Below are 47,780 nucleotides of genomic sequence, written 5' to 3' on the forward strand. Positions count from 1 at the left end.
CACCTGTTTTTGCATTGAGACTCGCTGCACGAATCGCGTCTAAGTCTTCAATAGTACGGTAAACAAAACAGTTTTCACGGTCATTACCCAGAATTGGCGGAACAAATGCATATGAACCAGTCGCCAGCACCAACTTGTCATAGCTAATCACATCACCATGATTGGTTGTTACGGTTTGGGCAGTTGTATCAATCGCCACTGCTTTAGTATTTAAACGTAGGTCGATGCCATACGCATCGGCAAAATCAAAACGTGCTAAAGATAAATCTTTTGCCGATTTCCCTGAGAAGTATTCAGTCAAATGTACGCGGTCATATGCGATACGAGGTTCTTCTGCAAGAATCGTGATTTCCAGTTCATCATCTGCTTTTTCTAAAATGGCTTCGATGAATTTGTGGCCCACCATACCATGACCAATCATTAGCAATTTCATAGTGTTTCTCCTCAAATCACGTTGCTTTTAAGCTGCGTTCTTACGTTCTCAAATAGACATTGTTGTTTTGCCTTGTGCTCTACCGAGAAACGTATCAACATCACAAAGCGTATAGCTGCTTGGAATCCATTTTTTCCACTCGTTGACGACACCCAATGCATAGCAAAGTCATAAAAACAAATAAAAAAAGCGAGCCCCCTCATAGAGAAGGCTCGCATCGCTGGAACTGAAAAATGAGTTAATTCAGATGTAACTTTTTTATGCAATAAAAATAAAGACATAACCTTCACTCCGACTGAACGTAAATTCTTTATGTGTGCAGTTGCACTCACAAATTCGATCAGAACGGACATCGTTGGCCGTCTTTAAAACTTATGGTCGTCTTCGACCTGCAATTAACTAAGCATTTTGCATGCCAATTCTTTTTAAGATTAATATTAATAATTTTTTATTATTATTTTCAAATATTTAAACTAAAACATCTTTTCACCCATAAAGAATATTTAATTTTTTCTGCACTATTGGTGCTCCTCTATATGGTTTAAACAAAAATAAGTTTTGCCACAAAATGAATCGTATTTTTGCACCAATATCGATCACAACAATGCTTTAACATAGTAAAGGACTACTCATGCCTGATTTTTTGTTTAAATTTGGATGGCACTAATCTTGCTTAAAATTTAATAACAAAAAACGCGTCGAATTGGCGCATTTTCTTAGCCTGATTTGCTGAACTTATGCCAAAACTCAAAATAGCTCTTATCGATGATGATCATGCGCGGGCCGACTATATAAAAAACAGTCTGCTTGAAAATGACTTTGAAGTGGTGGCCTGCCTTACTTTGGACCACTTAAATATTTTTCGTCTTGAAGATTTACAAGCCGATGTCATCTTACTCGATATGGATCATCCTCATCGTGACATTATTGAAAGTTGTGTGAGTAGCTATGACCTACCAACTGTTCTATTCACTAAAAATTCAGATAAAGACACCATCAAACAAGCGATAGATGCAGGTGTAACGGCTTATATTGTAGACGGCATAGACCCTGCCCGCTTACATACCATTTTAGAGATTTCAATTGAGCAATATAAAAAACATAAAAAGCTCGAAGGTGACTTAAAAGAAGCTCAAACCAAACTGGCAGATCGTAAAGATGTTGAAAAGGCCAAAGTGCTACTCATGCAACTGCATGGCTTACCTGAAGATACGGCTTTTCAATTACTCAGAAAAAATGCCATGAGCCACCGTATAACGATTGGAGAAATGGCACGGCGTTTACTTGACGCTCAAAAACTATTAAATGATCAACTAAAGGATGAATAAATGAGCAAATTAGAAAAGACTCAATTGCAACTCGGCTATATTCCTTTACTTGATTGCATCGCTTTACTTTGGGCAAAGCAGCAAGGTTTCTTCGAAGAAGTCGATTTAGATGTTACCTTAGTCAAAGAAGCATCATGGGCAAGTCTACGCGACCGTTTAGCTTTTGGTTTATTAGATGCTGCACATTGTTTATCTGCCATGCTACCCGCTGCAGCTGTGGGTGCAGACCAAATTGGTATTGCACTGCAAACCCCTCTTATTTTAAGTAAAAACCGTGCGTTTATTAGCTTAAGCCAAAAATTAACCCATCAACTGGCTATTCAAGAGAATGATAATGCACAAACTACCGCCCAAAAAGTGACGAGCTACATTAAAGAAGATAATGCTCTATCCTTAGCCCATGTATTTAAACATTCAATCCATCATTATTGTTTAAGAGAATGGCTCGCTTTAGCAGATCCTAAAATAGCTCAAACGCTCAAACTCAAGGCACTTCCGCCACCGTATATGGTCGAAGCTTTAGATAACCATGTGATTGATGGTTTTTGTGTGGGAGAGCCGTGGAATACACAAGGAGAACTTTTAGGCTTAAGTAAAATTGTCTGCTCAAGTCAGGACATTATTCCCCATGTAGCTGATAAAGTTCTCGCAGTAACTCAAGAATGGGCCGAACAACACCCTCAAACCTTAGTTGCACTTACGGCGGCAATTATGAAAGCCCAAAAAGAATTGAGTAATTTAAAAGATTTTACACCTGTCTTAAAGTTATTGGTCGAGTTCGGGATTGTCCGATTTCATTGTTCGGAAGAAGTACATGTCGATAAATACTATATGATTCAAAATATTGTTAAGTATTTGGTTAAAGAAAATGCTGCCCCGCAACCTGAAGACTTTTATTGGTTATTTGAACAAATGCAAAAATGGGAAAAGCTTCAATTAGCCCCTGCTCAAATCATAGAACTGAGTGCGCAATGCATTCATCTCGATTGCTACAATCAAGCCAAACTCTAAAAAAACTTAAGCACATTATAAAAAAAAGCTGTCTTTATTAACAAAGACAGCTTGAAAGACCCATAAGACAAATGCGTTATACGCATTACTATATTTAAAGGACTCAACTCATCCATTAAATATAGTTCTTATGCTTCCGATCATAACCAACTAAAACTTATCATTTTCAGACATTTCCATATCAATAACTGACAATTCAGCAGTCTTGCAGCCTTTTTATAATTTCGACGAACAACCTGAACTCCCCTAGATATTAGTCTGTAATTTTGTTAACTTGATTATGTTACAAATTCAAAATATGTATTTGGGATTAATAAATTGGGGGCCAAAGAAATGATGAGAGAAATCTCACACCGCGAAGTTTATGCACTGGTTGATATTAACAATTGTTATGTCAGTTGTGAGCGACTTTTCAACCCTAAACTCAATGATAAACCTGTAGTTGTTTTATCTAACAACGATGGCTGTGTTGTTTCACGTAGCGAAGAAGCAAAACTCTTAGGTATCAAGATGGGAGTACCTTGGTTTCAAATTGAAAAAGATGCTTTAAAAGCTGGTGTTCAAGTTTATTCAAGCAACTACACTTTATATGCCGAGATGTCTCGTCGCTTTTTTGCTGTCCTCGGTGACTTTTTCTCTCCAGATGACTTAGAAGCTTACTCTATAGATGAATGCTTTATTCATCTCACCCCTTACCTTCAGTCTATTGATATATCAGATTACTGCAGTGAGGTGAGAAACACCCTTCTAAAATGGTTAGGCTTACCTTGTTGTATTGGTATTGGATATTCAAAGACACAAGCAAAACTTGCCAATCACTATGCTAAGAAAATTAAAAGTTTTAGGGGAATTTGTAATTTTATCACCTTAGATCCATTAATTATGGAAGATCTCATGCAGCACACATCAGTCAAAGAAGTGTGGGGAATTGGCTATCAATTGGTCAAACAACTACAAAGTTATGAAGTGTACTCCTGCCTAGACTTAACTTTTGCCAATGAACACCATATGGCAAAAGCATTTTCTGTGGTCATGGCACGTACCATTCGTGAGCTAAAAGGCCAATCCTGTATTCAACTTGACGACCCCGCCATTCCGACTAAACGGATTTTAGCATCACGAAGTTTTGCTCAAGCTTTATCCAGTATTGAGATTATTAAACAAGCACTTATTTTTCATCTTAATCGAGCACATCGCCGTTTAATGAAACAGGAACAACTTTGTTCCTGCATTCAGGTCATGCTTTATGAAAAAATCGATAAGCCACCTTATAAAAAAGCCATTTCTCAGGCTATCGGTCTTCACTATGCAACAGATGATTTATGTATACTAACAAAAGCCGCAATGCAGCAAATCGATGTTTTATATAAAGAAAATAAAAGCTACATAAAAATTGGCGTGTTATTTTGTGGTCTACATGCACGTCAGCAACATATTGATGATTTATGGCAGCCTTTAGAACTTATTCATCAAAGACAACAATTGATGGAAACTTTAGGTACAGTCCGTAAGCGTTTTGGTAGTCATTACTTACAAGTCGGCTATCACTCACGTAACCCATCTTGGCAAATGAAACAATGCCATCGCTCAAAAAATTACCTAACTCGCTGGAATGAAATGTTAACGATTGAAGATGCTCACGACCTCGTTACACAAAATACATGAACTGTTTTTGTCAATTCGGTTTAAAATAAGCTCCGTTAAATTACTTGAAATTTTGTCATTTTTTAACATTGCTAATTCGTCGCAAAATTTACAATATATAAGCCGAATTTGGTGTACCCTTTCTGCGACAATTAAAAGAAATTATAAAAAACTTGTAGAAACATATGCCATAATAAGCAAACTTTGCAGACATCTTGCAAAGATTATTTGCAACTTTAGAGCTGGAGCAATCTGAATGAGTTCGACCATTTTGGTAATTCATGGACCGAATTTGAATTTGCTGGGAAAACGCGAACCAGAAGTATATGGTCATCTTACCCTAGACAATATCAACCAACAACTTATTGCTCAAGCTGAACAAGCCTCAATTACACTAGATACTTTTCAAAGCAACTGGGAAGGTGCCATTGTTGACCGTATTCATCAGGCACAAACAGAAGGCGTAAAACTTATTATTATTAATCCTGCTGCTCTTACCCATACTTCAGTTGCTTTACGTGATGCCCTACTTGGCGTTGCCATTCCGTTTATTGAAGTACATTTATCAAATGTTCACGCACGTGAAGCGTTTAGACACCACTCTTATTTATCAGACAAAGCAATTGGCGTGATTTGTGGTCTAGGCGCAAAAGGTTACAGCTTTGCTCTCGATTACGCTATTGAAAGAATTCAACCATCTAACCCAAACTAGTTCAGGAATAGTCGCCCATGGATATCCGCAAAATTAAGAAACTCATCGATTTAATGATTGAGTCTGACTTGCAAGCGATTGAAGTTAAAGAAGGTGATCAATCGATCGCTTTAACTCGTCGCAATCCTGTCGTTGCTGCGGCTGGGGTAGCACTTCCGGCAGCTCCTGTTGCTGAAGCACCTGTTGCAAAAACACCACGTGGAGCAGTTGAAACTTCTCCTATGGTTGGTGTGTTTTATGCTGCTCCAAGCCCAGGCGAAGCACCATTTGTTAAAGTAGGTCAAACAGTATCTGCTGGTGAGACTTTGGGTATTATCGAAGCAATGAAAATCATGAACCCGATTGAAGCAACTCAAAGCGGCGTGATTGAAGAAATTTTAGTGAAAAATGGTGAAGTGATCCAATTCGGTCAACCTTTATTCCGTTATCGCGCGTAATACCTCGGGGACAACTATGTTGCAAAAAGTTTTAATTGCAAACCGTGGTGAAATCGCTTTACGAATTACCCGGGCTTGCAAAACATTAGGAATCAAAACTGTCGGTATCTATTCAGATGCTGATAAAGATTTGATGCATTTACGTTTCGTTGATGAAGCAGTATGTATTGGTCCGGGTGCAAGTAGTGACAGCTATTTAAATATCCCGGCAATTATTACTGCTGCAGAAATTACTGGTGCTGATGCAATTCACCCAGGCTATGGCTTTCTTTCAGAAAATGCCGAGTTTGCTGAAATTGTAGAAAGCTCAGGTTTCACATTCATTGGCCCTCGCCCAGAACATATTCGTTTAATGGGTAATAAGGTTTCTGCAATTGTTGCAATGAAAAAAGCTGGTGTACCGACAGTACCTGGTTGTGACCACGCAGTAACTATCCACAATGCTTTAGCTGAAGCGAAAGAAATCGGTTTCCCGCTTATTGTTAAAGCGGCAGCTGGTGGTGGTGGTCGTGGTATGCGTATTGTTGAACGCGTAGATACATTACTTGAGTCAGTTCAAGCAGCTCAACGTGATGCAGAAATGTGGTTCGGCGATGATACCGTGTACATGGAACGCTTCTTACAAAAACCTCGCCATGTCGAAGTTCAAGTTTTAGGTGATGGTAACGGCCATGCGATTCATTTATATGATCGCGACTGCTCATTACAACGTCGTCACCAAAAGGTGTTAGAAGAAGCTCCTGCTCCAAATCTCCCAGAACAAGCACGCGCTGATATTTTACAAGCTTGTGTTAATGCATGTCAGTTAATGCAATATCGTGGTGCTGGTACATTTGAATTCTTGTTCGAAGACGGTGAGTTCTTCTTTATTGAAATGAACACTCGTGTTCAGGTTGAGCACCCTGTAACTGAAATGGTGACTGGTGTTGACATTATTGAACAGCAATTACGTATTGCAGCTGGTTTAGGTTTAGAGCTTCAACAAGAAGATATTGAAGTTCGTGGTCATGCCATTGAATGTCGTATCAATGCCGAAGATCCAACCACTTTCTTACCTTCACCAGGCAAAATTGAAAGTTTTTATGCGCCAGGCGGTGCAGGTATTCGTTTAGATTCTCATATCTATCCTGGATATAGCATTCCCCCTTATTACGATTCAATGATTGCAAAATTGATCTCTCATGGTAAAAATCGTGAAACTTCGCTTGCCCGTATGCGTCAAGCGTTAGACGAAATGATTCTTACAGGAATTAAAACCAATATTCCTTTACATAAAGATCTTATCTTGCAAGATAAAAACTTCTGCGAACAAGCAATGGACATCCATTACCTTGAAAAACACTTGTTGAAAAAAGTGGAAGAAGAAAAGAAAGCTGAAACTGCATAATATGCATAATAAAAAAAGCCTCTTACATAAGAGGCTTTTTTTATTAATTCAAATTTATGGCAACATGCGACGTAGTGTTGCAAAACATTGCTCGCCTTTAGCAGTTGAGCAGAAATTGATGGTATGATCATTTTTCCATTGCACAAAATACTGAGAAACATCACCAGTCTGATCTTGCTGCTGACCAGAACAATCAACTTTATTATTATCAAACTTAATCTGCATCACTAGAGCTGATAACTGCTCTTTAGGGTCATCAGATGGTTGATATTCATAAATACCATATGACCATTCTTCACCGCTTTTAATCACCACATCATTACTACTACGGAAATTATAGTACTCTACACATTTTTTATTATTTGGAATCTCCATTCCCCACAATCCCATAATTTCAGGACGCGTAACAATACGTATAGCGATAGGATTACTAGCAGTGCGTACGGGCTGTTCAGTTGGCTGTTGAGTCACTGTCTCAGCCATAGCAAAACCAGAACAAGCCAATAATAATCCCATAATATAAATATTTTTCATAGATTTATTAATCATTAAACGCATGGGTTTAAGTTAGCACATTTTTTTAGAAAAACATTGTTTCATAACCATATAAAAACAATATTTTTCAACCGTAACGAACCGATACTTCTCATCAAACAATTTTTATCTTTAACTACTCATCCCTAACAATTTTTAGCAACATTTGACTTAAGAAGCTAGCTTTTCAATCTGTTTTGGTAGCCAAAATACAAAGCACAAACCTAGAAGCACTACTAATGCAGCAATCATAAAAATATGCTCACCAGTAAGAATTTTCCAATAATGACCAGCCAGAATACTTCCAAAGGCAACCCCAAGTCCCCACATGGTGCTATAAAAAGCCTGACCTCGACCTTGCTGCCCTATTGAAAAGTTCTGAAAAATGAGACGCATTGCAATAAGATGAAACAAGCCAAAACTAAAAGCATGTAAGCACTGTGCAAATAACTGACCTATAAAATAATGAGAGAAGAGAGCCACCAACAACCAGCGTATGCTTGTTAAAACTAAGCACATGGCAACAAGACTACGCCACGAAAAATATTTAAAAAACGTAGCGGCATATGCAAACATCACAATTTCAGCAATCACTCCCATTGCCCATAAAAAGCCAATTTCAGTGGTACTGTAATTTAAAGATTTTAGAAAATTGCTATAAAAACTATAAAAAGGGGCATGTGAAAAAAGAAGAATAAATTCAATAGTAAAAAAAGCAGCAACTTCTGGACGCTTTAACACAGGCAATAAAGGTTCTAAATGCTTTTGTGAAGTAGGAGCCCCTTCTGGTTCACGAATCGTAAAAGCCCAAATAAATGCAAGGGATGCTATTATGAGTAATAAAATAGGCAACATAGAGATTGGAATAATTTCTAAAATTGCACCTATGGTAAACACACCTACAATAAAACCGACCGATCCCCATTTTCGAATTTTTCCATAAAGTTTTGCCCTTTGGTCGCCCAACCAAAATAAGGTTACCCCTTCAAACTGAGCCAAAATTGCATTTTGGAAAAAGCTAAAAATAAGCATAAGTAAAGCGACAGATTGAAATGTATTGGGAACTATAAAGATAGCCAACCATATACAAGCTTCCATCCAAGTTGCGAGCCTCACCAAAAGCATTCTTTTACCAGATTTATCTGCGATCCAACCCCAAACTAAAGGCGCAAAGAATCGCGTTACAATAGCAATAGATGATAAGATACCTATCTGCTGATAATTAAACCCTTGATCTTGAAGATATAAATTCCAGTACGGCATGAATGTGCCAACGATGGAATAGTAAAAAAAGTAGAATCCTGACAGTCTAGCTGTAATTGTTAATGGTTGCATTCGGTTGCTTTATCTTGCATTTTCAAATAGTTAATCATAATTAAAGTTGCATCCGCTTGTACCACAATGCTGTATTTTGCAATTCAACAGTCTACAAATCAGTCTACAAATTTAATTTTCAATTAATTTAAAAAAATTTGTAGACTGCATGCTTTTTAAGCAAAACATATCCAACTTTCAAACCTGAGTAATTCTATCATTTTGAATAGTTTATAAATGAATTATTATCGATTCTTAGTTGATAGTTGTTTTTTATTAAGAATGAGTGAAGAACTTATGAAAGATTGGGTTTACTTCTACATTGAGCATACTATTAAATATGGTAAGCCGTATCGACAAAGAAGGAATTAAATATAAGAAGTGCGGCGTAGTGCTGACATGTTTAGAGCCAAAGTCTGGCCATACTTATGACCTATTAACTGACTTTAAACAAATAGAGAAAAAGGAATGTTTAATGCAGGCTATGGATGGTATCCATAGTAAATTTGGAAAGAAAAAACTCGGTATAAGTACGTGTTATGTGCCAGGTCGCAACTGGTCTATGTCACGGGATAAATTAAGCAGAAATCCTTTTTTGTGGGACGAACTGTTGACTATTAATAACTAGGGTGTGTTGACACTTTTCGCTTAAAAAAAATAGCGAAGTAGTAAAATCAAATCACCAAACCCAATTTTACTATTCGCTATGCCTCGTACCATGCTGACAGATCAACACTGGCAAAAGTTGAAAGTTATTCTGCGTAATTTATCCATTCACCACAACTCAAATTTACGCAATTTTATTGAAGCTATTCTCTATAGAATTAGAACAGGCTGTTCGTGGCGAGATATTCCTTCTTGTTTTGGTCATTCAAACTCTATTTTCAAACGTTTTAATCGTTGGTCAAGCAGCGGTAAGTTACTTAGATTATTCAAATTAATAGCCTCATGCCCCGATATGGAGTGGATTTTTATTGATGGCTCTCATGTATGTGCTCATCAACATTCTGCCGGCATAGCGAATCAATCTATTTCTAAAAGTGTAGGAGGAAACTCCTCAAAAATACATTTGATTGTTGATGCACATGGCAATCCTATTGATTTCATGATTACCGATGGAACCACACATGATGTTAAAGTTGCGCCTGATTTAATATCAACATTAGATTTAAAAGAGACAAAAGTGGTATGCGCAGATAAAGGCTATGATTCAGAACCACTGCGTGAACAGATCAGGAAAACAGGGACTAAAGCGAATATACCAAAGAAAACGAATAGCCAATCGAACAATGACCATATGGACTGGTATTTATATAAAATCAGGCATTTAGTTGAAAATATGTTTTGTAGATTAAAGCAATTTAGAGGAATAGCTACTCGATATGAAAAGCTCAAAAGAAATTATCAAAGTTCTGTTGCCTTAGCCTGTATATTTTTATGGCTACCTTTATAGGGTTAATTATGAACAGTAAGTGTCAACAGACCCTAGTTTTTGATGAAGAAAATTGAAAAATAAAAACAGGTGATTTGATCTGTCTTGATTAAAGAATAAAAAGCGCCTAGAAGGCACTTTTTATTCTTTAAGTAAATTTACGGCGTTAGAATGACTTTACGACAGTCTTCTTCCTTTTTATCAAAAATACGGTAACCTTCCGCAGCATCTTCCAGTTTCATGCGATGGGTAATAATCACATCCGGAGACAGATCTCCATTTTCGATATGTTCGAGTAACTGCGGCAAGTATTTATGCACATGGGTTTGTCCCATTTTAAAAGTTAAACCTTTGTCAAAGGCATCACCAAACAGGAAGCCATGAATTGGACCTGCATAAACCCCAGGTACACTCACCACACCGCCGCGTCGGACTGCTGCAATACATTGTCTTAGTGCTGAACCACTCGAACCTTCTAATTTCAGGTTGGTCATTACTGTTTCCAGAACACTCCCTTTGGCTTCGAAACCAACGGCATCAATAACTGCATCAACACCACGATAACCTGCTGTATTTTGAATAATAAATTCAGCTGCATCGACTTCATCAAAGTTGACCGGAATGACCCCATAGGTTTGATGAGCAAATCGCAAGCGATAAGGGTGATGGTCGACCATGAAGATCTGTTCGGCACCGAGCATCCGTGCACAAGCTGCAGATAACAGACCGACTGGACCAGCACCATAAATTGCCACTGTAGAACCACGGGTGACTTGAGCATTGGTTACTGCCTGCCAGGCTGTTGGCAGAATATCGGTCAGGAATAATACTTTTTCATCAGGCAAGGAGCCGGGAACCTTAAACGGTCCAACATTGCCTTTGGGAATCCGCACATATTCAGCCTGACCACCCGGAACACCACCATACAGGTGGCTAAAGCCAAACAAGGCCGCTCCTGGTGGAATCTGTTTTTTATTGAGAATTGCACCACGACCCGTATTGGTATTTTCACAGGCAGCCATCAGTTCATGTTCACAGAAAAAACAGTGACCGCATGCAATGACAAAGGGAATGATCACCCGGTCACCTTTTTTGACTTCTGTCACTGCAGGGCCGACTTCTTCTACAACTCCCATAAATTCATGGCCGAAAATATCACCGTCTTCAGTGGCGGGGATTTTACCCCGGGATAGATGTAGGTCTGAGCCACAGATGGCAGTGGCTGTCACCCTTAAAATAACGTCATCTGGTTCCTGAATCACTGGATCTGGAACAGATTCAACTCGTACATCCCGAGCACCATGATAGGTAAGAGCACGCATGCGGATTTCCTCTCTAGTTCAACATAAATAGTCTCAAATAAGGCTGCTGATTATTAAAAAGCCTTTTTATTAGAGCCTTATAACCTGACCTAGAGCTGTAAATTAATGTATGAAATAAGGAAGCCGAGTGTTTAAAAAATAAACTTATATAGTACTTGCGTAATTCACTACAAAATATGTCAAAAATCGAGTAAATGATTAGGGTCTGTTGAGAGGTTCCTTATTTTGTACCTTATATTTACGTAACGGATGAAGATTTAGAATAGTTTTATCTTCCTACCAAAATACCAATCACTGGAATACATTAATAAACTAATTAAAAAGAAGATTTTTTAAATTTAACTTATGATGAACTCGTCGAGATTATTAGTAAGGCTCGGATGACGGGTCTACAGATGATTTCTATTTTAGGAACAGTTGGTGATTAATGAAACATAGGAAAGTAACTTTATCAGCAGTTTTATTATGGGGCGTAGTTGCTTATGCACTTGCACTTCTTACATATTGTACAATGAAGAGTGTATTAAGTGCTTCAGCAGATAATATTTCTGCTTTTGGCTCTATTCTTGGCGCATGTGCTGCTTTTTTTGCAGTATTTGTAGCTGCATATTTATTTAATGACTGGAAGGAACAACATAATAAACAGGTCCAAAACGATTTTGCTTTAAAGACATATAATCAATTTAAAAAATTTGAATTAGCTTTATTTAAAGCTAATGATACTTTTTCAAACTTATCAAATATTATTGATTGGAATAATGAAATTGATTTGCCACTCGATGACTCAAAGGTAAAAGAAAGCCAAAATGAAATGAATTTGATGTTTTCACAAGTACATGAAGCTGAATATGAATTTAAGAACTTCATGAGTCAATTGGTTGACTATTGCGTAGTTACCAATCAAGGAGATAATTTTTTAATAATTCAAAAAGACTTATATAGACAATTTTTTAAATTTTATAACAATGAAGATGAACTTTCATACTCTTCATATAATCAATTCTGGAAAAATTATAGTTACTTATTTGATGAGTACTTATCATTAAGAACAAATACTTATGAAAAAGTTATAAAAGATATTTTAGATAAATTGCAAGAACACTTAAATTGACAATGCCATCTTTAATTTTTAATAAAAAATGCGAATAATTTTGCTCAAAATCAGCAAAAAGTTGAATAAAATGAGCAAATATTTTCTCAATCAAGCCCTCCTTAGAGGGCTTTCACACAAATGCCTACATTTACATTGTTATTGATCGTATGAGCTGTGCATCCTGAAAATAGAATGCACAGCAGTGTGATTGTGAAAGCTATCTTTGAACGTCTGTATTGAAAGAAAGTCATATAACAATCCGATTTGCGATCCAGCCATAAAAGAATTGCTCTTGGCTTTTATTACGCTCACAAATCTCAATATAGCGCTGACCCTGCATAATGTTCAGAACTCGAACTAAAACTTTTTCTCCTTCTTTCCCGCGTTTGACCAAATAAGTTTTGAGTGCATTAAAGGTTGCTGGACCATAAATTCCATCTACAGATAAATCTGGCCACCCTGCTTTACCATTATTATTTAGGAGATTCAAAGCACGTTGTAAAAGAGGTTTTGCAAATTCGGTACCGCAATTCACACCAGTGTCTAGAAGCTCTTCAGCTACAGCAGAAGAAATAATATTCACCTGATCAAAACGTGGGGCTGTCCAATAGTTTTTGCGATAAATTGCTTTGGCCACTTCAAGAGGCAAATCTTTCATATTGCCCTTATAGCCGTTTTCACGTGCTACAGCTTCAGTAATACCGTATTTGGTTGCACCGCCCCGATCTGCTGGGTTATTTACGTACTCGCCCTCACGCTTAATTAATTCATCAAGATATTTTTCAATGTTCATTTCGGTTTCCTTCAGATATAAAAAAACCGCCCGAAGGCGGCATTAACTGTTTGAAATATCGTTTTTGGCTTTCTTAACTTCTTTAAGTACCTCAATAATGGTCTTACCTTCCTGTTTGTTAATGAAGTTAAAGATCCAGCGGACTAAAGCCCAACCGGGTAAACCACAAACAAAGAAGAATCCACCAAGTGCAATCATCCCCCATATATCAGTAACCCATTCATGAAGCCCCCACTTCACGATAATGAATGAACCGCCAGCAAGGCTTGATACAACCGTACAGATCAAACCTACAGCCCACTCTTGTGGTGAACGTGGCATACGTGTCATTAATACAACTGCTGCAACCAAGCCGACCGCTAAAGCCACCACAATTGCAACACCATAAAATTTTAATAGTGCTGTAAAACCGCTTGTAGAAACTGGTTCCATGCCTTTTACTCCAGAATTAGGCAATAAAAAAGCACCCATTTGGGTGCCGTGTTTTAGTTAAAATCAAACTTCTAAAGTCGCCTGTGTCACTCTCGCCGAGTAGTTCCATGATGTAGGTTTCCAGACATCACGCGCCGCAACCCGAATGTAATAGGTTGTGGTCGAATCCAGATTTCCAATTGTGCAGGCATTCTCGGTACCGGTCCAACTCGCTGCCAGCGTTTCCGGATCAAAGCTGGCATTTTTACTGATCCACACTTGGTAATCTTTCAAGTCTGGTACTTCACTTGGTATCCATGTCACCGTGATTGAGTTGGATGTAGTTGATGTATAGACGTTAGTCAAGATCGGTGGCACTGGGTTGCTGATATTCAGATCTGTAAAAGTACTTGTACTGTTGGCTGTTTTACTGGCAACACGAACGGTATAGTTTCTCTGTATTCCATCTACCTTAGCCTCGTCCATGGAATAACTATAATCAGTACTGGTTGTTTCAACAGTTCTGAGTAATTGACTACCAGATAAGATTTGCACCACATAACTTTCCGCACCATATGCAGGTTGCCACTGCACTTTAAATGACATTCCAACAAATGGCGACTGCAGTGATAAACCCTTCACACCAGATGGACGCCCACCATTTAAAGTATGGCTATAAGCTGTGACTTCATCTAAAGTTTGTTCTTTCTGCTGCAGACCATTGAAGCTGGTGAATTTGAGATAGATGGTTTTATCAATCAGATTCGAATTGAATTCATGCTGAAAGATCGCTTTATCTATTCGAACAAAGGATTCACCGGCATTATGCGCTAAAGCATCATCAAACCGTCCACGTAACACACCTCCAAGCGTATACAAGCCAGATCCATTTAAAGTTGCATCGACATAGCTGACATATTCATCACCGACTCTGCAGAGAGTAGTATTCACCTGAGCATCTTCAGACGTTCCACTAAAAATCTGACTGGATGTATTTAGCTGGACTTGCATTGCAGTTGCACTGGAATTAATTGCAGCAACTAACTGGCCATAGCGTGCAGATCCGTAAATTGTTCCAATCATTTCATACGTTGTATTGTCCAGACTCGCCCAGACATTACAGCCGCCCCAGTTACTTCCGCCTGATGCTGCTACCCATACCTGATTTTTACCATCCGTCAGATCGAGCGGCGGTTCAAAGATTACCGGCGCATTAACATTACCTGGTTCCTCGTTACCCCCCTGATATCCGTTTGATGCCTGTAAGTCGTATTCAACGGCTGAGCGTGAACCTAAGGCCAGTTCTTCTGCAGTCACTGTGAGTAATCCGTCCTGATCCTCCTCGATACGCGTGATACGCACGGGAAAGCGATCTAAACCCAAAGACTCATCTGTCAGCGTCACGATATCCATCGGCTCGAGTCGGCAGTACTTCCAGCCAAGATCAAACTCATACTCATTGCGCACGTAAAGTTTGCGCTGCAGCAATAATTGCACAGCATGTCGGGCAATCTTCGGCTCACAGAAAAAGTCGTACTTCACTGGATCCTGAGTGCGTAGTCCAAACATTTCAATGTTTGCTTGGTCTTTCGCTTCGACCGTCTCGGTATTGTATTGATTGAAGCGATTCACGTACTCAATCTGACAGTGATTAAATGCATCCGTATCACGGCTACGCTTCACGCGAACGGGCTGATCATCACCAATGAAGTCATCATCTGTTAAATGATAGGCTGGTGTGAGATCCGGTGTAAACGTGACTCCATTTCCCGATACCGCAGTGTCACCATAAGATCTAATTTTTAAGCCATCCGGGCTGGGTACGATTGCACAATTTACCGACTCAACAATTTCATTAATGATCTCATGCGCTGCACGCTGTTCGGTCAGTGCAGGACTGATAAATAAGCCGGTGGCTGTACAGTAACGGCGAAACTCTGAGAGATCCGCCACATTCAAATTAGGTGCAGCACCATAGCGTGGATGACTAATTAGATCCTCAACAACGTCGGCCGGATTAGCATCATGAATCGTATCTGAAAACGTAATGTCGCTAATCACTTCAAAGTTATGATTCGATAATGATGCACTACCACCTAAGTCATAATTTGCACACGCGATATAGCCGAGAAATGGATAGTGTACTGCCTGATCAGGATGCATTGACGCCAGATAACCCCACACTGGGTTATGATCACCGTCGAAGAGTTCAAATCCGAGTTGATCAATTGGCTTGAGCTGCACACCGCCTTCAGTTTTTGGAACAATCTGCTCCTTATCTCGCCAGATATTGCCAATATCGCGTATTTTGGTTTCGCATAAACCCAGCATTAACGATGCGCTGTATGTATACGTTGTATTGCTTGTTTTCGTTTTACCGCCCTTACCTCCCGACTTGGTTGTCGTAGTATGCGCAGTCGATGAGAAATCGCCATACCAGAACATATTCGCAGCCAACCGGTTTTTGCCGTAGACCAGTGGCTGGCATAGTCCATATGCAGATTGCTGAACACGCATAGAGTTGATGCGGTTGTCTGATGTACTGATTGTTGTACTACCAAAGATTCCACCCATTATTTTTTCAGCCTCTTCATACGAAAAAACCCGGCGATTCGCCGGGCTAAACTTCCTTTGGTACCATCTTGAAGAATGACTCCCAGATGGATATATGAATGAATGATTGTTGGCCATTCAACGACAATTGCGCCATGGCTGACACATTTGCCAATTTTATAAAGCACAATATCCCCCGGCTCTGGTGGCCCGTCCACTTCAAAGCAGACACTCCTGATATGCTCAAGATAGCGCTCACCCATCTGATGCATATGCCAGTCTGGCGGATACGGACGCGGATCTAAATGGTCCATGAGTCCAACTTTTTCATAGACCTCACAGATCAGCGTACCGCAATCCACACCCACGCCTTTGACACGGCCTTGGTGGTGATATGGGGTGCCGAGCCAAGTCAGTGCTTCTTGAACAGCGAGCTGGTTTTTCTGCATAGACTCCCCTAAATTTTGGTAATAAAAAAACCGCTAAATGCGGCCTTTTATATCATCTTGGTTTCAGACAACGCTTCAGGCTTCGGGCGCTCAGCTTCGTACTGCTCTTCTGAAATGAACTCGACGTTGTGAATTGTCGAAAGTGTATTTGTGTCAGATAGCTCACCCATTGTGATGACAGCACCAGTGTCTTTATCTATAACTTTGTAGAACTGCCCATCTGTAATTGTATAATCAGTCATTATACTTGTCCTCCATCTGTAATTGTCCAACCTGCACTTACTAAATTTGCTCTAGCACTCGAAGATACAGAAGAATATTTTGATAAACCCATGCCCAATAATCTAGGTTTAATTCTTGATGCCCACTGGTTTCTTCTTGTCGTATTTACATCTAGCCATAAAGCGTTCAAGAAATCATCATAATAGGATGTTCTATATGCCTTACCCTCCATGAAAGAATCCAAAGATACCTCTACGTTGAACTTAGGACACCATGCTGCTAGTGGCTGATCAAACGCCGTTGCATATGCAAACATTCTCCACATGTCCAAACACGCAGACACGTTCCATGATTCCACAGGCTGATTAAATGACAAAGCTTCTTCAAAGAACTGCGCAAGATCCGTACACACAGATACATCCAAAGCTGCCACTGGCTTATTGAACGACTTGGCTTGGTGCATGAACATCCTTAATGCTGTGCATTTAGAGAAGTTGAGGTTCTCGATGGTCTGATTGAAGGATTCAGCCCCCATGAACATTTGACTAGCCGTCACAACAGATCTTGTATCCCAGTTACTTAGTGGCTGATTAAACGACTTAGCGTACTTGAATAAGCCATCCATGTATTCGACCTTTTGAACATTCCAGTCGTTCAGGTCCTGATTAAACGCATGGGCGTTTTCGAACATATACGATATATTTGTGGCAGAAGACGTGTCCCAGTTGCCAATAGGCTGATTAAAAGACTTGGCCCAGCCGAACATAGATGAAAAATCAGATACCTTAGAGGTATTCCATTTATCCAAAGGCTGGTTGAAATCAACACAATTCGCGAACATCCCTGCAAATGCAACGGCTGATTCCGTTACCCATGAATTTAGGGGCTGATTGAATGGAGTCCCTTGAAACATAGAAGAAAACTCAGTTATTTTCCTAACATCCCACAAGCTCAAATCCTGATTGAAATTAGGGGAATTATGAAACATACTTACGGCATATACTACGTCAGACATGTCCCAGCCTGATAAATCATATGCCACAAATTGGTTCCAAAACATCTTAGCCATACTGTTAATAGTATACGGTCTTCTAGAGTAATCGATCTTCATCTGATCTGGTTTGTTTCCGCCACAGAGAGATGTATCGGTAAGATAATTGTTGAACATCAACTGACAACTTTTCAGACCATCATCGATTTTTATTTTAAAATAACATACTATTTGTCTAGGTAAAGTTAACTCAGTAGTATCAATCGCGATAGGGTTCTCTGGAACTACCAGTCTATCTGGAACATTTGCGGCCCATGCGACGAATTTGCCTCCGTTTATGGTGATAGGGTTTTCAGCATGTGAAAGGCCCCATGTCCAGAGTTCAACCTCGTCGGCTCCGTTAGTTCTGCGATAAATCGCAATATTGCACTTGCCTAATTTAGGGAATACTTTAGATCTAGTATTGATAGATCCGTCTGTTTTAAGTAAAAGAGTATTTGACATATCTCACCTGATTAATTGATTAACCATACCGTATCTAGGTAGTTGATTCTGGCATCGATATACCTATATGCCTGCTCTAGATCTGGATAATTACTATTGCCGAAGATCGGTGTTACCCCCCATTTGGCTTTATCTTTCGAATAGATGTCTCTGGGGATATTTCGGGCTACTTCCACATAATGCTTAACTACCGCATATGTAGATATGTCTCCGCTTTTTCTTAACTTTGTGTAAAGCTCACGGATTTGAGGCAGATATACTTGTCTAAATCTAGGCCAGATATCACCACTGACAATGAAACCTGTTTGAGTGGCTCCCGCGTTTTCGCCAGTAAACCAGTTTAAAGTCCAGTCCAAATCGTAAGGCAGAATAGACCAATGGATATTGTCCCATGTCATGATATTGTAGTTATTGCCATTGATATCCCAATGCCCAACTAATTCAGCAAAGATGTAAAATATCAACCAGTGAGGTAAAACCAAAACAGAAGCGTGGTTTTGATAATTACTATCTAAGTCCTTAGTAAAGTTGAAAAGTCTTTCGATCGAGGTTTGTACCGCAGCAAATTTACTGGGTACAGGCCCTTGGTCTTCATATCCTGACATTTTAGGAGACTTTATTTCCCAGTCATGTGGATCAAAACTTTGACTCAAGTGTGCATCATATGTTGCACTATCTAAAAAGATATGGTTCAAATCAGCATTGTTAAGTGCGTAATTTTGTCTAGTTTTCTTTAATCTTAAGGTATATAGACCATAAAACTGATTATTTAAATAGACAACACAAGGTATTCCGTGAGGATAGTACTTTGCATCAGCTGTGTATTCTGCATCTGCTTTCCTATCAGTATTTGCTTGATAAATAATATTATTTACTTTGCAGTAAGGATAATCCAGTTTTCTTACAAGGCTATTCCAAAATCTGTAGCCACCTTGGTCGCGGAAATGGGTAGGGTCCCTGTAGAATCCCTTTAAGTGAAAAGAGTCAGTGGCGATCATGCTACCTACTTTGACCTTGAGCGATTCCATATCTGAATTAAAAAGATCCAATGTGTAGTTTTTCTTATAGTCGTATGCTGACCCTTGACCTTGGACCGTTACTTCCATGTTTGATTTGAAAAATGTCTGAGAGTTAGATGGGTCACTAAACGAACACACACCCGATACAGTTGTCTCGCCTAAATCGGTAGGCGGCTGGCCCACCATAGTGAAATCGATCCTGTAAAAACTCAATTCAGGGATGGCGATTTCGGTTTGCTCGATCACTTCGTCTGATGATTCCGAGCTGCTACCGAAAGGAGTAACTACTTCATCTGCTATGATTTTTGTGAAATACCACTCACCTTTAGAATTCAAAGAGGCAAGCATGTTTCCTGTATTATCGGAAACTGCAAGAACCGTGTCTCCACCAACCTCACTTGTAGATTCGATATTCAAATCAATATTTGAAAGATCAAATGAACCTCTTACCGTTCCATCTCTTCCAATTGAGAATAAAACATTATCCAAAGCATCTGAAATGATGAATAAGTCATCTGGGGTTGAGGAAATTGTATAAGGATTATTCGAGGTTTCTACTTTTGTTAAATTTGCGCCATCCCAAACATAAAGCCCTGCATCGTCTCCCCGAGCAATACGTACGGTAGAATTAGCAGGTACATTTATTTTATCTGCATCAAATAAGGCCATTGTTGCATAGCTATAGTTGCCACCTTGCGCCTCGACTAAATCAAGTGACATTTGACGAATATGATTGAGCAAAACGGTTAATGCATTTTTAAACTGTGATTCGGTGATAGTGTTCCCGATAAAATCGTAATCGCTCGGTACAGTCATTGGGTTACCCTCAAGAACAAAAAACCCCGCGAATGCGAGGCTTAGAAAGTTAAATTTGATTAAACGGATGTTTCAGGGATTGGTATAAAAGGCGCGCCGCGGAAACGGGAAAAGTTATTGAAGCGGTTCTGGCAAGTTTCCAGACGCTTGTCGCAACCCGGATAAACCTTGATTCTCTGCCCCACCTCAGGATTTTCAAGTAATGGCAATGTAAGAAGCAGCACATCGAGCTCATGCAGACGAATCGTTCGTTTAAGACCTTTATTACCACCCTCTAAAAATTCGATCACTCCTTGGGTAAACCATCCTTGCGGCTGGTTAATGTCACACAAGATTCGTGATGCAGTACTGTCTGTTGCGACGGTAGTCTCAAATGCATAATTTGCACGGTCTAAACCACAGGCGTGATCAAACAGTGTATTGCTGCAGCTCGGCTGGTATAAATTACGCGGCATCTGCACGTTCAATTCATCCAGATCTGATGCAACACTGGCGTGAATCGTATTGCGATCGAACTCAGGTTCAATAATCCGGCCTTCAAACAACTTGATTGTTCCCGCACTGGTATCCGTAGGTGTGGATGCATCCATAAAAATACGTTCAAGCTTGAAACGTGCACCGTCCATTTGACCATTGTGAAAGGCTTGGACAATAGGAATTCCACCAATAGTATTTTCATCCAATGCATTGATCGTAATAGACAGGTTATCAACCTCAATACCAATCGAAAGACTAATCCCTTCTCTCTGGATGATTTCGCCACTTGAAAAATAAGTATAGCCTTCCACAATCAAATCGAAGTCATAACTAGTCGCTCTTATAACATCACCTTGAATGGTAGTAATTGTATAAAGATCTGCCGTAATGAATTGATTTGCATCTAATAACGCAATAAGTTTATCTGAAGCTGCTCTCATACCTTATTTCCTAATGACCCAATCATTTCGACTTTTCCAGCTTTCCAAAGCTTAGACATAAAATTGGTATATTGCTGTTCATCATCAGCAAAACGACATCGATAGTAAAAGGTACCAGTTACAGTAATAGATTCTCCTTCTAATAGTGGAATCGATAGCTGCAACATACCATTATTTGTAATAACAAATTGAAGTAACCACATTTGACTTTCAGGATCTGACCACATCGGTTTTGATGCATTCTCACTCCACATCAACGGATCTTCACTCTGTTCCGCTTGGGTATGTTGTAAAGGGATCTGAGTGGTATTGATCTGCTTATAAAGCTGGAATGACGTTTGAACCCCATCGCCTACAAACGTGCACTGAAATTCATTGTCCTCAGGCATCTTGAAAAGAAATGAATCAAATGAGCCACGGCGCTCTAGAAAGAAACCTTCAAGTTGCTGTAATTCATTACGCCCCTTGCTCTCCCGAAGGAATGCAAAGGACATGCTGATCTGATATTTAGGTACTGCCTGATAACTAGCCCTTAGTTCTCGACCATTTACTGATTGCATGATCTTGGTATTGAACATGGGGGTTTTAGTTAGATCCCACTCTAGACCCGGCAGTTCAGGAAACAATACGTCTGACATGAATCCTCCTTATTTACCGTTTTTACCAAATCCACGGGCATAACTTTGCAAACCACTAGCAACTGCACGACCATTGCTCTTCAAGAGCCGTTGAATACTCTTGGCATCAATTGCACTAATATTAATGGTTGCTCCCGCACCTCCACCTTCAGCAACTGCAGCAGCTCCAAAGCTTGCTCCATTACGCAAAGCTTTACCCATTTCACGAATGGTATTCGCATGTTGGGAAGGTAAAACCATTTCATCTTCATGTAGCTGGGTAACCGGATTCACACCTGATGGAATGTCGTAACCGCCTCGAGCAGATTTAATCTTGCCCGCAAGACCAGCCACTAAACCAAACGCAGCTGCACCGGCACCAACGGCAAGAATTGGACCGACATATGGAATTGCAACCATGGCTTTAAAAGCTCCGGCCATTGCCTCCCATGCAGACATCATGATGCCTTTGATAGCTTCAGCTGCTTTTAAACCTAAACGTGCTAAACCACCTGCTGCTGTAACGCTGGTACGTGTTGCTTCACCTGCAATGGTTGCCCCTGTTTGAGCAGCTTGGCCAGAAGCTTCTGCTGCTGTTTCAGCACCGACAAAGCCAAGTTTACGAGCCAATTTAATAGCTTGAATTCTTAGCCATCCTTGCAACTCTTTAGTAGCTGTTTGCAAGGCAAATGCTCCCATATCAGCAAGCACTGCTTTAGTGGCATTACTCCAAGTCAAGGTGCCATTCATAAGGGACTGAATGCCTTGATCCCAAAGGTTGGCAAGACGAGAAGTAAAGCCACCAAACTTAGCCTCAAAGTCTTTCATTTCCGCATCACTGATTAAGCCCATAGACTTAGTGTCAGCAACTTTCTGGTCTGTCTCTAAATCAGAAATGTTGTTGGTGATTTGGTTTTGGTTACCTTGTTTGCCTGTAATGTTGGTCTGCTCATTTTCCAAAGCTAAACGCTCTAAAAGACCTTGCCGCTTAATTTCGCGTAACTGATCTTCTAGCTGTTTTTCCAACTGAACTTTACGGACATTTGAAATTTTCTTGGCATCAAACTCAGCCTGAATTCGTGCCGCTTCAATTTCATATAGGCGTTGTGCTTGCTGTTGATAATTGTCGATCTGTTCTTCACGAGCTTTTTTATATTCCTCAAACTCTTTTAAACGAATAGCAATGATCTTGTCTGAAGCATCCTTTTCGGCTTTGACTTTTGCAGCGGCTTTTTCATCAGCAGTCATCTTGGATTTTTCAATCTCTTCCAATGCCTTTTGCAGATCTAAAGCAACTTTCTTTTCTTCGGATGCATATTTATACCGAATATCGGCAAGTGCTTTAGCTGCTTGTTCAGCTTGTCGTACAGCATCGGACTTACCCTGCTTTGCCTTCTCTGATTTACCACCATCAGGATTGAGTGCCTTATTTTGTCCGATACCAGAAGTAACCCCTTTACTGCCACCTCTAGCACCTAATTGTGCATTCTGTATGTCAATCTTTGCCTGAGTTAAACGATCAAAAGAAGGTGTTCCACTAAAGATATTAGAAGCTGAATTAATTGCGGCTTTGGTGGTACCAGCAATATCAACCACAGTATCTTTGGTTTCAGTCCAGATTGCCTTAACGCCACCAGCCAGAGCCTTACCTTTAGCCAAGATCCCATCCGCATTTACAAAGTTTACGGCAGTACTTCCAATAGTCCTTAGGTTACTCATAACACCAGACATTAATCGCACAAGATTTTGTAATCCAGCTCCAAGCCCAACAATAACGACTGCCACGCCCTTGGCAACCGAGCCTAATGTCTGAATAACTCCGGTAAATGCTCCACCTTTTGTGGTGCCATTCATAAAATGACTAATAACACCGCTTAAAGCTGGCATCACTGCTTGAGCCAATTGATTTTTTAAGCCGGTGTACTGCATTTGAAGTACTTCAGTTTGAGCCTTTAATTCAATAGATTTTTGAATTGCCTCTTCACCAGTAATAATCCCTGCTTCTTCCATAGCAGACTGATATTCTTTCCAAAGCTTACCACCATCTTGCAATATTGGAATTAAACCAGTGAGATCAGAGCCCATACTTTCAAGGTAGAACGACATTTGTTGCTGGTTGACTCCAGCTTCTTCCAGCTTATCTACATAGGTTTGTAAGGCTTCTACTCCATCCATCTTGGACATTTCTTCGGCGAGCTTTTTTGCCCCCTCAGCACCAGACTCCGTTTTAACGGCGATTTGCTCAAAAAAATCTTTAGCACCACCAGAACCTACTGATGCAAACTCACCGATCTTTTCGTTGAAGTCTTTCATCATGTCTGAGAGTTTTTCTTGAGAAAAACCCAAAGTTTGAGCTGCACCTGACAAACCCTGAAATGACTGTATCGAGGTATTTGCTAAGGCTGAGAATTTCGCAAGTTCAACATTGTTATTAGCCACTTCAATTGCCAATGTTGCTAAGCCTGCAGTAGCTGCTATGGTCCCACCCACTGCTAAACCAGCAACTGCGCCTGCAGCAACCAATGCACCACCACGCAGAGCTCCTAACTTGGAAGTAATACCATCAAATGCTGACCCTATTTTTGATCCACCAAGTGCATCACTAATTTGGTTCTTAAAACCTTCTGAAATGGATTTAGAAACGTCATCAAACTGTCGCTTGACACTCGAGAGATCAAACTTAAATCTCACCCCTTTAGTGGTATTCTCAATTTGCTTAGCGGAATCAGAAACAATCTTTTCAGCATCATCCATACCTTTTTTAAGTTCGGAAGTCTTCGCACCAACGTGCACTTCCACTCGATTGTTGCTCATAATTCCTCTCTTATAGGCATAAAAAAACCGCCATTAAGGCGGTTCATTAAAAACTATGGATAATCAGAATTTTTATCTTAAATTTTTCGTACCCAAGAATAAGACTGCATTATCTCGGTTACTTGTTTCAGTCACTGCATATAAAGTTTTGTCAGCTGAATCATAATAAGCCACACCATTAACTGACTGTCCTGCCAGATAGCAAGGTGAATAACCGAAAACTAAATCAACGTTGTAGTAAGGTGCATTTTCTTCAGCTGCTATTTTCCCTGAGAACGTGCAGCCACTTTGTCCCTTACCTGAAATCACACCCGTATTTGAGATAGTTAAATTCGCATCTTCAATACCTTGCACAATCACCGATTCTCCATAATAGGTGCCTGCAATTGTCGCTAGATTGGATGCTGTGTTGTTTAAATCCGTTTCATATACGGTATCGAATGTAACCTGATTTGAAGGCGAGTATGTGATTGTGCCTTTCAGGCTCTTCTTGGAATCAACTGTTCCACTAATTGATGTATTGTAAACGGTAGCACCACCAAAATAAAAGTCTTTCCCGCTATTGGCTTTTATCGTATTGCCAGAAACAGTGAAGTTTCCAGTCATGAATCCAGCAATACCAGAAGAATAAGGTGCTGAATATAAGAACCAGAATTTATTATTTTTATCCACTAATCCGACTACGTTCTGTTCTTGATTGGTCTTTCCAGTGTAAATACCTTTGACTTCAGCTTTTGATACTGGTGGGTTGTTACCCTCATTATTGGAAGATGAAGAATCACCTCCGCCACCTCCACCGCAAGCAGCCAAAGTCAAAGCTAAAAGACTCACCCCTAATACTGTTTTCATGGTTATATCCAAGTTGTTATAAAGTTCACACAAACTTTAACCAACTCAAGTATATAAATCAATCAGGGCAGCCTCAACCACCCTGTGGAAAATTCGACAAAACTTCCAGCATATCGTCCTCGTCATCATCTGAAACGGTAATAGCTGGCGGAGTTTCATCAATACCCATAAATGCTTCCAAAATACGACAAAGCCGTTGTATCCCTATATGCGCGGGAGGATTACTTTGCTGATACGCACTTAATGCTCTTAATCTAGGTAGATCCATTTCATTACGTACATAGTCGTAATCTTTACCCATTGTCAGGACTAAATGCGTGTACAGCTCCTCCCAGTTTATTCCCCCGAGCTTTCACCTACGGGTTTACCTGTATATTCCAAGCCGGACGTTTTAGTTACTAGGGCTAATACTTCTTCCATGTTACCCATATCTAAGAGCTCATCCGAAACATATTCACGGGTAATATCCGGGTAATTCCGTTTTAAACAAATATGAGCCATATCCACGATTACAGACACAGGCACATCATTTGAGCTTAATTGCTCTTGGAAACGCTCAAGTGTACCCAATGGTGCCGGAGCAAAAATCCAAGTCTGACCAGCTATTTCTTTACTATTACCACGCGGGTTATCAACTTGCTTAAATTGCATCTGGCATTACTCCGATAAATCAATTTTGAAAACACGGTTAAGATCGTCAGCCATAGGCTGGAATTCAAACTCAGGAATATCGTAATCGTCCTGTTTTGAACTGAATCCAAGTTTGTTACTGGTACAACGGAAGAAATTCATGTGCATGAACTTGCCTTTGTAGTCACGTTGCAAGTCAACGGCAAACTCTGGCGTATAGCCCATGTCTAGGTTTGATACAGTGATTGACTTAGCACCCGCTACCATTGCTGAATAACGGAAGTTAATAAATACCGTTTTACCAGCATCGGCAGCAGCAAATGTATAAGCACCGGTTGCCGCATCTACACTGTATTGTCCGGTTGCTGGCGCCGATGCTACACGTTTAAGTGGGATTGCTTTAGCATCTGTTACGCCTAGATCCTTTACATATGTACCGCTGTTAGGAACAACCGGTGTAACAGTACCACCAGCCGGAATCACTTCACCATTAATGGTTTGGGAAACTGTTTCAATTCCACCTTCAGCAACAACTCCACCGAAGAAAATGGAATTTAATAAGGTACCGTTAATACGTCCGAAAGAAGCTTTACATTTAATGGTACCTTTACCACGCGCAGCATCTACAGCAAATTGACCACGACCGAAAAGCTCTTTTAAGTCATAGCTAATATCCACACCAACGGATTGCATCACCCCCACTTCAACTGGTGTGGGATTACTAATCGGTTGCCCGTATACATCTTGAATCGGTGTAGCAAAGATCTTGCCGGCACCAAATAAATATTGAGCCATTTATTTTGACCTCTCTAAAATGACAAAACCGCCATCGAGGCGGTCATAAAATGAATATTTTGTTAATTGGTTGTGAGGATCCGGATAGGGATAATGGCAATCGCCTGATCATCCAGCATGTTTTCTACTGCTTCATATACTTCTACGGTGCCCTCGATCCAGCAGTGCTCTACCAAACCACCTAAGGTTTGATACTCACTAAAATCAGGATGGTCTGGCTTAATAGCTTCACGTACACGATCGATGAAAATATTCATCTGTGATGATGGCGGCTTTGTAGTGTCCGATTCATGAATATAGAGATAAACTTCAGCAGCTAGTTCAACTTTTGAATCTAAACCATGTACCGGGACTTCTTGCTGATTGCCTTGTGTAATAAACATGGCTGGGCGCTGTTCTGGTGTTACATGGTTAAAGTGACGTAAACGGCGACTTACCGTAATCAATCCTTCTACCCTTGTGCTTAACCTTTCAAACAACGCCTGATAGATTGCTTCGCTATCCACCTGCTATACCTCGCTCAATTGCTGCATCAATATTTTTCGGCACAATCTTGGCCACGATATCCAGTGAATCACGCATGAACCGCAATTCTCTAAACCGAACATTCCTAGAATGGGCCTTAATATTGACCTGAACAGGTGAAATAGGTCGGCCAAACGCCTGTTTAATTGTCCTTAGGTGTGCTTTAACACCCAAAGCACCATTTAGACCAAACTCATGTGCAGGTGCATAAGGCACCAAAGCACCGCCAGCTCCCACGGTTCCCTCAATGGAATCCTTATCCTCATCCACCTTTGATGAAACGGATCCACGCAAGCGGCCTGACTGAACTTTAAGTCGTTGGCCACTTAACATGTCTTCCTGAACAATCCGCTGTAAGCGCAAAGTAAGAGCGTTAATCGTGCGTCTTATTTCAAACCTAACGCGATTATTCATCTCATCAAAATTGACCTGAGCATCAACACGATAATCGCTCATAGCTTAATTACTCTTTAGCAGAGGCTGTCGATTTCTTTGGCTCAACAACTTCAACGTAACGCTCAAAACCTAAGGGTTTTAAAATATGGATAATGTCATCCTCAGATTCTAAAACGCCGTTATTGATATCTAGGTTTTGCCCAGCAATAACAATTTTGCTTGGCTTGTAACCTTCTGGTGCCTGATATTTAAAAGGCATGGGATTCTCCTATACGACAAAAGCACCAACACCTAAACGGTTAGGGTTTGTGCCTTCATCATCAATTGGAATTGAATTTTTTAACGCAAGGTAACGCTGGCCATACATGCTGAGATCATAGAAAGCTTCTTTCGATGATCGTGAATAACTCACACTTTGGCCCGCAATTGTCATGCTTGAGGCGGTACCAAAAGCAGCACCATTGCCACTTACAGTACCAACTTTAAGAATATGTGCTGCATATAGACCTACAGCACGTTCCTTTAATGCCCCGAACTCAATTTGAGAAACAATCAGATCCGCTTCTTCTAAAGCATCCTGAATTTTTGCATCTGGCAAAGACATTAAACTCGAATCAGTCGAGAACTTTTCACGAAACGTTTGTACGTCCATAGACTCACCTTATTCTTTAGCCTGAGCTAACTTAGCTTGTAACTGCTCAAGTGTTTCATCATCACTAAACGTTACTTCAAGCGCTGTTAATTCAGCCTTCACGGCGGCCAAAGCATCTTCATCAGTTGGCTTTTGCTGCTCACCTGCTGCATCGTTTTGTTTACCACCTTTACCACCACGGCCACCAGTTTTACCTGTTGCTTTTGGCTCATCATCTGGGATTTCCTGAACTTCAAGTTCACCGATATTAATAAGATGTTTAGCAAACTTATTTTTACTGAGCTTCTTGTGTGCTTCTTCATCCACAAGAGTTGGGGTGCCTGTAGGCAAAACAGCAATACCAGAAAAAACAAAAGCGGCCTGTAAGCCGCTATAGATATAAGAATATTTCATACTGTTTTAATCCTTACACGTGATCCAAGTAACGGAGAGAATCAACACGCTTCAACCATACGCCCTGATATTTGTAGTGACCAGGCACTTTAATATCTACACCAACTGGTTGAGCTGCCAAGAAAGTGACGTCATCACATTTCATTTGGATGCATGACGGATCACGGCGGTAAATGATAGAACGGTCAGCACCTGCTGTACCTTTGCCGTTTGAACGACCTAAACCACGAATGGTTAACGGCTTACCTTGTGATGCGAAGATGTTATTTTCTTCAATGAATTTTAAGAAAGTCTTACCGCCAGAATCAGCAACTACACGAGTAGAAAGGTGTAAGTATTGATTTGATGCCATCAAATAAGTATCTGGCTGTACGGACACATCCCCATCAACAAGATCTTCAGCATCTGCCAAGCTTGCGTTAAAGTCACTTAAAACTTCTTCAATGGTTGCAGTAGCCCAGTTATGTTGAGCTGTAACAATGGTTACACCAGTCTGATTTAAGAAACCCTTAACCCCTGTAAGTGCATTGCCATACCATGCAATGTTGCTTAAGTGTTTTTCTGCAGCAAGACGAGCTGCCTCTACTTTATCTGCTTCAAGTGCTAAATTTAATTTTTGAGCTGCTTCTAACTCCAGCACTGAATACATATAACCAATTGTGCCGACCTTCACTGGCAATTGAACAGTATCATATTCAACTTCGGCCAAAGGAATATCATTACCAGTTCCTGAATGATCTTTACCCAAACCCACACCCTTCTTACGGCTTAGGATTTCTCCTCCACCATATACAGCACTGACAGGTTTAACAGGAATGTATTTAGCGTAATCCATCACTTGCTGAAGCTGAGGATCCATTTCGTTAAATTCTTCCAATTTAACGAATAATTGGGCTAAAGCATCAAGGTTAAATGCATCACCAATATTTGCTTGAACCATTTGAGCTACTGGTGTTAAACGTAGCTTCATTGCTGCCAATTTACTCATAATTATTATGCCCCACGTAATCGAACAGCTGCTAAACCCTGTTCATTTGAAATTGTTTCCCAAGATGCGTTTGGCAACTCTGTACCGTCTGTTGCTGTTGGGGATAAAGAACCTAACGGCGCTGCTGTGGTGCCGTTAGCTGTTTTGACATAAACCTTTGCGTTGATATCGGTGACTGGTGCGGTGACCTTCACGTAAATCGAGCCTATCGTCATAACTGGCGCAACATCTGTTTCTTTGTAGGCTTCTTTGCCATCTGCCGTTTTGCCTGACTTGCCTACGCCGTGACGTACGATAATTCCAAACTTGGTATTAGTTGCACCAGTTACCGCTGAAACTGTTTTTCCATCCGTACTACGTACAACCACGTCACCATCGTTCACCAAACCGGTACCAGCCACAGGCAGGGATAAAATATCCTCTGGCCCAATGAGGTGAAACTTCATACCGGGTGCAGCATCGTATTGCTTAACCATGATTTACATCCCCTTAGATTGTTTTGTATGCGTTTTCTTTACTGTAGGTCTTTTCATCCCCACCGCCTGCTGGGTTGCCATCACCAGCTTTAACACTTTGCTGCTGGTGAAGCGCATCACCTACAGGGTTAGAAGGTTGAGTACCCTTCACAGCACAGAGGGCACGGAAAGTTGTATCGATCTGCTCAGGCTTTGCATCGCCTACCGACACGTTACCCATCAAAGCTGTTACTAATGCATCACCCGCTTTAGCAGCAATTACATCACGCTTGATTTGCTCGCATGTGCAGCCTTCTGTTTTAACTGTTGGTACCAATGCTTTAGCATCCGCAATCACAGCAGCACGTTCAGCCGCAGCTTGCTCAAGCTTTTCAGGCGTCATTTGGTTCTTTTCCAGATCACCTACTTTTTGCTCCAGAGCTGTTTTTTCGGCATGTAACTGATCTACAACCGCTTGAATGGCACCTAGTTCATCACCGATAGAAAATTGCTTATCACCAACTTTAAGTTTTGCAGCCTTCATGTTTTCCAGCTGCTCTTGTTGCTGCTTTAATGCATCGGCCAAAGGCGTGTTATCGCCGATGTTAAAACGGATACCGTTTACAATTACTTCCATTGTTTTATTCCCCTTTGGTGGAGTTTGCTGTTTGTCACCGATGCGGCAATCACCACCACAACGGCCATATTTAACGAGCGCTACGTGATTGCCAATAAAATTGATAAATTTGGCTTGATACGGCGTGCCATCTGGCGCAGTACCCTGCTCAACGATTAATAAGGCTCCATAGCCAAGCGACATTTCTAGCCGTTCGTTGCTTTGGATCAAATCAATGCTGATCTTGTCTTTAATGAGCAAATCACCCATCAGATAATCGCCTTCCTGTCGAACGTTATCACAATAGCCAATGTGATAATCCTTCCAGTTAGATGCGTTAATTTCATTTTTAGGCGGGTGATAATCTGTAGCGTCTACACCATTGAAGCTTTGAATAGCCTCAGGCTTGAAAAGCTCTTCTGCAGGTGTGTAGACATTAATGACTTGATCAGCGGTATAACCTTCCAGTGATGGAAACTCATACGCATAGTACTGTCGTACTTGAGGCGCTTTAGCTAAACGAACATTGACGCATTTCAGATACCCCTCTTTGGTAAATGAGCGTGTCGATTCACTTGGCGCAAAGTCACCAATTTTGAGTTGGTAAATGTGCTTAGTCATTTGGTACCTTCTGAGGTATTAAAAACTCGACTGTAATTTTCGTGTACCGCTGCCCCTTATCTTGATAAGACTCAACGATAGTTTTTTGCTGGCGACTAAATGGAATACCGGTCTCAACATCTACCAACTGAAGTAAATTAGTCCCCTTTACAAAATCAACTTTGACGTCACGGCGTTTCTTTTCTGACATAAGTTTTACTCGTAAAAAAACTACCCGAAGGTGGCTTGATTGATTGCAGTGTTTACATGCGAATATCTAAGGCTAAATCTGAGCCGCAAATCTCAAAGTGTTCTACGCGTCCTAAAATGAGCCCATCACCATAAAGATTAGTTCTAACAGTTGTGATTTTTGGGGGTTGAAAATCTATCTTTTTGATACTTTCCATCACCTCTTGAAGCTTTTCAGCCGCCTTACCCGCCGCCTTAGCCAAGTTAGGGAGCCCATCACAGCAGGGCATTAACCACGGCGGGGTAAAATCAACGCCAATTACTAGCCCACCTTTAACTAATCCCTGTGCTTTTAAACGGCGATAAAACCGTTTCTTACTAAACTTTTTACGCTTCATGGCCATAAGTCCTTATTAATGGTATTAGGCTTTTAAAGCCATAATGATCGAATCTAATTTCCAAAGCAGAATGGGGATTGAAATTAAAAGAACTGACAAGAAAACCTTTTTCAAAGTTAGCTCTCGGATCTGGTTCATATGCTCATGGGTTACGTTGCTTACTTCATCCCATTTTATTGGAGGGGCAGAAACAGTTGGTGGCGGAGGCGTAGGTTTTGGCCTAGGGTTGTGGCAAGGTTGATAGCCATTTCCATTTATTCCATTGTAATGAGTACATGCTGGGCATTTCCCACAAGGTTTAAAGTCAGTCAATTAAGATATCCTCATAATTAGGTAATGCCGTGCAACGACAACGGATAGGCTGACCGGGATGTCCCCCATCTGGCGGTGAATCCCATCTGAATGTCTTGCCCTGCTTATGTTGGTGATCTGGTCTTACACGCTCATCTTTCGCCGTTTGCCATGTGTATGTCTCAACACCCATCGAAAGCTGTCTGGCTTGGTTAATTTGGCCGTTAATCTTGCCCATCTGATCACTAGCAATAAGACGCGCACGGTAATCAGTAGATAAACCTAATTGCTTAATAGCTTTGGCCAACTCTTCATTTGTTTGTCCAGTCTGCAAAGCATTGGTAATTAATACCTCAAGCTTATCGGCGTATTGCTGCGGAATAGACTTAATCAAACTGACATTTGCCGTGATGTTTAGATCTACCTCGTCTTGAATATCAGCAGCTCGATAGAAAGGCGTTAAATCCACACCAATAATTGTTTTGGTGTGCTCTGCAATTTGCTTGTCCACTTCCTTTTGGGTGTCAGTCACAACCTTTGTGGCTAGAGGCCTAGAAATCTCAACAACATACTTTGTGAGCTTTTCTCTAAACGCCGTCATCATGTCCGAGAACCAAGCATCACCGATATTCTGGCCGACTGTAGGAATAACCAATTCTTTTGTTTGTTCCTGACAGTATTTTGAAATAGCCAGTAGTTGTCGTGTGTAATATAGCTCTACACGGCGATTTACGTGCACGGCCCTCGGCTTAGAAGCTTTACGACCTTTTTTACGTTTCTTCGCCTGCTGGAGGTGGGGTTTCAGGATCTGAATTATCGTTGTCATTACGCTTCACCATTATTTCAAGCTCTTTGATATGTTCTTCATCAATCACTGAATAAACACCATCAATGAGTAGCTGCCGTGCTATTTGTGGCTCTGTAATGATGCCCATTTCTAAATACTTGGAATCCCGTTCTGCGTTAGCTTTCTCAACCTCAGAACGCACCTTAGCGTCTAATTGCCATAACGGGTTAAACACAACATCTAAGCTTGGAATCTGACGTCCAAATGTAGTTTGAACAATTACCCTTAAAAGCTTCATCATGAATGGCTTTAAGGACCATGTTTGCTTAGTTGCAATACTGTCATAATAGTTGCGTGTGTCATGCTCGCCAGTTGCGTTCATGCCTGCAGGTGATTGCCCAAATAAAATCGTATATGGCATATCAGCTGCACCAGAAGTTTGAATCGAATACTCACGCATTAGATCAGGCAGACCACCAAAGCTATAAGATTTAGAGTCATACTCTTCCTCTTTATCTAAAACGATCATGCCGTTTAAGCCTTTAAGCAATCCGACACTAAGAAAACGTTCAGCTACGGATTTCATGTCCTCTTTAATCTTATCGACTAAGTTGGGAGTTCTAATCACGTCAATTTTTGATTCATGCACAAGACTTGCTGAGGCTTTCTTAACGGCGGCATGATCAAGCAGATCTTCATAAACTTCCTGCAAAACACTTACAGGTTCTTCATTAACTACATCTGCATGGCAAAATTTGATTAAGCGAGTGTGGTGGATCCGTTGGTTAGATTTACCATCAAGCTTTAGCTTGTAAAATTCAGGCTGCTTTAAAACTCCACCTGCCTCCTTTGGTGATAAATATTTACTGGTATCAGCTTCAATGTGCTTTTTCTTAAGCACCGTGAAAAACTCCAAACGACCAACGCCTAACTTGTTTAAATCAAACGGTTGATCTAAGTTGCCGCCGTCTACTGTACCTAGAAGCACATAGCAAACGCCATATAAGCGAGAAAGTACCAAACTAGATAAGAGCACTCCATCTAAGTTAAAAGCTTTACACGCCTCTTTAAGCTTTAGTAAATCGTTATCCTGAATCCCTTCAAAAAACCATCCAGCTCGGAGCATGTCACTTGCTGGGCGGTTGACGATGCGCTTAGCTAACCAGTGTTGATACACGGCTTCTAATTGCTCATCAGGAATTACTTTCTTTACGAAAGAACCGTGTGAAGCTTTGTCACGTTCGGTACCAATATTTGAGACAAGGTTTGTATACGCCCCTGCATCGCCAATTGCATCGGGCGTTTTAGTTTCAGCCATAATTTCCTCTAATCAAATACAGTTGGCTTTTTGGCTAATGAATCATTAATTGCATCAATGGTCGGGTCCCACTGGTCGTCATGGTCATGTGACCAATCAGCAGTAAGGCCTTCAATCTCTTCAACGTAGTTCAATAACCATGGTGCGTTTGCAGGTAACCAAACGCGCTGATCTTCAACATAAAGAATGACATCCATAGTCCTTGATAGCTTGTCAGTACTTCGCTGAATCGCACGTATTGGTAAAGTGGTCTGCTTAGATATGGACTGAATTAAACCGGTACCACTCGCCTTATCCTCTACAGCCATATAACGAAGCTTGCCGATCTTTGTGTTACTGTCCTTATGTTTATTGATAAAAGCTTTTGCTTCTTTCAATAGCTCGGGTGCTTCCCATTTGCCACGCTTCACGTCAATGATATAAAGGTTATTGTCATAGCCAAGTCCTGCACATAAGAACACTGAAAAGTCATTATGCTCTTTAGTCTTCTGAGCCGTGTCGGCCCATATTGCACGCCATTTAAGAACAGGTAGCTCTAGATAACGTGGGAACCATTCAGCCTTAACCAGATCACCACCCAGCTTTTTAGGGTTTTGCATGTATTGGCTTGCAAATGTGTAGCGTGACACTGTGGCGCCGTCTTTATCTTCCCCGCCTTTCTCCAGCTGCAGCAATGAAAGTAAAGATTCTTTTAATGGCCAATAGCTTTGACGGCCTTTCTCATCACGTTCAACATCACGTGGAATTTTGCGCTGTATGTGCTCTGGTAGCTTACTGATGTACTCATCATCAATAAGTGCGGGAATACTGATTTGTTCCCACTCACCAGGTACATTACCTGTCATCACAAAGTTAGTCGGATCTTCAACGTGCAAACGCTGCATGATCAGAATAATTGGCGTATCAGATTTAGCTTTACGCGAGTTGACCGTATTTAGGATCTTACGGTTAGCTTTACGTCTAGCGGTCTGGCTAAATGCATCCTCAGGCTTTAATGGGTCATCAAGAATAATCGCACCGGTAAAGCCCTCATTGGCTAATGTACCAGCACGGCGACCGGTGACCTGCCCGCCCATTGAAGCAGAATAAACATGACCAGCATCATAGCCATCAACGGTGGTTTTCCAGCTCGACTTAGCATCCGTACTGGTAGAAATCTTTACAGGCCATAAGTTCTGAAAGTCTTCCGACTTAACAATATTTCTAGCTGTAGCTGATACATCCTCTACAAGTGATTGCGAGAAAGACAAATACAGAAACCGCGAACGAGGATTACGTGCTATACCACGAGCAATAAGGTTTGTAAGTAATTCAGTTTTACCGCTTCCGGGTGGAACGTTAATAACTAGGTTTTTAACCTTGCCAGCTATTACCTCGTCAATCTTGTCGGCAATATATTCATGATGCCAATTGACCGAAAACTTAAAGCCCATGCGAGGCAAGAAAAAACGCCGTGTAAAGAATAAGTGTTCTTTCTCACAGAGTTCACGCTCCAGCTGCATTTCAAGCAGCTTAGTATTTACCTTGGAGTTCATCTAACACCTGCTTTATCTGTTCAGGCGTTGCAACAATTTGAGTGACATGCTCGCTTTGAAGTGGTCCACCGCCAGCGCCAGTTAGCTCTGTTTTATTTGTGAACTGCCCACCCATATCTTTTGCGGCCTGCTCAAGAATTTTTAGGGAAAATAACGGATTCTTTGCATGTACTGCATATTGTTTTTCTAGCCGTTGTAACCTAACAGTTAGATTAGCAATTGGAATATTTAAAGGCTTTTCTAAAAACTCTTTACGAGTATGTTCAAATTCTTCCTTCAATTCCTGACTCAGATCTTTACCAGCTCGTTTTGTAGGGTCATACCTTTCACACTGTTGGCGTGATATCTTGACCTTAAATTCTTCGTTGACGAGATCTACTGTCTCTTGAGGAGTATTAAACATTGCAAGTGACCGTACTATATAGAGTTTTATCTCTTTTTTAAGTGCTGCCATAAACCTCTTCCTGTCAACGTACGTCAACGTAAACAGGCAAAAAAATTAAGCCAGTTTTAGTAGACAAGTCCCACATGCATGTGCAATTTTTGCTTTTGAAATAGTAGGACCTGCATTAGCTAAATCCACCATATGTTGTACGGCGTCATTTGCACCGTATCTACCAACTACACCATGAAACTCTTCAACGTCATGGCCACGTAAATAATGCTTTGGCATTCCTGTAATAGGACTAAAGATCATGTCGCCCTCATCTGTACGCTTTACACCAATGTGATAAAGCTCATGTTCAATAAGTGCACAAAAATCAATATCACTGCATTCAGATGCATAACGTGCATCAATAGTGATAACGTACTCAGGGATGTAGCCAAACCAATTAATCATTTGTCTTTCTTGTCGCATCTTCTGCCAGCCTCCAGCACGAAACATTACTCGCTCTGTCTGCCCCAATACGACTTGACCAGCCTTTATAAATGCAGCTGATGCCCATAACACTTTAAAAAAACGACTACCAAAATAAGTTAAATGGTCGTGATCAGGATTATGCAATGGTGAGTTTGAATCAATGAATGTGTCCCAAATCCAATTCTCCAGTTCTTTTGAAGGCTCAAAGTCTACGCTGTCATAATTAGGATCTAACTTAAGTAAGCGTTCTGGTGGCTCTGGTCTTTTCATAGAAAACCTTCTGGCTTATTGTTGAGCTGGGCAATTAATTTATTTTGCTTTGCTATGGCCAAAAAAAATCGCTCATCTAGGTGAGCGATCTGTTCTGTATTTAAACCTTTTGTATTGCAACTTCCCAAATGGTTTAGCTCTATTTGGAGCTGTCTAATCTCATGCGTAATTTTTTGAAATTCAGTCATACTTACTCCAAAAAGAAAAACCCTACCTTAAGGTAGGGTTATTAATACTGTAGGTTTTAAATCTGCTGAACTCTAATCTCTCTATGTCCAAACATATTTACACCATCCTTAACAGATTTAACTAAATATTCTCGATTTGAACCATTTTGTAATTTCTTGATTAATCGATCTCCAATACTTACGCCATCTGTAGAGTCACTTGTGAAGATTGTTTCTTCATTATCAATTCTACAAGACTTCAAAGCGCTTCGAGTGCCATCATTGGAAATCACAACAAGCTCTTCTGAACCATTAAACAACATATGCTTCACCTCTCAATGAATGATTCAATGAGTAAAGCATAAATTTTAATCAAAGTAAAGTGTAAGTATTTGATTCTCAATAGTAAATTATTCACTATCGAGAACTAAATCATCAGATTAATAAAACAAAAAGCCCCGCCAATAACTAGTATGTAGCGGGGCCATTTGCGCCGTAATACGTCCGGCAAGTAAACTCGCAAAGCGTCCTAAGCGAGTGGGGTTTTAAAATCAAAAAACCCGCTTCTAAAAAAAGAAACGGGGCATAAAAACAAAAACTTTCAGCGCAGTATTTGTGACATATCATACAAATTAGAAGATGTATTTACAACATACTTTAAACTTAATTTTTTGATGCTCTCAAAATATCCAAAACTTGCTCAAACATTTCATGCAAGTTTGATCCTATTGGAAGCCAAAAACGATAATTAATGTTGTCGCGGTTAAAAACCTGCTTGTAGTACTCAGTTGTGAATGTTGGGTCGATATCAGAAGCTTTTAATAAACGACCTTCTTTTTCAATCTTCTGGCCGTCTAACTCACCACCAACACAAATGAACATTGTACTTTTCCAAAAATTATTCAGTTCAGCTTAACACATAAAATAAAAAGCCCCGCCAATAATCGATATTTAGCGGGGCCCTTTTGTGCCGTAATACGCTCGGCAAAATCCAACAATAAAAAAAAGTCCATTTCTGGACCTTAAAAAAACCTCTTAACGAATTTTTTGTCGGCTATTAGTCAAATTTCACAATGACCAAACACACTACTAATACAAGCAAAGTAAGCGTAAAAGCTAATGCAGGTACGAATGATACAACTAGTGCATTAAACAATACTGCAAAGCCAATTAAATAGCCCGCTGAGCCTGTTTGTTCGAGTAGATCCATATAGAATCCTCCCTTAAAACAATGCCACGACCCATGAAGCTGTTGATCTATGTGGCGCCCAGTCGTTGCTGTCTTCTTGCGGTTCCTGTTTCAGTAATGACACAGCTTCAGAACCTTCCCGTTTACAAGGAGGTCGACAGCAACCCCAACAGGACTCGGAAAAGCCCACTTAGAAAGTGGGCTTTAATTTGATAAATACTTTCGGGCGTAGTATGTATAATTCGCCCATTTTAGAAATCTTTATACTCAAGTGTATACCCAACTGTCAAGCACAAGTTTCTTGAGTATCAGGAAGTTCAAAACGAAATGATCGAGAAATGCGCGATCTAATTTCATTTTCCCATTCTGCCACAATAGATTCTCCAAATAACTCGAACTTCTGATAGCTTTTTATGTAAGCAGTCTTAGTGGCAACAATACCTGCAATTTTCATTTTTTCATTTAATGTATATGGGCGCTTACCTGTTCCATTACATTTTTCGCAAAACTTTGCACCCTCAGGAAAACCCTTTGAATTAAATGTTTCGAGTTTTCCTAATCCTTGGCATGCTCCACACATAGCTTTAACGAAAACATGTCCGCGTAAAATAATCTCAGCCATACCTTTTGCCAGATTAGTAAGATCACCTTGGGCATTGGTAGGGGTAAATTTTTTCTTTACCATTTCTTCATGAATCTTTACCGCTAATTTATTACGCGCTCGGAAAAAATTGCCGGATTTAATCTCACCGCGCACGAACTCAACCTTGCCGGGTATATCTTCAATACGGCGCTCGGTTTCAAAGTTAAAATCATACTTACTATAAAAAGTTTCTGTTTGTTTTTGAGCTGGGGTAATAATTGCAATTCGTTCAAAATCAACCTTTTCAACTAGAACCGTTGCCCAAAGTCTTGCAGCTGGTGATAAGAGTGCCAGTTCCCCCAATACCACATCTTTAGAAATTTTCTTACCTTCAGCTTTGCCTTGAGCAATAGCAAGGCGAAGTAACTCAATAAAATCAAACTTTTCAACTAACATAATCGCCTTCCTATTAACCCTTCATTAATATTTCAATTTGCTGTATTGCCACGCCTGCTTTCACTTGCTCTGTGCTGAACCGTAAAACTGTAAAACCCATCATTGCTGCGGAGTTGTATTTCTCCATATCCCCTAAATAGCCCTTGCCTCTTGTGTGACGGCCTCCGCTCCAGATCCCGCCTTCTACCTCAATCAAAATCTTTGTACCCGTTATTAAAAAATCTGCTCTCCATTTGCGTTCAGGATGGAACTTATATTCCTGTTCAAAACCAATCTTGCATGCTCTTAAATGCGTTGCCAGAACCATTTCACCCACACTTGGTTGTCTGGCAACTTGCTTTGCTGAACGCCGCTTTTTATTTTTCTTAATAGGAAATAACTTACGGTATTCAGCAATGCTGACTGATGACATCAAGCACCACCTTTAAGCAAATGTTCCAACTGATTAGCAAAATGGCTATACATCTGAGACTTTTCAAAATCTCTAATACGACTTAATTCGTGTGCCTCAACTCTGTACCTTTGAGCCATTTCACTTATTGTTTTTTTTAACTCCTCCACTTTCGCTTGCTTTGACTGCTGACCAGCTTCATAGGCAATTCGGCAGCAATTAGCATGAATCAAAGCTAAATTGCCTTGCTTTCCCATCCATTCGTTAAATGTCATTGGCTTATCCATGCTTCACCTCATACGATTCAAAGAAAAACTTTACCGGCTCAGATTTAATTTCAATCAAACCAAAGCGAAGTAAATGGCGGGCATGGGTGCTATCACGCAATAACTGAACATCTCGATAATGTGTGAGCATCTTTCGCCATCCTTCCAAAGTCATAGACGACTTGTTTGTATTGCAAGGGACACACGCAGGGTTCATGTTTTCTATGGTGTCGTTTTGCGGTCTAGTCATTTCACCCGTAATTAACTTGCCGCCACCAACATGGATTAAATCTCGCTTCACTGCTTCGATATGGTCTGCATGCCACTTATCGCCAAGCAAATCACCACAGTAAGCGCAATGTCCACCAAACTTTTGTTTTAGCTCAGCACGTTGCTGTTTAGTTAGTTTCATTGGTGAATTCCTTTCTTAATATGTTCTTTACGCGCCAACCACCACAAAACCACCGCACCGCTAATAGCTGCTGTAAAAAATGAAATGAGTAAACCCCACGCTAAAATCTCGAATTTATTCATACATTCGCCCCATCAATTAGCTGAAGAATATTTCTAGGGATTGGCATACCCTCCCGACGGCACATCTCTGCGTATTCGTGTGGATTATCGAAAGGATCAGGGCCCAACTCTTTTATAAGCTCAGGCTCTTTTTCTTTTGCCTCAAGTTTTTGAACTGGTGCAGGTTTACGACCATTGATTTTTAATCTTTCCATCAATGATTTGAGATGCTTTTGAGCCTCGTCATTGCTCACAGGAACGTGTTTAGGTTCTTTGTGTTCTAGTTGTAGCGGTGGAGTGTAAAACTCTTGCTGACGGCCTTTTAACTGAGCTTTAGCAACCATCACGTTGTAGGTCCCGAAGAAATTATCTTGAGCTGCTCGCATTTGGCCGGCTTCGATCAAATACCTAACCTCGTCTAAGGCGTACTTAGTGATTTGGGTAATAACCACGGAACGGTCAGTTGTAAACTTACATGCGCGAGACCAAGCTTCTTCTGGAGACATCCAACTTTCACCGATACACCAGGTGCGAAACTCGGCAAATGACGGCATAAAGCGTCCACCTGCTGTAAGTAAACGACCAAGTGCGTTGTTAAATTGGTTTTGTTGAACGCCAACCAGTGTTTTAAGTGCGATTTGCTCAACCACTGACAGAGGAATTGCGCTTTCGCCTGTTGCTGGAAATTGCTTATTGAACTGAGCAGCGTAAACAGTGCGAAGAGAAGCGATTAATTGACGCACTTCGTTCAAGGTAATCTCATGCATGACCTACCTCCTCACTCACTAGAAACTTTTTTGAAGGGGTTACATCCACGATTTGAGACTGGTTTTGTTCTTCAAAAAGATTTGCGAAGTAACCCGGCTCTTGTGTTTTTTGCCCAACTGAAGTGATTTGCTCTTGCTTCTTGCGGTTAGCAGCAACTTGTTTCTCGTTGTTTTGAACCCAAGAGAACCACTTAACCAACCAGATGCTTGGTGTATTCAACGAGCTTGATTCGTTTGCAAAGTACCAGTCACCGAAATTTTGAATCATGGTTCTCAAGTCGATTTCAGGTACAGAAACAAATCTTTGTTGAGCAAGTGAGATGAAATCGTATTGAAACTCGCTGTATTCAGAAATGAATTCACGCATTGAGTAACGCTTGTGATCATCGATCTGATACTGAGCAAATTGGATTGGTGTAAATTGCGAATTTTCTTCACGCGCATTACTACTACTATCTATATATTGGTTATCGGTTAACGGTTTATGGTTAAGGTTTTTTTGGCTTTCACTTTCAGAACCCAAAATTAACCCACTGGGTTTTTGTGGGTTTTCAGAATTAACCGAGTCGCCTTCACTTTGGTTTTCTTTTGGTTTTTCCTTACGTGGACGCCCACCTTTCTTACCATTTTCACGATTTTTATCCCCTACTTTTTGATAAGCGGCGATTTCTGAATCACAACGTTTGTTGTGAAACCCGTCTTCCTCTTCCACAAAAAACTCTTGCAGCACAATTAATACTGCATCCCTTTCTTCTTGGGTATTTGCACGTAACCGACGAAAAACCGACTGGGTTTCTTTGGGTAATGGTTTTTCATTCAAATAATAAAAATCGAGAGCACGGCGATAAAAGCACTCTTCAACTGGGCTAAGGTGCGCTGTAGCAACCATAAAGTCGCTGATATGGTGGAGATATTTATACATCAGTGACTGCTCCTAATTTTACAAGACCGCGCATTTCCAACTGACGAATAATTCTTGGAGGAATAAATTCGTTGTTGATTTTGTAGCGAATACGAGACTTTTCTTTCACCTGAATTAGTTTGTGCCCATCCTCCATGAGACGGCGAACTGCTATAGCCTGCCCCCCCATATGGGTTAATTCTTCAAGTTGATAAAATCTTTCCTGAGCCTCAATTGCGGCATTCATAACTGAAAGTGGCATAGCTGCTAATTCTTTAGCCGAATAGATCTTTACTGGTTGTTCCAGTGGAATTACCACCTCTAGCGGTGTGGTGGAAACGGAAATATCCTGTTTTCTTCTTGCTGCATATCTCACTTTTCACCACCCTTTGGCTTAACATAGCCTCCAAAAGAATCAACCAAACACGCCTTGGTTAAGCTGGTTACAATCTGCTGTGCCAACCACTGCGTTATGCGAAATTGACGAGCCATGGCTTCTGAAAACTCAACCTTCGTAACCGCAGCATTATTTTCGTCATACCCCTTGTTGCGTAAATTTTGCTTTTTCACCTCAAATAGGTGGCCAAGTACTCGCAATGCAGGCTCATAAAAAGATTGGATTTCACTTTGCTGGCGAGAATCTTTGATTTGGTGTGTAAAGCTGTTCATGACACCTCCGCTAATGCTTGCTCAGCTTTTGTTAGGCGGCGTTTAGCGTTGAGCTCTGCTACTGTTGCTGTACGGATTTCTTTTGATGAAACCAGAATCAAATGATTCTCCGATTTGATAGTCCACAACCTAGTCAAAGTTTTGTTTTTAACTTCAAACAAATCATTTGATTTAAAACTACGGCACTCTTCAGTAAGTACCACTACATCACCCACTAAAAACTCTTGTAAGTTGTGTTTGGACGTTTGATTTGATAAATTAGTTTGCATATTCATGGGTTCCTAAATTTGTGAATTAAGAAGCCTGATCTTGACCATCAGGCTTTTTTATTGCGTTCTCTCCGAACGGATTGTTTTCTTTGTTCATATAAATCAAAACGTTCTCTGGGTATTCCAGATACCTGTGACATAAGATTCTTGTCATCTTCACAACGCTTCATATCCAGAATGGCTAACCATCTTAAATACTGGCTGTTAGACCAGCCTCGTTCATATGCTTCCCTTGCCACATGCTCAGCTACAGGCTCAGATAAATGTGTCGGCATGCACACCGTCTTTTTTGCACTTGGCTTTTGTTTGGTCATGGTTGTTCCTAAACTGATATTTGTTCATGAGGTCAGTTATGCTATAGACGACTCTGGCTTAGCATTCTCAAGTAGCCATTCAGCCGTAAACTTTCCACCGCTATTAATTGCAAGTATCTGGGCATATTTGGTTTCGCCCGTATATTCAGTTCTTGGTAATACCCCTCGTTTTTCCATCTTGCTCATGGCCATGTATGTACGGTTTAGTAACGCTGCTGCTTTAGATCGACCACCAACAGCATCAAAAGCATATTTAATGGGATTCAAAGTTAAATCTCCCTTTTAATTGATTTCACCAAAATTAAATCATAGGTTTAATTTTAATACAATCCATGATTGCTTCTATTTTTTTAAATTTCCAATAGAATTTTAAACCAAAGGTTTATTTTATTAATGATTATGGAATCTATAGCTGAACGCATCCAAGCAGCACTTGATTATGCAAATCTAAAATGGTCAGCAGCATCTCTCAAATTGGGACTATCAGCTCAAGCTGCATCTAACTGGAAAAAGGGGAAAATTGGTAAGGAAACCCTGAAAGAGCTAGCGGCTTTAACTGGAGTAAGTGCCGGATGGTTGCTAGATGGTTCTGGATCAATGATCGAGTTGGCTGACAATCCTGAGAATGCTGATGCATATAGGCCAGTTATGGCATGGGAAGCACCGGATGACCTCGATCCTAATTCTTTTATGATTATTCCGCATGTAGACGTCAAGTTTTCCGCAGGTAATGGCCGACTGGTTGAATTTGAGCCAACAACCAGGATGACGGGATGCGCACAACGCATGGAGTGGTTTCATAAGAAAAAAGTTTCACCTAAAAATCTTGTAGAAGTGGATGTTGATGGTGACAGTATGGAACCAAGGATACCAAGCGGCAGCGTTGTAATTATCGACAAGTCTGTTAATAGACTAGAGCAAGTTCAGAACAGAAAGGTGTATGCAATCAGGTATGGTGATGAACTAAAAATCAAAAGATTATCTCGTAGATATGACGGAGCCTTGATTATTGATAGTGATAATCCTAGCTATGAAAGAGAGATCGTTGAGCCGCAAGACTTGGAGCATATTGGCATCATTGGTAAATATGTTTCTCATTCTTATGATGGTGAAATTTAGGCGAGCTAAGTAATTAATTTTTAAAGAAAAGAGGGTATTATGATCGCAACACTTAATAAATCCAAAACTGCGCTAACGATTAATCGCCAAGAGTTCAAATTAGCATTAGGTAAAATTGGCGAAGGTATTGAAAAACAAATAGCCTCACTTAAAAAAGCCAAGCAAAGTTATGACGCTACTGAAATGGCATGTGAGGTCATTAATGAAGCAAATATCTTTGAGGCTATAATCGAAGGATTTAATGAAGCTGAAGGTACTAATTTAAAACTATCAGATATAAGTAATTTGGAGCAAGCGCAAGGCTGGGTTGATGATTTTCTAGAAAAGTACAGCACTTGAAAAGGTAAATAAGAAGAAGTTGATGAGGTAAGATTCGTAATGAATAAAAAATATATGCCACCAGAACTTTACGAATACAGGCATCTAACAAGCACTGAACAAATGGCAATTCATCAGATGCTTATTTCTTATGTTCGTGAAGATCACCGCTTCAATATCATCATGATGGGGGCTGCGGAGCCTTACAACTTAGTAAAGATAATCAGTGTGAATTTTGAAAATGAAGCTGCAGGTATATGGATTCACTTCGAAACTATTGTTGGTGAAAAGCTGGCCTTGCCTATTGATTTCATTTCAAGAATTGAGTTTTCAGGGCAGCAGGAAATTTAATAAAAAAGATTAGTTTAGGGTTGGAGGAATATTAGGAAATGAAGTGGAATCCACAATATGCAAAAAATTGAAGTTAACTCCCGTAATATCAGCCATGTTCTTTATCAACACTTCTTGTTGACGGTAGTGCTTAGAACAGGTGAAAGGTTTATTTACAGACTTCTTGAAGCAACCACATTCAAAGAGTTTGTTGATTCAGAAGATAAAGATAAATTTTATAGAAGTCATATTGAGGCTAATAAAGAATTTAAGCGGATTCAGCTTTTTGTTTAATTGAAACCGTGACCCGACACAGTGCTTTAAACCATATCGGTAGAGAATATATGTATAAGATACCTAAAGTAGTTATTCCTGATTCCGCTAAAAAATATAGGCCTCCCAAAGTTAAATTAACGCTAGAAGAAATCAAGCAACTTTCAGATGACGAGTTAATGATGCTTTTAAGCGGTGAAGGCCGAAGCGGAATTATCCCAGCACCACTTCTACAAGCTATAAGCTATGAATTGACATCAAGACAGATTAAAAAATCCAGCAAACCGCATTGGACTGCTTATGTTGGGGTGCTGCTGGCCTTAATTGCTGCAGTCACTGGTGTTGTTGCAATACTAAAATGAGAGTAACGATAACAGAGCACATTGAGATAAAACTAAGCACAAAATTTACTATACGTTTGTTTTTGATTTTCATGACATATCCACCAGTAGCACCCTCTTAACAAGTAAAGCAATTGAGGTGATTAGAGGTATTAAGCTAATTAACAGACCAGCTCTCGTCAACTTTATTTCACACATAAGAACTCTCTTTAAAATGTGAACCAAATGGCAATATTCACAAGTATTGTTACCATGCTAATAAACATTTGCATATTTAGTATCTGATCTAATTTCATAAAAATACCTTTGTCAGGTTAAATCAGCGACCAACCCACCACCACGGTGGGTTTTCTTTTGTCTATTAAATCTAAAATTTAAAATAAATTCAATCTTAGGTTTAAATATCTATTGCATCAAAATTAAATCTAAGGTTTAATAATTTTCACCAGATAACAAAAAAGCACACCGCCCTCCCCAGGTCCGATGTGCTTTGCTATATGCGAGATCAATTATGAACGTAAAAGCTCCTCCTTTCAACTCATTTGCATTTGTCAGCATGGCTGCTCTTGCAATCTCTGGTGGTTCTTTAGTTGCTTGCCAATTGCAACCAGCTTTCCAAACAAAAGAAGCCCCTTCTCTATTTACCCCTAAGACTCAACCAAGTACTTACGGTGTTTTAACCGCAAAAATCACAGGTAAACATTCTGGCGTTGCCGTAATCAAATTAGATAGCTTCCGTTTAAACGTTAGCTTTGATTTTGAAGCTCATCCAGACAGTTACGGCGTTCCGGGTTCTGAATTTACCGCTGTTGATATTACTCAACTCACGGTAAATGAAATTACTGACATTAACGGTAAGTCATATAACGATTTCACCGAATTTGAAGACATCCGCAACATCAATGACCTTCTAAAAGGCTTCATCGAACGTAACAAGTTGGTGGAGGCTTAAAGATGACTCATTTCAAAAAGCACCCCGACGGCTACAAGTCATTTTTAGGCCGTGATGATAAGGGCCTCTACTCTGTTCGTATTGGCTGGCAAGTGTACGCATCTAATGCTAATGGCTCAGTTCTTTACAAAGTTAAAGACGGATTTAAGACGCCTTTAAATGTGTTCAGGTTCCAAACTGAATATCCAAAAGTTTGGAATGAACTCACACAAGAAATCGATTTTCAACGCAGAAAGCAGCTCGCTATAAAACTGCGTGAAACAAATATCCCTACTTATGACCGCAAGGCTTACAAGCAAAAACGCGGCTTCACCGGCTCTAGATGAGGATAAGAAAAATGACAACTGAAAACTCAAAAGACAACTTACATATCTGGAATGCAGTTAAGCAAACGCCTACCAATTTTCTTAAAAAAATTGAGTTTGGTTATTTAAAAGGTAAATCAGATATTAACCCTCAATGGCGATTAATGGCTATGACTCAGGCCTTTGGTCCTGTTGGTCATGGCTGGACTTATAGACATGTACGTTTATGGTCTGAAACCGCGCCAGATGGAACCATTATGGCTTTTGCTGAAGTAGCAGTAAAAACCAAGATTGATGGTGTTTGGGGTGAGGAATTTTTCGGCAACGGCGGTTCAGCAATTGTTGAAGTTCAAAA

64 protein-coding genes and 4 pseudogenes (1 of these 68 only partly in view) are annotated in these 47,780 nt (G+C 40.3%); 17 read left to right on the forward strand and 51 right to left on the reverse strand.

Going from position 1 to position 47,780, the window contains the following annotated elements:
* Both nirB and J576_RS10155 read right to left on the reverse strand, forming a co-directional pair.
* Window positions 1–433, reverse strand: the 5' end (the start) of a protein-coding gene (gene nirB, locus J576_RS10150; RefSeq protein ID WP_002049612.1) for a nitrite reductase large subunit NirB. The gene continues 2,114 nt to the left of window position 1, outside the view; 433 of the gene's 2,547 nt are visible here — the first part of the coding sequence; the start codon lies at window positions 431–433; the stop codon falls past the left edge of the window.
* 11 nt (window positions 434–444) lie between these two features.
* Window positions 445–786: a hypothetical protein gene (locus J576_RS10155; protein ID WP_002049585.1), complete on the reverse strand. Its 342-nt coding sequence runs from the start codon at window positions 784–786 to the stop codon at window positions 445–447.
* A gap of 384 nt (window positions 787–1,170) precedes the next feature.
* Between J576_RS10155 and J576_RS10160 the strand changes: the two genes are divergently transcribed.
* Window positions 1,171–1,761, forward strand: coding sequence for an ANTAR domain-containing response regulator (locus tag J576_RS10160; RefSeq protein WP_001125253.1), 591 nt, complete (start codon window positions 1,171–1,173; stop codon window positions 1,759–1,761).
* On the forward strand, window positions 1,762–2,772 hold the full coding sequence (locus J576_RS10165; protein WP_002049616.1) for an ABC transporter substrate-binding protein: 1,011 nt from the start codon (window positions 1,762–1,764) through the stop codon (window positions 2,770–2,772).
* A gap of 15 nt (window positions 2,773–2,787) precedes the next feature.
* Here the strand turns inward: J576_RS10165 and J576_RS19720 are convergent.
* Window positions 2,788–2,888: pseudogene (locus J576_RS19720) on the reverse strand (hypothetical protein).
* Between the two features lie 220 nt (window positions 2,889–3,108).
* On the opposite strand from J576_RS19720, the gene J576_RS10170 reads away from it, so the two are divergent.
* The 4 genes from J576_RS10170 to accC all read left to right on the forward strand — a co-directional run bounded on the left by J576_RS10170 (window position 3,109) and on the right by accC (window position 6,952).
* A complete protein-coding gene (locus J576_RS10170; RefSeq protein WP_025467782.1) occupies window positions 3,109–4,437 on the forward strand; it encodes a Y-family DNA polymerase in 1,329 nt (442 codons plus the stop codon).
* 235 nt (window positions 4,438–4,672) lie between these two features.
* Window positions 4,673–5,128, forward strand: a complete 456-nt coding sequence (gene aroQ / locus J576_RS10175) for a type II 3-dehydroquinate dehydratase (RefSeq protein WP_002049643.1) — start codon at window positions 4,673–4,675, stop codon at window positions 5,126–5,128.
* A gap of 17 nt (window positions 5,129–5,145) precedes the next feature.
* On the forward strand, window positions 5,146–5,565 hold the full coding sequence (gene accB, locus J576_RS10180) for an acetyl-CoA carboxylase biotin carboxyl carrier protein (protein ID WP_000354611.1): 420 nt from the start codon (window positions 5,146–5,148) through the stop codon (window positions 5,563–5,565).
* A gap of 16 nt (window positions 5,566–5,581) precedes the next feature.
* Window positions 5,582–6,952 (forward strand): acetyl-CoA carboxylase biotin carboxylase subunit, encoded by a 1,371-nt coding sequence (gene accC, locus J576_RS10185; RefSeq protein WP_002049609.1) that lies wholly within the window; start codon window positions 5,582–5,584, stop codon window positions 6,950–6,952.
* Window positions 6,953–7,006: 54 nt separating this feature from the next.
* On the opposite strand, the gene J576_RS10190 is transcribed toward accC, so the two are convergent.
* A complete protein-coding gene (locus J576_RS10190) occupies window positions 7,007–7,510 on the reverse strand; it encodes a hypothetical protein (protein WP_033855572.1) in 504 nt (167 codons plus the stop codon).
* A 147-nt stretch (window positions 7,511–7,657) separates the two neighbouring features.
* Window positions 7,658–8,821 (reverse strand): MFS transporter, encoded by a 1,164-nt coding sequence (locus J576_RS10195; RefSeq protein ID WP_079378180.1) that lies wholly within the window; start codon window positions 8,819–8,821, stop codon window positions 7,658–7,660.
* Between the two features lie 319 nt (window positions 8,822–9,140).
* Between J576_RS10195 and J576_RS10200 the strand changes: the two are divergent.
* Both J576_RS10200 and J576_RS10205 read left to right on the forward strand, forming a co-directional pair.
* A pseudogene (locus J576_RS10200) lies at window positions 9,141–9,428 on the forward strand (DUF4113 domain-containing protein); the annotation flags it as partial.
* Window positions 9,429–9,506: 78 nt separating this feature from the next.
* Window positions 9,507–10,272, forward strand: a pseudogene (locus J576_RS10205) (IS5-like element ISAba31 family transposase).
* Window positions 10,273–10,390: 118 nt separating this feature from the next.
* On the opposite strand, the gene J576_RS10210 reads toward J576_RS10205, so the two are convergent.
* Complete coding sequence (locus J576_RS10210; RefSeq protein WP_033855573.1) at window positions 10,391–11,554, reverse strand: zinc-dependent alcohol dehydrogenase; 1,164 nt, start codon at window positions 11,552–11,554, stop codon at window positions 10,391–10,393.
* A gap of 427 nt (window positions 11,555–11,981) precedes the next feature.
* Here J576_RS10210 and J576_RS20435 point away from each other — a divergent pair, with 427 nt between their 5' ends.
* On the forward strand, window positions 11,982–12,665 hold the full coding sequence (locus J576_RS20435) for a hypothetical protein (protein WP_002045782.1): 684 nt from the start codon (window positions 11,982–11,984) through the stop codon (window positions 12,663–12,665).
* A gap of 229 nt (window positions 12,666–12,894) precedes the next feature.
* On the opposite strand, the gene J576_RS10220 is transcribed toward J576_RS20435, so the two are convergent.
* The 45 genes from J576_RS10220 to J576_RS10440 all read right to left on the reverse strand — a co-directional run bounded on the left by J576_RS10220 (window position 12,895) and on the right by J576_RS10440 (window position 44,054).
* Window positions 12,895–13,440 carry a glycoside hydrolase family 108 protein gene (locus tag J576_RS10220; protein ID WP_032014822.1) on the reverse strand — a complete coding sequence of 182 codons (546 nt, stop codon included), beginning with the start codon at window positions 13,438–13,440 and terminating at the stop codon, window positions 12,895–12,897.
* A gap of 42 nt (window positions 13,441–13,482) precedes the next feature.
* Window positions 13,483–13,872: a hypothetical protein gene (locus J576_RS10225; protein ID WP_002122319.1), complete on the reverse strand. Its 390-nt coding sequence runs from the start codon at window positions 13,870–13,872 to the stop codon at window positions 13,483–13,485.
* A 63-nt stretch (window positions 13,873–13,935) separates the two neighbouring features.
* Window positions 13,936–16,425 carry a phage tail protein gene (locus J576_RS10230; RefSeq protein ID WP_032014820.1) on the reverse strand — a complete coding sequence of 830 codons (2,490 nt, stop codon included), beginning with the start codon at window positions 16,423–16,425 and terminating at the stop codon, window positions 13,936–13,938.
* Complete coding sequence (locus J576_RS10235) at window positions 16,425–16,853, reverse strand: NlpC/P60 family protein (protein ID WP_001171474.1); 429 nt, start codon at window positions 16,851–16,853, stop codon at window positions 16,425–16,427. Before J576_RS10235 ends, J576_RS10230 begins: the two co-directional genes overlap by 1 nt.
* Before the next feature lie 47 nt (window positions 16,854–16,900).
* A complete protein-coding gene (locus J576_RS10240) occupies window positions 16,901–17,095 on the reverse strand; it encodes a hypothetical protein (RefSeq protein WP_000133295.1) in 195 nt (64 codons plus the stop codon).
* A complete protein-coding gene (locus J576_RS10245; protein ID WP_033855574.1) occupies window positions 17,095–18,570 on the reverse strand; it encodes a BspA family leucine-rich repeat surface protein in 1,476 nt (491 codons plus the stop codon). Before J576_RS10245 ends, J576_RS10240 begins: the two co-directional genes overlap by 1 nt.
* A gap of 11 nt (window positions 18,571–18,581) precedes the next feature.
* Entirely contained in the window at window positions 18,582–20,405 is a 1,824-nt protein-coding gene (locus J576_RS10250; protein WP_000217928.1) for a CotH kinase family protein, read from the reverse strand.
* Window positions 20,406–20,464: 59 nt separating this feature from the next.
* Window positions 20,465–21,322, reverse strand: a complete 858-nt coding sequence (locus J576_RS10255; RefSeq protein WP_024436582.1) for a phage/gene transfer agent baseplate hub protein — start codon at window positions 21,320–21,322, stop codon at window positions 20,465–20,467.
* Window positions 21,319–21,960, reverse strand: a complete 642-nt coding sequence (locus J576_RS10260; RefSeq protein ID WP_024436583.1) for a DUF2460 domain-containing protein — start codon at window positions 21,958–21,960, stop codon at window positions 21,319–21,321. Before J576_RS10260 ends, J576_RS10255 begins: the two co-directional genes overlap by 4 nt.
* Window positions 21,961–21,969: 9 nt before the next feature.
* Window positions 21,970–24,753 (reverse strand): phage tail protein, encoded by a 2,784-nt coding sequence (locus tag J576_RS10265; RefSeq protein ID WP_252316516.1) that lies wholly within the window; start codon window positions 24,751–24,753, stop codon window positions 21,970–21,972.
* A gap of 72 nt (window positions 24,754–24,825) precedes the next feature.
* On the reverse strand, window positions 24,826–25,602 hold the full coding sequence (locus J576_RS10270; RefSeq protein WP_004738652.1) for a hypothetical protein: 777 nt from the start codon (window positions 25,600–25,602) through the stop codon (window positions 24,826–24,828).
* A gap of 73 nt (window positions 25,603–25,675) precedes the next feature.
* Window positions 25,676–25,903 carry a hypothetical protein gene (locus J576_RS10275; protein ID WP_024435043.1) on the reverse strand — a complete coding sequence of 76 codons (228 nt, stop codon included), beginning with the start codon at window positions 25,901–25,903 and terminating at the stop codon, window positions 25,676–25,678.
* Between the two features lie 35 nt (window positions 25,904–25,938).
* Window positions 25,939–26,253: a hypothetical protein gene (locus J576_RS10280; protein ID WP_001159815.1), complete on the reverse strand. Its 315-nt coding sequence runs from the start codon at window positions 26,251–26,253 to the stop codon at window positions 25,939–25,941.
* 6 nt (window positions 26,254–26,259) lie between these two features.
* Window positions 26,260–27,027 carry a hypothetical protein gene (locus J576_RS10285; protein ID WP_000090027.1) on the reverse strand — a complete coding sequence of 256 codons (768 nt, stop codon included), beginning with the start codon at window positions 27,025–27,027 and terminating at the stop codon, window positions 26,260–26,262.
* A 62-nt stretch (window positions 27,028–27,089) separates the two neighbouring features.
* Window positions 27,090–27,533: a hypothetical protein gene (locus tag J576_RS10290; protein WP_032014818.1), complete on the reverse strand. Its 444-nt coding sequence runs from the start codon at window positions 27,531–27,533 to the stop codon at window positions 27,090–27,092.
* Window positions 27,526–28,008, reverse strand: a complete 483-nt coding sequence (locus tag J576_RS10295; RefSeq protein ID WP_001287055.1) for a hypothetical protein — start codon at window positions 28,006–28,008, stop codon at window positions 27,526–27,528. The genes J576_RS10290 and J576_RS10295 overlap by 8 nt, the downstream gene beginning before the upstream one ends.
* 7 nt (window positions 28,009–28,015) lie before the next feature.
* Complete coding sequence (locus J576_RS10300; protein ID WP_004834521.1) at window positions 28,016–28,207, reverse strand: hypothetical protein; 192 nt, start codon at window positions 28,205–28,207, stop codon at window positions 28,016–28,018.
* 9 nt (window positions 28,208–28,216) lie between these two features.
* Window positions 28,217–28,600: a DUF4054 domain-containing protein gene (locus J576_RS10305; RefSeq protein WP_000383138.1), complete on the reverse strand. Its 384-nt coding sequence runs from the start codon at window positions 28,598–28,600 to the stop codon at window positions 28,217–28,219.
* Window positions 28,601–28,609: 9 nt separating this feature from the next.
* Window positions 28,610–28,993 (reverse strand): hypothetical protein, encoded by a 384-nt coding sequence (locus J576_RS10310; protein WP_032014815.1) that lies wholly within the window; start codon window positions 28,991–28,993, stop codon window positions 28,610–28,612.
* A 13-nt stretch (window positions 28,994–29,006) separates the two neighbouring features.
* Window positions 29,007–29,981, reverse strand: coding sequence for a DUF2184 domain-containing protein (locus J576_RS10315; RefSeq protein ID WP_000039809.1), 975 nt, complete (start codon window positions 29,979–29,981; stop codon window positions 29,007–29,009).
* Between the two features lie 5 nt (window positions 29,982–29,986).
* Window positions 29,987–30,457: a structural cement protein Gp24 gene (locus tag J576_RS10320; RefSeq protein WP_033855576.1), complete on the reverse strand. Its 471-nt coding sequence runs from the start codon at window positions 30,455–30,457 to the stop codon at window positions 29,987–29,989.
* A gap of 13 nt (window positions 30,458–30,470) precedes the next feature.
* Window positions 30,471–31,673 (reverse strand): DUF2213 domain-containing protein, encoded by a 1,203-nt coding sequence (locus tag J576_RS10325; protein WP_033855577.1) that lies wholly within the window; start codon window positions 31,671–31,673, stop codon window positions 30,471–30,473.
* Complete coding sequence (locus J576_RS10330; protein WP_033855578.1) at window positions 31,666–31,863, reverse strand: hypothetical protein; 198 nt, start codon at window positions 31,861–31,863, stop codon at window positions 31,666–31,668. The genes J576_RS10325 and J576_RS10330 overlap by 8 nt, the downstream gene beginning before the upstream one ends.
* Before the next feature lie 52 nt (window positions 31,864–31,915).
* Window positions 31,916–32,239, reverse strand: a complete 324-nt coding sequence (locus J576_RS10335) for a hypothetical protein (protein WP_033855579.1) — start codon at window positions 32,237–32,239, stop codon at window positions 31,916–31,918.
* Window positions 32,240–32,543: 304 nt separating this feature from the next.
* Window positions 32,544–33,356 carry a phage head morphogenesis protein gene (locus J576_RS10345; RefSeq protein ID WP_000207477.1) on the reverse strand — a complete coding sequence of 271 codons (813 nt, stop codon included), beginning with the start codon at window positions 33,354–33,356 and terminating at the stop codon, window positions 32,544–32,546.
* The gene (locus J576_RS10350) at window positions 33,301–34,635 is read right to left on the reverse strand and encodes a DUF1073 domain-containing protein (RefSeq protein ID WP_033855580.1); all 1,335 of its coding nucleotides are present in this window, start codon (window positions 34,633–34,635) and stop codon (window positions 33,301–33,303) included. The genes J576_RS10345 and J576_RS10350 overlap by 56 nt, the downstream gene beginning before the upstream one ends.
* Window positions 34,636–34,643: 8 nt before the next feature.
* Window positions 34,644–36,170, reverse strand: coding sequence for a phage terminase large subunit (gene terL / locus J576_RS10355; protein ID WP_033855581.1), 1,527 nt, complete (start codon window positions 36,168–36,170; stop codon window positions 34,644–34,646).
* Complete coding sequence (locus J576_RS10360; protein ID WP_033855582.1) at window positions 36,148–36,624, reverse strand: DUF2280 domain-containing protein; 477 nt, start codon at window positions 36,622–36,624, stop codon at window positions 36,148–36,150. The genes terL and J576_RS10360 overlap by 23 nt, the downstream gene beginning before the upstream one ends.
* Window positions 36,625–36,669: 45 nt before the next feature.
* Entirely contained in the window at window positions 36,670–37,302 is a 633-nt protein-coding gene (locus J576_RS10365; RefSeq protein WP_033855583.1) for a putative metallopeptidase, read from the reverse strand.
* Complete coding sequence (locus J576_RS10370) at window positions 37,299–37,490, reverse strand: hypothetical protein (RefSeq protein WP_033855584.1); 192 nt, start codon at window positions 37,488–37,490, stop codon at window positions 37,299–37,301. Before J576_RS10370 ends, J576_RS10365 begins: the two co-directional genes overlap by 4 nt.
* A gap of 56 nt (window positions 37,491–37,546) precedes the next feature.
* Window positions 37,547–37,792, reverse strand: coding sequence for a hypothetical protein (locus J576_RS10375; RefSeq protein ID WP_000898317.1), 246 nt, complete (start codon window positions 37,790–37,792; stop codon window positions 37,547–37,549).
* A gap of 340 nt (window positions 37,793–38,132) precedes the next feature.
* The gene (locus J576_RS10380) at window positions 38,133–38,351 is read right to left on the reverse strand and encodes a hypothetical protein (protein WP_033855585.1); all 219 of its coding nucleotides are present in this window, start codon (window positions 38,349–38,351) and stop codon (window positions 38,133–38,135) included.
* 175 nt (window positions 38,352–38,526) lie between these two features.
* Window positions 38,527–38,679 carry a hypothetical protein gene (locus J576_RS20060; RefSeq protein ID WP_002120865.1) on the reverse strand — a complete coding sequence of 51 codons (153 nt, stop codon included), beginning with the start codon at window positions 38,677–38,679 and terminating at the stop codon, window positions 38,527–38,529.
* A gap of 265 nt (window positions 38,680–38,944) precedes the next feature.
* Window positions 38,945–39,697, reverse strand: a complete 753-nt coding sequence (locus tag J576_RS10385) for a hypothetical protein (RefSeq protein WP_033855586.1) — start codon at window positions 39,695–39,697, stop codon at window positions 38,945–38,947.
* 13 nt (window positions 39,698–39,710) lie between these two features.
* Entirely contained in the window at window positions 39,711–40,109 is a 399-nt protein-coding gene (locus tag J576_RS10390) for a DUF559 domain-containing protein (protein WP_033855587.1), read from the reverse strand.
* Window positions 40,109–40,375: a hypothetical protein gene (locus J576_RS10395; protein WP_033855588.1), complete on the reverse strand. Its 267-nt coding sequence runs from the start codon at window positions 40,373–40,375 to the stop codon at window positions 40,109–40,111. Before J576_RS10395 ends, J576_RS10390 begins: the two co-directional genes overlap by 1 nt.
* Window positions 40,368–40,766 carry an HNH endonuclease gene (locus J576_RS10400; RefSeq protein WP_033855589.1) on the reverse strand — a complete coding sequence of 133 codons (399 nt, stop codon included), beginning with the start codon at window positions 40,764–40,766 and terminating at the stop codon, window positions 40,368–40,370. Before J576_RS10400 ends, J576_RS10395 begins: the two co-directional genes overlap by 8 nt.
* Window positions 40,763–40,888, reverse strand: a complete 126-nt coding sequence (locus tag J576_RS20065; protein WP_001031745.1) for a putative phage replication protein — start codon at window positions 40,886–40,888, stop codon at window positions 40,763–40,765. Before J576_RS20065 ends, J576_RS10400 begins: the two co-directional genes overlap by 4 nt.
* The gene (locus J576_RS10410; RefSeq protein ID WP_005139670.1) at window positions 40,885–41,634 is read right to left on the reverse strand and encodes a hypothetical protein; all 750 of its coding nucleotides are present in this window, start codon (window positions 41,632–41,634) and stop codon (window positions 40,885–40,887) included. The genes J576_RS20065 and J576_RS10410 overlap by 4 nt, the downstream gene beginning before the upstream one ends.
* Complete coding sequence (locus J576_RS10415) at window positions 41,627–42,556, reverse strand: YdaU family protein (protein WP_000280082.1); 930 nt, start codon at window positions 42,554–42,556, stop codon at window positions 41,627–41,629. The genes J576_RS10410 and J576_RS10415 overlap by 8 nt, the downstream gene beginning before the upstream one ends.
* A complete protein-coding gene (locus J576_RS10420; protein ID WP_001267985.1) occupies window positions 42,549–42,911 on the reverse strand; it encodes a hypothetical protein in 363 nt (120 codons plus the stop codon). Before J576_RS10420 ends, J576_RS10415 begins: the two co-directional genes overlap by 8 nt.
* Window positions 42,908–43,204, reverse strand: a complete 297-nt coding sequence (locus J576_RS10425; protein ID WP_002059544.1) for a hypothetical protein — start codon at window positions 43,202–43,204, stop codon at window positions 42,908–42,910. Before J576_RS10425 ends, J576_RS10420 begins: the two co-directional genes overlap by 4 nt.
* Window positions 43,201–43,473 carry a hypothetical protein gene (locus tag J576_RS10430; protein ID WP_016803319.1) on the reverse strand — a complete coding sequence of 91 codons (273 nt, stop codon included), beginning with the start codon at window positions 43,471–43,473 and terminating at the stop codon, window positions 43,201–43,203. The genes J576_RS10425 and J576_RS10430 overlap by 4 nt, the downstream gene beginning before the upstream one ends.
* Window positions 43,474–43,520: 47 nt before the next feature.
* Complete coding sequence (locus J576_RS10435; protein ID WP_000166124.1) at window positions 43,521–43,787, reverse strand: hypothetical protein; 267 nt, start codon at window positions 43,785–43,787, stop codon at window positions 43,521–43,523.
* 36 nt (window positions 43,788–43,823) lie between these two features.
* Window positions 43,824–44,054 (reverse strand): hypothetical protein, encoded by a 231-nt coding sequence (locus tag J576_RS10440; RefSeq protein WP_001068174.1) that lies wholly within the window; start codon window positions 44,052–44,054, stop codon window positions 43,824–43,826.
* Between the two features lie 126 nt (window positions 44,055–44,180).
* Here J576_RS10440 and J576_RS10445 point away from each other — a divergent pair, with 126 nt between their 5' ends.
* From J576_RS10445 to J576_RS10480, 8 genes and pseudogenes are all read left to right on the forward strand, one after another.
* Window positions 44,181–44,906, forward strand: coding sequence for an XRE family transcriptional regulator (locus tag J576_RS10445; RefSeq protein ID WP_000605245.1), 726 nt, complete (start codon window positions 44,181–44,183; stop codon window positions 44,904–44,906).
* A 39-nt stretch (window positions 44,907–44,945) separates the two neighbouring features.
* Window positions 44,946–45,245 carry a hypothetical protein gene (locus J576_RS10450; protein ID WP_000562174.1) on the forward strand — a complete coding sequence of 100 codons (300 nt, stop codon included), beginning with the start codon at window positions 44,946–44,948 and terminating at the stop codon, window positions 45,243–45,245.
* Between the two features lie 39 nt (window positions 45,246–45,284).
* Window positions 45,285–45,575: a hypothetical protein gene (locus J576_RS10455; RefSeq protein WP_001037047.1), complete on the forward strand. Its 291-nt coding sequence runs from the start codon at window positions 45,285–45,287 to the stop codon at window positions 45,573–45,575.
* 57 nt (window positions 45,576–45,632) lie between these two features.
* Complete coding sequence (locus J576_RS10460; protein WP_001169164.1) at window positions 45,633–45,848, forward strand: KTSC domain-containing protein; 216 nt, start codon at window positions 45,633–45,635, stop codon at window positions 45,846–45,848.
* Window positions 45,849–45,898: 50 nt separating this feature from the next.
* The gene (locus tag J576_RS10465; protein ID WP_000276791.1) at window positions 45,899–46,189 is read left to right on the forward strand and encodes a hypothetical protein; all 291 of its coding nucleotides are present in this window, start codon (window positions 45,899–45,901) and stop codon (window positions 46,187–46,189) included.
* 490 nt (window positions 46,190–46,679) lie between these two features.
* On the forward strand, window positions 46,680–47,120 hold the full coding sequence (locus J576_RS10470; protein ID WP_001101023.1) for a hypothetical protein: 441 nt from the start codon (window positions 46,680–46,682) through the stop codon (window positions 47,118–47,120).
* Window positions 47,121–47,122: 2 nt separating this feature from the next.
* The gene (locus J576_RS10475) at window positions 47,123–47,446 is read left to right on the forward strand and encodes a hypothetical protein (protein WP_033855590.1); all 324 of its coding nucleotides are present in this window, start codon (window positions 47,123–47,125) and stop codon (window positions 47,444–47,446) included.
* An 11-nt stretch (window positions 47,447–47,457) separates the two neighbouring features.
* Window positions 47,458–47,780, forward strand: a pseudogene (locus J576_RS10480) (hypothetical protein); the annotation flags it as partial.

Origin of the sequence: Acinetobacter sp. 766875 (assembly GCF_000582055.1) — a bacterium.
GTDB lineage: Bacteria > Pseudomonadota > Gammaproteobacteria > Pseudomonadales > Moraxellaceae > Acinetobacter > Acinetobacter nosocomialis.

Bases quoted from the DNA above. Each gene is read 5' to 3' on its own strand.
- J576_RS10250 (WP_000217928.1), bottom strand. From the start codon at position 20,405: ATGACTGTACCGAGCGATTACGATTTTATCGGGAACACTATCACCGAA.
- J576_RS10195 (WP_079378180.1), bottom strand. From the start codon at position 8,821: ATGCAACCATTAACAATTACAGCTAGACTGTCAGGATTCTACTTTTTT.
- J576_RS10160 (WP_001125253.1), top strand. From the start codon at position 1,171: ATGCCAAAACTCAAAATAGCTCTTATCGATGATGATCATGCGCGGGCC.
- J576_RS20065 (WP_001031745.1), bottom strand. From the start codon at position 40,888: ATGAATAAATTCGAGATTTTAGCGTGGGGTTTACTCATTTCATTTTTT.
- J576_RS10345 (WP_000207477.1), bottom strand. From the start codon at position 33,356: ATGACAACGATAATTCAGATCCTGAAACCCCACCTCCAGCAGGCGAAG.
- J576_RS10365 (WP_033855583.1), bottom strand. From the start codon at position 37,302: ATGAAAAGACCAGAGCCACCAGAACGCTTACTTAAGTTAGATCCTAAT.
- J576_RS10435 (WP_000166124.1), bottom strand. From the start codon at position 43,787: ATGACCAAACAAAAGCCAAGTGCAAAAAAGACGGTGTGCATGCCGACA.
- J576_RS10400 (WP_033855589.1), bottom strand. From the start codon at position 40,766: ATGAAACTAACTAAACAGCAACGTGCTGAGCTAAAACAAAAGTTTGGT.
- J576_RS10225 (WP_002122319.1), bottom strand. From the start codon at position 13,872: ATGGAACCAGTTTCTACAAGCGGTTTTACAGCACTATTAAAATTTTAT.
- J576_RS10370 (WP_033855584.1), bottom strand. From the start codon at position 37,490: ATGACTGAATTTCAAAAAATTACGCATGAGATTAGACAGCTCCAAATA.
- J576_RS10445 (WP_000605245.1), top strand. From the start codon at position 44,181: ATGATTATGGAATCTATAGCTGAACGCATCCAAGCAGCACTTGATTAT.
- J576_RS10235 (WP_001171474.1), bottom strand. From the start codon at position 16,853: ATGCAGAAAAACCAGCTCGCTGTTCAAGAAGCACTGACTTGGCTCGGC.
- J576_RS10170 (WP_025467782.1), top strand. From the start codon at position 3,109: ATGAGAGAAATCTCACACCGCGAAGTTTATGCACTGGTTGATATTAAC.
- J576_RS10255 (WP_024436582.1), bottom strand. From the start codon at position 21,322: ATGAGAGCAGCTTCAGATAAACTTATTGCGTTATTAGATGCAAATCAA.
- accC (WP_002049609.1), top strand. From the start codon at position 5,582: ATGTTGCAAAAAGTTTTAATTGCAAACCGTGGTGAAATCGCTTTACGA.
- J576_RS10275 (WP_024435043.1), bottom strand. From the start codon at position 25,903: ATGGGTAAAGATTACGACTATGTACGTAATGAAATGGATCTACCTAGA.
- J576_RS10165 (WP_002049616.1), top strand. From the start codon at position 1,762: ATGAGCAAATTAGAAAAGACTCAATTGCAACTCGGCTATATTCCTTTA.
- J576_RS20060 (WP_002120865.1), bottom strand. From the start codon at position 38,679: ATGGATCTACTCGAACAAACAGGCTCAGCGGGCTATTTAATTGGCTTT.
- J576_RS10305 (WP_000383138.1), bottom strand. From the start codon at position 28,600: ATGGACGTACAAACGTTTCGTGAAAAGTTCTCGACTGATTCGAGTTTA.
- J576_RS10330 (WP_033855578.1), bottom strand. From the start codon at position 31,863: ATGTCAGAAAAGAAACGCCGTGACGTCAAAGTTGATTTTGTAAAGGGG.
- J576_RS10395 (WP_033855588.1), bottom strand. From the start codon at position 40,375: ATGGATAAGCCAATGACATTTAACGAATGGATGGGAAAGCAAGGCAAT.
- J576_RS10240 (WP_000133295.1), bottom strand. From the start codon at position 17,095: ATGACTGATTATACAATTACAGATGGGCAGTTCTACAAAGTTATAGAT.
- J576_RS10155 (WP_002049585.1), bottom strand. From the start codon at position 786: ATGTCCGTTCTGATCGAATTTGTGAGTGCAACTGCACACATAAAGAAT.
- J576_RS10425 (WP_002059544.1), bottom strand. From the start codon at position 43,204: ATGAACAGCTTTACACACCAAATCAAAGATTCTCGCCAGCAAAGTGAA.
- J576_RS10265 (WP_252316516.1), bottom strand. From the start codon at position 24,753: ATGAGCAACAATCGAGTGGAAGTGCACGTTGGTGCGAAGACTTCCGAA.
- J576_RS10230 (WP_032014820.1), bottom strand. From the start codon at position 16,425: ATGGGTGGAATCTTTGGTAGTACAACAATCAGTACATCAGACAACCGC.
- J576_RS10295 (WP_001287055.1), bottom strand. From the start codon at position 28,008: ATGAGCGATTATCGTGTTGATGCTCAGGTCAATTTTGATGAGATGAAT.
- J576_RS10380 (WP_033855585.1), bottom strand. From the start codon at position 38,351: ATGTTCATTTGTGTTGGTGGTGAGTTAGACGGCCAGAAGATTGAAAAA.
- J576_RS10300 (WP_004834521.1), bottom strand. From the start codon at position 28,207: ATGCCTTTTAAATATCAGGCACCAGAAGGTTACAAGCCAAGCAAAATT.
- J576_RS10460 (WP_001169164.1), top strand. From the start codon at position 45,633: ATGCAAAAAATTGAAGTTAACTCCCGTAATATCAGCCATGTTCTTTAT.
- J576_RS10385 (WP_033855586.1), bottom strand. From the start codon at position 39,697: ATGTTAGTTGAAAAGTTTGATTTTATTGAGTTACTTCGCCTTGCTATT.
- J576_RS10315 (WP_000039809.1), bottom strand. From the start codon at position 29,981: ATGAGTAAATTGGCAGCAATGAAGCTACGTTTAACACCAGTAGCTCAA.
- J576_RS10220 (WP_032014822.1), bottom strand. From the start codon at position 13,440: ATGAACATTGAAAAATATCTTGATGAATTAATTAAGCGTGAGGGCGAG.
- J576_RS10350 (WP_033855580.1), bottom strand. From the start codon at position 34,635: ATGGCTGAAACTAAAACGCCCGATGCAATTGGCGATGCAGGGGCGTAT.
- J576_RS10335 (WP_033855579.1), bottom strand. From the start codon at position 32,239: ATGAAGCGTAAAAAGTTTAGTAAGAAACGGTTTTATCGCCGTTTAAAA.
- J576_RS10325 (WP_033855577.1), bottom strand. From the start codon at position 31,673: ATGACTAAGCACATTTACCAACTCAAAATTGGTGACTTTGCGCCAAGT.
- J576_RS10415 (WP_000280082.1), bottom strand. From the start codon at position 42,556: ATGTATAAATATCTCCACCATATCAGCGACTTTATGGTTGCTACAGCG.
- aroQ (WP_002049643.1), top strand. From the start codon at position 4,673: ATGAGTTCGACCATTTTGGTAATTCATGGACCGAATTTGAATTTGCTG.
- J576_RS10320 (WP_033855576.1), bottom strand. From the start codon at position 30,457: ATGGTTAAGCAATACGATGCTGCACCCGGTATGAAGTTTCACCTCATT.
- J576_RS10455 (WP_001037047.1), top strand. From the start codon at position 45,285: ATGAATAAAAAATATATGCCACCAGAACTTTACGAATACAGGCATCTA.
- J576_RS10465 (WP_000276791.1), top strand. From the start codon at position 45,899: ATGTATAAGATACCTAAAGTAGTTATTCCTGATTCCGCTAAAAAATAT.
- accB (WP_000354611.1), top strand. From the start codon at position 5,146: ATGGATATCCGCAAAATTAAGAAACTCATCGATTTAATGATTGAGTCT.
- J576_RS10270 (WP_004738652.1), bottom strand. From the start codon at position 25,602: ATGAAAACAGTATTAGGGGTGAGTCTTTTAGCTTTGACTTTGGCTGCT.
- J576_RS10190 (WP_033855572.1), bottom strand. From the start codon at position 7,510: ATGCGTTTAATGATTAATAAATCTATGAAAAATATTTATATTATGGGA.
- J576_RS10245 (WP_033855574.1), bottom strand. From the start codon at position 18,570: ATGTCAAATACTCTTTTACTTAAAACAGACGGATCTATCAATACTAGA.
- J576_RS10285 (WP_000090027.1), bottom strand. From the start codon at position 27,027: ATGGCTCAATATTTATTTGGTGCCGGCAAGATCTTTGCTACACCGATT.
- J576_RS20435 (WP_002045782.1), top strand. From the start codon at position 11,982: ATGAAACATAGGAAAGTAACTTTATCAGCAGTTTTATTATGGGGCGTA.
- J576_RS10260 (WP_024436583.1), bottom strand. From the start codon at position 21,960: ATGTCAGACGTATTGTTTCCTGAACTGCCGGGTCTAGAGTGGGATCTA.
- J576_RS10360 (WP_033855582.1), bottom strand. From the start codon at position 36,624: ATGGCAGCACTTAAAAAAGAGATAAAACTCTATATAGTACGGTCACTT.
- J576_RS10310 (WP_032014815.1), bottom strand. From the start codon at position 28,993: ATGAAATATTCTTATATCTATAGCGGCTTACAGGCCGCTTTTGTTTTT.
- J576_RS10475 (WP_033855590.1), top strand. From the start codon at position 47,123: ATGACTCATTTCAAAAAGCACCCCGACGGCTACAAGTCATTTTTAGGC.
- J576_RS10470 (WP_001101023.1), top strand. From the start codon at position 46,680: ATGAACGTAAAAGCTCCTCCTTTCAACTCATTTGCATTTGTCAGCATG.
- J576_RS10450 (WP_000562174.1), top strand. From the start codon at position 44,946: ATGATCGCAACACTTAATAAATCCAAAACTGCGCTAACGATTAATCGC.
- J576_RS10390 (WP_033855587.1), bottom strand. From the start codon at position 40,109: ATGTCATCAGTCAGCATTGCTGAATACCGTAAGTTATTTCCTATTAAG.
- terL (WP_033855581.1), bottom strand. From the start codon at position 36,170: ATGAACTCCAAGGTAAATACTAAGCTGCTTGAAATGCAGCTGGAGCGT.
- J576_RS10430 (WP_016803319.1), bottom strand. From the start codon at position 43,473: ATGCAAACTAATTTATCAAATCAAACGTCCAAACACAACTTACAAGAG.
- J576_RS10210 (WP_033855573.1), bottom strand. From the start codon at position 11,554: ATGCGTGCTCTTACCTATCATGGTGCTCGGGATGTACGAGTTGAATCT.
- J576_RS10410 (WP_005139670.1), bottom strand. From the start codon at position 41,634: ATGCATGAGATTACCTTGAACGAAGTGCGTCAATTAATCGCTTCTCTT.
- J576_RS10375 (WP_000898317.1), bottom strand. From the start codon at position 37,792: ATGTTGTTTAATGGTTCAGAAGAGCTTGTTGTGATTTCCAATGATGGC.
- J576_RS10280 (WP_001159815.1), bottom strand. From the start codon at position 26,253: ATGCAATTTAAGCAAGTTGATAACCCGCGTGGTAATAGTAAAGAAATA.